The following is a 48100-nucleotide window of genomic DNA, read 5'->3' as shown; positions in this document are numbered from 1 at the left end:
GAATAAAGAACTGGTCTAGTAGAGCAGGTGTTGCACTTCAATTTTAAATCGAGGAACGAAATTAACCCCAATTTTTTCGCATTAATTTTTAGCAATCGTTTCTATCCGCTTAATCAATCACCCTATCCATAAAAAGCCCCCGCCTAACAAGCAGCACTGGCCTGTAACGTCTGGACTGGCAGGTCGGTAATCTTCGTTTCGAGCCGTTCCAGAGATTCCCGTAAGTGGTCAATTTGGTCACGTAGCTCTGCGGCCTGATCCGTTAAAATCTCGCGTTGTTCTTCGCTTGATTCGGCCGCTTGGAACTGCTTAATTTCTTCAATCGTGACACCACAGTCCCGTAGATCCAAGATTCCCTTGATTTGGGCCAGATCAGCGGCGCTATAGTCGCGCATCCCACTGATCCGGGTAATCGGCGCCATAATCCCAATCTGTTCATAATAGCGGAGTGTCCATGCACTGGTTCTTAACTGCTTAGCGGCTTCATTGATTTTCATGGGAATCCCTCTCACTTTCTAGGCTGGCAAAATTTCTACGGTAGCCGACTGCGGCCCCGCTTGTAACATCGGTTGGACGTAGGCACTGTCCTGATATTTCTGACGATAGGCGTTATCAATCCGGGTGGTCAATTCGGCCTCACTGATGACGGGACGAAACCCCACCTGAAAGGTCCGACCGGTCAAGTAGATGCGTCCCGCCCGCTGGTCAATCGCCGAGTGATACCACGACGAACGCTGACCATTCCAGGCCCGAACGTACAGGTGCTCACCCACAACCACGGACCAAATCCAAGTTGGCGTCCCATAGGTCTGGCCATCGCTATAAAATGGCGAGATCCGCAGGTCATCGGCCGTGGCGAAGGCTTGTAGCCGTTCTGTCGTCCATTTTTTCATCTACCCTCGTTCCCTTCTGTGCTTATCTTCAAGGTCTATCTTATAAGTTGACTTTTGATATGTCGAATGCTTAGATCAAATTAAGCGCTATACAAATTAGTTATAGGAGATGGTGACGATGGAATTACGCGTCTTACGTTACTTTTTGATGGTTGTTCAGGAAAAGAATATCAGTCAGGCTTCGGAACGGCTCCACGTCTCGCAACCCACCGTTTCACGGCAACTCAAAGAGTTAGAGGCCGAGCTTGGCACGGTCCTTTTCGAGCGGGGTAATCGCAGCATTCAGCTAACGGCCGATGGTGAATACTTTGCCAATCAGGCCAAGCAAATCCTGTCCTTGACCGACAAGACGCTGGCCAATATCCATCAGGAACAGGACGTTCGGGGGGCCGTCTACGTTGGCAGTGCCGAGGCGCGAAGCATGTTGACCGTGGCGCAGGCCATCGGCCACCTGAATCAGCGACATCCACACGTCCAAATTAACCTTGTCAGCACCGACGCCAGTGATATCCACCAACAACTCGGCTCCGGCGTCTTTGATTTCGGCGTCGTCATGGAACCCACGGACAAGAGCGACTATGACTTCTTGCGGTTACCTGGCGAGAGTCGCTGGGGTCTTCTGGTCCAGAATCGCTCGCCGCTGGCCCAACAAGCCACGGTAAGTCTCGACGACATCGCCCATGCCACGCTCATCTTGCCGCAACAAGGCGGTAGTCAGCGCATCCACGCTCTCTTTGGACTGGACACGGCCGACCTGCACGTCGCGGCCACCTACAACTTGCTGTACAACGCCTCTCTCCTGGTCTCGGCCGGGGTTGGGAGCGCATTAGGCCTCGACGGAATCATCAACACAAATCAATCCGACCTCACCTTTGTTCCCCTGGAACCACGGACCTCATCTGGATCTAGTCTCGTCTGGTTAAAGGGTCAGCGTCTGTCTACCGCCGCCCAGGCGTTACTGGCGCAGATTCGATCCGAGTTGACGCCCGTCGAGAATTAAGCCGAACTAGTCGGCGGTGATTCTAACGGTGAACGGTCGATGTTGCTGGCGAATCAGCTTTTCCGCTTGGCGCCGTTGGTCAAAATGACCCAACACGTGAATTCCTCGATAAGTCGCCACATCCCCCCCAGTAGAAGGCCAGTCGGGGTTGGGGGGACCAATAGGCAATATCGCCAGGATGCGGATCGGCCCCGTTTGGCGTGTGCTTCACCCGCAGTGCCTGCTTCAAGTCGCTCGTCTTTTCAGGATCGCCGGCACCCATCCCGTTAAACCGAAAGGTGGCCGGTAACTGGCGGCGCAACTGTTTCGCCGGTTGGCTCCGGTTCAGGTGCGCCTTCAACCGGTGACCGGCAATGGTGACTTGAATCGCGGTGCTTGTTGAATGCCGATGGCTCGTCTTCGTCGACGACGCCGCAGAACTGGCCCTAACCGGCCTAACTGTTGGTTGTGACGCACAGCCGGATAACCCAACTAGACTGAGACCAAGCAAGAGCCACTTAATTTCCATCTGGTGTACTTCCTTTCACGCGGCGTAAGATCTGAGCGGGCGATCCCACGACAACCATATTGGCTGGGACGTCCTTGGTCACAATGGCCCCGGCTCCGACGATGGCATTTTCACCCACCGTGACTCCAGGGAGAATCAGGGCCTTAGCACCGACCCAAGCATTCTTTTCAATGTGAATCGACTTGGCATAGACGTCACGCCGATGGGCGGGATCTTCGACATGATTGACCGTGATCAACATGGCGCCCGGACCAATCAGGGCCCCATCTGCCAAATAAATGCCGCCCAAATCCACAAACATCACGCCTTGATTGACGTAGACATTTTTACCGAAAAAGAGATGTGGGCCAAAGTCGCTGTGTACCGGGGCATTCACCTCGGTTGACTCAGGGATGCGGTACCCCACGACACGACTCAGCGTGGCGCGTCGTTCGGCATTGGTCTGATCGATATGGTTAAATTTTTTCAGCAGCTCTTGTGTCTTTTGAACGGTCTGATTGACCAGTTGAAAGTCTGCCCCGGTAAAGTCCAAGGGTTTGCCGGATAAGGCCCGTTGAAAAATTGCGGGTTCTGTCATGTTGATGACCTCCTTTGGTTATCAATGCCAGTATAGGAAGTCTGATTGAATATAGCCAATACTTAAATCAAATCATCGTGTATAACTTTTAAGCATAGTTTATTTAAAAATTAACACAAAAAAGCCAAACCGAGACGGGGGAGTGTCGGTTTGGCTTTTTCGCTGTGGTCTGTCTGATAGTTCTGGTCAGATTGACTGTTGTCTGTTTTCTTGTGATTCTTATTTCTTGAATAGTTAGACTTGTTTAATGTGTTGGAACCGGATCGGCTTCCGCCGCTTGATCCTTGGGGGGGCGGCTTCCGAAACGTGCAAAAATAGCCAGGTCCCTGCGCTTAACCCCGTATCCGTAATGACCCAAGTTCGGGGTCATCACGGATACGACGTTAATGCTCAGGACCTAAACGGCTATTTTTGCACTCTGGCCTTAATCTCCAACTGGATGCCAGCCGTTGGCATCACTTAAGCGGTTCAAGAACGCCATGTCCTTGTCGTTGATTTCGAAGTCGAGCTTGGCGTTGGCTTCGACGTGGGCCATTGCCCGGGCCTTTGGTAGTGGGGCAACGCCGTTTTGGATGACGAAACGCAAAGCTAATTGGGGAATCGACACGTTGTAGTTGCCAGCAACGCGTTCGAGTTCTGGGCTATCGACCAAACCACCGGTTGCCAGTGGAGAGTAAGCCTGAACCAGAATCTGGTTGGCCTTGGCCGTCTTTACAATTGTGTCTTGCGTGTGCCCCACGTAGTATTGAATTTGGTCAACGGCGGGCTTAACCGTCAGACCGGCCCACGTTAACAGGTTTTCAAGATCATGGGAATTGAAGTTAGATACCCCAATGGCCTTGGCACGGCCTCTCTTGTAGATATCTTGCATGGCCCGCCAAACGTCACGGTTCTCGGCGTCATGGTTACTGCCCATTTGGGCCCATGGCCATGGTGCGTGGATGATGTAAGAATCCACATAGTCCAGGTTCAAGGCAGCTAAACTGCTTTCGAAATCAGCCATTGCGGCATCGTAACTCTTCGATTCGGCAGGTAACTTCGTTTGCACGAAGATGTCCTCACGTGCCACATCACTGTCGGCGATAGCCTCGCCCACGCTCTGTTCGTTCTGGTAAGCCTTGGCGGTATCGATGAAACGGTAACCGGCCGTTAAGGCGTTGGTCACGGCATCGTAAGTCTCCTTACCGGGCCGCGTTTGCCAGGTTCCAAAGCCAACCTTGGGCATTTTTAAATCATTATTTAAGGTAAATTCATCTGTAATTGTCGGCATTGCGTCTCCTCCATTTCAGTTTATGGTCCCCATCTTAGCCCCTTAGGGCCACTCGAAGGCAAGGACTTTTTGGCTAAAATTTGACCAAATCTTGAGGACGCACTGCCCGATACAGATTGAAGGCCCCGTCTAAATTAACCACGTCAAACCCGTGTTGCCGCAAGATCCGCTCGGCCATGTAGCTTCGTTGTCCACTGAAACAACTAACCACGTAGGCCTGCTTGGGGTCCAGTTCGTCCAACCGATCCCGCAATTCATTGAGCGGAATCGTCACGGAGTTTGGAAAGACGCCCTCACTGAGCTCCGCCGTATTCCGAACATCCAGCACCCGTTTGCCGGCCTGAAGTGCCGCCGGCAGCTCGGACCACTGAATCGAGTGACTGAGGCCATCCATCACGTTTTGCGCCGCATAGCCCAGCATGTTCACGGGATCCTTGGCCGATCCAAATGGGGGCGCATACGTCAATTCCAATTCGGGAAGATCAGCCACCGTGAGGCCACCCTTGATAGCGGTCGCCAAGACGTCTAGGCGTTTATCGACCCCCGCCTTGCCAACCCCCTGAGCGCCATAGATCGCACCGGAGTCGGTATTGAAAATGAGTTTCAGGAGTAAGGGGGTGCCGCCGGGGAAATACCCGGCATGACTGGTGCCACGCACGTGAACCACGCTGACCGCCAGTCCTTTTTCTTTGGCTTGTTGCTCGCTAAATCCGGTCGCGGCCGCCGTGAGGTCAAAGGTCCGCACGATGGCGGTTCCCAGACTCCCCCGGTTCGGTCGGTCGAGGCCAGCTAAATTATCGGCCACCTGCCGCCCCTGACGATTAGCCGGCGAGGCCAACGGAATCAGCGTTGGCGTGCCATCCAGCACCTGGTTAACGACAATCGCATCCCCCACCGCATAGATGGCAGGGTCACTGGTTTGGTAGTGATGGTCAACGACGAGTCCGCCCCGCAGCCCCAGTTTCAAACCAGCTCCCTTGGCTAAGTGGGTATCCGGACGAACCCCGACAGCCAACAAGGTCAGCCCCGTGGAAATCTTCGTGCCATCAGTTAAGACTGCCGTCTGCCCCCGATCCTGAAAGGCCGCCACGGCTTGGCCAGTCACGACCCGGACGCCATGCTGACGGAGTTCATTTTCAACAAACACCGCCATCTCGGTATCCAATGCCGGAAGAACATGTTCGGCTTGTTCCACCACGGTCACGGCAACCCCACGCTTGGTCAGGGCTTCGGCCACCTCTAGGCCAATAAAGCCGCCACCAACGACTAACGCTGGTTGATCAGCCTTCAGCCCTGCCATGAGACCATCGAGATCGGGAATATTCCGTAAGACGTGGACGTTTTCGGCAATATCTAAGCCCGTAATCGGCGGCACCACAGGCGTCGCTCCCGGTGACAAGATCAGCCGGTCATAATGTTCTCGACTCTCTTGCCCGTCATGACGAACGACCACCGCGTGATCCGCCGGTAAAATCTGCGTCACTTCGTGGTTCGGCCGCACATCGAGATTGAACCGTTGCCGGAGCTTGTCCGCCGTCTGCACGATGAGATCACTGCGATCGGCAATCTCACCCGAGAGATAGTAAGGCAACCCGCAGTTCGCAAACGACACATAAGGACCCTTTTCCAAGACGACAATCTCGGCGTCTTCGTCCAACCGCCGCAACCGCGTCGCCGCGGACATCCCGCCAGCCACACCACCAACAATGACAACTTTCATTTGAACAACCTCTTTCTATTTGGAATGGCAATAACCGATTAACTTCAAAGCTTACACATTCAGGAATGCAACATCAGCATTAGGGTATACCCTAATAAAATTAAGCTTAACGCCAGCCGGAGGCAACCGGGCAGAACCCCCGTGTCGGTGGTCTTAGTCGAGGGTTTGTCTCGACTTAGAGCACGGCCAACTTTGAAACTCGTGGTTTTCGAGGTTCAAGGTTGCCCTGAAGACCGCCTTTCAGGCTTCAGGTCTGCCCCTCTGTCTGGTTGCCGCAGGCGACCTTTTTGACTCTAATCAAACACTATCTCAAGTATACCCTAATGTAACCGTTTCCCGTTGCGTAAACCGGCGTTTCCGCCTACAATTGGACTAGCGATTCAGGACCGGAAAAACCAGTCCCATCAGACCAGGAGGCACAACGCATGTCCTACATAGAAGTTAAAAATGAAACGCGTAAATTTATCCAAGGCGACCAAGAAACGATCGCCAATCATGACATCTCCTTCGCCGTCGAACAAGGCGAAATTGTCACGATTCTCGGACCCAGTGGTGCCGGCAAATCGACCCTGCTCAATATCTTAGGCGGGATGGACAGCCCCACCAGTGGTCAGGTCCTCATTGATGGCAAAGACATTGCCCAACTGAATGCCAAGCAACTCACGACCTACCGGCGCCAGGACGTCGGCTTCGTTTTTCAATTTTACAATCTGGTTCCCAATCTGACCGCCAGAGAAAACGTCGAGCTGGCTTCCCAAATCACCGCGGATGCCCACGACGTCGGGGAAACTTTGCGGCTGGTGGGTCTCGCCGACCGGGCCGGAAACTTTCCCGCCCAACTCTCCGGTGGAGAACAGCAGCGGGTCGCCATTGCTCGGGCCATCGCCAAGAATCCCAAACTTCTGTTATGTGACGAACCCACAGGGGCCTTGGATTATCAAACGGGGAAACAGGTGCTCCAAGTTATTCAGGACGGCGCTCGGCAGACCAACATGACGGTTATCATCGTCACCCACAACAGCGCCATTGCTGAGATGGGCGATCAGGTCATCCACATCAATGATGCCCGCGTTCAGTCGGTCCACCACAACGATCACCCGACCCCCGTTGCCGAGATTGAATGGTAGGTGGCAAAATGACAAAAGCTTATTTCAAAGCCATTCTTCGGGAGATCGGCCGATCCAAGGCCCGCTTTCTCTCGATCATGTTGATTATCTTTCTCGGCGTCGCCTTCTACACTGGTATCCGCGCAACTGGACCCGACATGCTCCAAGCCGCCGATGACTACTACGCGCGCCAAAAGCTCGCCACCAACAGTGTCCAATCCACGGCCGGCCTCACGAAAAATGACCTGGCCGTGTTGCATCGGCACCGCAACGCCTTAACCTATCAGGCAGTTAAATACCTAGACATTAACCAACTGAACAATAACCGCGCCGTTCGGGTCGCTGAGATCCCCGCTAAACAACGGCTTAACCGCCTCACCATGGTCAGTGGCCACCTACCGCGTAAGGCCAACGAAATTGTCTTGGACCAACAGGCGCGGGTCCTTCAACCGCGTCTCAAGCTCGGCGACACTTACCGGATCGCCACGACAACTAAGCTCAACCGGCAGTTCAAGCGGCGGACCTTTAAGATTGTGGGCTTCGTGACCTCACCTCGCTATATTGAAAAGGCCACGCGTGGCGTCACCAACGTCGGCAAAGGGACCCTGGACTATTTCGCCCTAGTGAAACCGGGGACCCTGACGCAGACCGTTGCCAGTCGCATCGACATCCAATTCAAAAATTTGGCAACCGTCACGCCATACTCGGCCACCTACAAACGTCTGGACAAGGCCAACACCGCTAAACTCAAGCGCTGGCTCAAGCCGTTGGCGGCCAAACGTCAGACGCAACTTCAACAACAGGCCCGAGCAAAGCTGGCACCGCAAGCCGCCAAGGTCGATCAGCTGGCGCAGCAATTACCAGCCAATTCTCCTATCCTGACGGCGGCTCAAGCCAAGATCACCCAAGCCAAAGCTCAAATTGCGGCCATCGACCGGCCAACCTACCTCTATAGCGGGCGCGCCGCCAATCCCGGCTACAGTGAATATCACGAAAATACGCAACGCGTCGTGGCCCTCTCTACGGTCTTTCCCCTCTTCTTTATCGCAATTGCTGCGCTGATCTGTCTGACGACGATGACGCGAATGGTCGCGGAACTTCGGGTTCAAATGGGCACACTAAAGGCGCTGGGTTACAGTAATTCCGCCATCGGGAGCGAATTTCTCCTCTACGGGGGCCTCGCGAGTCTCCTGGGAACCCTTCTAGGTGTAGGTTTTGGGGTTAATTTCTTTCCCCGCTTCATTGCCCAAGCTTACGGCAGTATGTACAATCTTCCCGCCATCAACGTGCAGTATCTCTGGGGCGACATTGGCATTGCCCTCATCATCGCGCTGGCCTGTACCATGGGGAGTGCCGCCATCGTTCTGCGCGTCGATCTCAACAGTCTCCCCGCCGTTCTGATGCAACCGAAGGCCCCCAAGGCCGGCAAGACCCTGTGGCTGGAACATTGGCACGGGTTCTGGCGTCGACTGAGTTTTAACCACAAGGTCACCCTACGAAATCTCTTCCGTTATAAACAACGCCTACTGATGACGGTTCTGGGAATTGCCGGCTGCATGGCCATGATGATCACCGGATTCGGTCTCAAGGATTCCATCGGGGACATCAGCCTCAAGCAATTCGACCAGCTCTGGCACTATGACGCGGTCGTGGTCCGCAGTGGGTCGCAGACCGCCGCGCAACGTCGCGCCCTGCATCGACAATCCCTCTACCGCCATGACCTCGTATTAAAACAGTCTCAAGTGACGGTCGAAAAGGATGGGATTGCCAACCAAACAGCCACCCTCAGCGTGCCGCAACAGCCTTCAAAGTTGAAACAATTCGTTGTCCTACGTAACCGGCAAACACATCAGGCCTACCACCTCAACAACCACGGTGCCATCATTGATGAGAAATTGGCCAAGCTCTATCACGTCAAGGTTGGCGACAATTTACCAGTCAAACTGGGCAATCGTGCCTTAAAGCAAGTTAAGGTCGCCGCCATTGCCGAAAACTACGTCAATCATTTCATCTACTTGTCACCAACCGCTTATCGCCAGGTCTTTGGCCACGCCGCCATCTACAATGGCAACCTGGTCCAATTCACCCAGCACGGGGAACGGGCCCAGAACCAATTTGCCAGCGACCTCCTAAAGACCAAGGGCATGCTCAACGTCACGCTCCTCAGCACCGAGAAGAAGACCAACTTTCAGATGCTCGACACCATGGATCTGGTCGTCATTATCTTCGTCGTGGCCGCGGGGGCTTTGGCACTGGTTGTGCTCTACAATCTCACCAATATCAACGTTTCCGAGCGTATTCGAGAGCTCTCTACAATCAAGGTGCTCGGTTTCTATGACCACGAAGTCACGATGTACATCTTCCGAGAAAACCTGATTTTAACGGTCCTCGGTATCCTGGTCGGGTGCTTCATGGGTGACTGGCTTCACAGCTATATTCTCAACACGGCCGAGACCGACAGTCTAATGTTCTCGCCGGGAATTCATCCTCTGAGTTACATTTATTCGGCGTTATTGACGCTAGCCTTTAGTCTGCTGGTGATGTGGCTTATGCACCGGAAGCTCAAACGGATTAACATGCTCGATGCTTTGCAGTCGGTGGACTAGTTGTTTAAAGTAAAGCTTAGAAGGCCGCCTGCGGCTGCCAGGGATTACGCCTGCTGTGGGGACGCTTCAGCCTGGGGACCAGGCTTCTCGCTCGATTTGAAGCCTCGCCAAAGTCGCGAGTCTTCAAAGTCGCCGCATATAATTTGTAATTAATCAATTCAATTTTGCTTTTGGGTCTGGGACAAAAGTTCCAGACTCTTTTGTGCTCTGCACATCTATAGTCGAAACATGAAACAAAAAACAGTCAACTCCGCTTAACCCCGATAGACAAATAATTTAGAATCAGGATTATTCGCCTATCGACGTTAATACTCATTAACTAACCCCCTTCTTGTAATTTGTATTCGACATGGTCGCAACTAGCCAAAAAAAGTCCCGGAGTCTTTACCCTCCGGGACTTTCGATTACACTAAATGTTGTGCACGGTTGTTATTTGGTTGTCGCACGTTGCATTGGGGTGACCAATGCTTGGATTAACTGATCCGCCTGGTGTTTGGCAGCGAAGACGGCGCGTTCTGCAAAGACTGTCGCCGCTTGCTGGGCCTTGTAGGTCACTAGCTGTTTGGCACCGGTCTGCGTGTCCGTTACTGTGGCTTGGGCCACCGGATCACCGGCTCCCACCATACCTCTACTGAGCTGGATCGGTGTGAGCTTGGTTTCGACCTTCGTCGTCAAAGCCGCGGTCTTATCTTGGTACCAGACGCCAGCTTGTGAGGCGGTTGGTTGCGCCGTCACTTTGGTGGCTAAGCCATTGGACAGGGAGATCGTTTGGTTGGACAGCGGTGTCGTCTCCAATTGATAGCTCGCCTTCAGTTGTTTAATGAGCTTGTTCATCGCGGAGAACGTGGTGTCCCCACCCAGAATTGTGGCGACCATCCGTTGGCCATCGACCGTATAGGTGGCGGTGAAACACAACTTGGCATTTTCCGTGAAACCAGTCTTCAAGCCATCGATCTGACTTTCCTTCTTATACTGGCTTTTCCCTGGCAGACAGCTGTTTTCGTTAAAGATCTTGGTGCCGTTGACACTAGCCTGGGTCTGGCTGGAAATCTCAGTGATGGCTGGATCGGCCTTCAACAGTTGCTGGGCCACGATCGAAATGGCCTTGGCTGACACCAGGTTCTCTTCCGATTTACCGGTATCTGGTAACACAAGGTTGTAGTCCTTCAAATCAGTATTGTCTAGTCCCGAGGAACTAATGAAGTGGGCCTCTAGCCCCCAATCTTCACTCTGTTGGTTCATCTGCGCGACAAACTTGGCGTTGCTCCCGGCAACGTATTCCCCCAAGGCGGTCGCTGCACTGTTTGACGAGGCAATCATCGCGGCCGCCACGAGTTGGCGCACTGTGAATTGCTCACCGTTCTTCATTCGTAATGATGAATAGGCAAAGCTGTGGCTCAACTTGATGAGGTTACTAGCCATCGGGACCTGATCGTCCCAGCCAATCTTACCGTCGTTAATGGCCTGGACGGTGAGATACACCGTTAGTAACTTTGATAGCGAAGCAATCGGGTAACGCTTATCCGCATTCTGTTGATAGAGCACTTGGCCACTCGTTGCATCCATTACGTAAGCCGCTCTGGCCGGGACTTTACTGACTTTTGTCGTCGCCGCTTTGACTGGCAGACCTGGCGCTAAGATCAGCGCAATCAGTCCGCTAATCACACCCAATCGCAACCATCGTTTCAACCCACTCACCAGCACATTCGCTCCTTTCGTAACGCAAACTTTTTATCCATTATACAAATTGTACCAAGGGATGGGGGGCTTCGTGGGAATCTTGCCCAAATTTTAAAGACTTATTATTCGATTTGTAATCTGCCCGACATCTTTTTCTTGACACCTTTCGTTTACAGTTGTAAACTCAATTTATCGATTGAGGATTACATTTGTAAACAAAGGAGAGAACGAGAATGCCAACCACTGAATTAACAGCTACCATCACCGACGCTGAATGGCGTGTGATGCGTATCGTCTGGACACTGGGTCAGGCCGACAGCCACACCATTATTGACCTATTGGTTCGCCAGCACGACTGGAAACCCGCCACGATTAAGACCCTGATTGGCCGCCTAGTCAAGAAGGGCGCGTTGGGAACGACCAAGGATGGCCGACAGTACATCTATCATCCCCTGATTGCCGAACAGGCCGCCATGGATACGGCCCTAACCACCGAGCTCAGCCAGATGTGTGCGATGTGCCGCGGCAAGGCTTTCGTCCATGCGATTGACGAGACGGAGCTTAGCCAAGAAGACATCCAAGCCTTGATTAGCCACTTACAAAAGAAGTTAACGACGGCACCTACCGCAGTCTCCTGCGATTGCTTGCCCGCCGATTACGAAGGGAGCTGTTAGTATGAACGAATCAGAACAACACTTGGGCATGGACCACATGAATATGGACCACGATATGAAAGGCATGGACCACAGCCAGATGGACCATATGGACATGAACAGCCAGGACATGGAACACCACGACATGAGTAACATGGACATGAGCCACATGGATATGGACATGGGTGACGGTCACATGATGCACATGGGAAACTTGAAACGGAAGTTCTGGGTCTCCCTTATCCTGACTATTCCGGTCATTCTGATGTCCCCAATGATGGGCGTCACGCTTCCCTTCCAACTCGTTTTCCCTGGCAGTGACTGGATCGTCGCTGTCCTCGGCACCATCCTCTTCTTCTATGGCGGGATGCCCTTCTTCAGTGGGGCTAAGGCCGAACTTCAAATGAAGCGGCCCGCCATGATGACGTTGATCGCCATGGGGATCGGGGTAGCCTACGTTTACAGTATCTACGCCGTCATCGCTAACAACCTCTTCCACGTCACCCCGATGGTTAACAATTTCTTCTGGGAACTCTCAACCTTGATTGTTATCATGCTGTTGGGGCACTGGATTGAAATGAACACGGTCATGAGTGCCGGATCGGCCGTTGAAGCACTGGGCAAACTCTTGCCACAAGAAGCCCACGTACTCGACGAAAATGGGAAGACCACTGATGTTCAACTCAGCGATCTGCAAGTTGGTCAGCTGGTCGCCGTGCGCGCTGGGGAACAAATCCCAGCCGACGCTAAGATTATTTCAGGTGAATCCGACGTCAACGAGTCCCTCGTTACTGGGGAATCTAAGGCCGTCAAGAAGGCCGTGGGCGATGCCGTTATCGGGGGGTCCGTCAACGGAACGGGAACCTTCACCGCTAAGGTCACAGGAACTGGCGAGACCGGTTACTTGGCCCAGGTCATGAAGCTCATCAGTGACGCTAAGCACTCGAAGTCCAAGTCAGAAAACCTCGCCGACAAGGTTGCCGGTTGGTTGTTCTACGCCGCCCTCTTCGTGGGAATTCTGGCCTTCATCGTCTGGGTCACCGTGGCGAACCTCGCCGTGGCCTTACCAGTAGCCGTCGCGGTCTTCGTTATCGCATGTCCTCACGCCTTAGGTTTAGCCGTTCCTCTGGTAGTTTCACGGAGTACCGCCATCGCCGCTCAAAATGGGTTGTTGATCCGGAACCGTAACGCTATGGAACAAGTTAACCAAATCAAGTACGCTTTGATGGACAAGACTGGCACGCTGACGATGGGTGAATTCAAAGTTAACCACCTGGTTAGTCTCAGTGATAACCTCAGCGACAACGACGTCTTGGCCTTAATGGCAGGACTGGAAAATGGATCAAGTCACCCCTTAGCTACCGGGATTTTAACCGCTGCTAAAACGCAGAACGTAACGTTCACTGGTGCCTCTGACACCCACCAAGAAACTGGGATGGGTCAATTTGGAACTATCGCTGGTACCACATATGGCGTCGTTGCCGTTAACTACCTGGAACAACATCAGTTAGCATACGACCACGACCAATTCACAGAATTTGCTGCGGAAGGCAACTCGATCAGTTACCTCGTTGCCGGTGAGCAAGTGCTCGGTCTCGTCGCCCAGGGTGACCAGATCAAGCCTGCCGCAAAGCAATTGATTGCCTCGCTGAAGCACCAAGGCATCACCCCAGTGATGTTGACCGGGGATAACCAAGAAACGGCCAACAAGGTCGCTTCAAACATCGGGATCGATGATGTTCAGGCCCGTCTGTTGCCCGAAGACAAGGAACGTTTGGTTAAGGAATACCAGCAAAAAGGCAAGGTCCTCTTCATTGGGGATGGCGTTAACGATGCTCCTAGCTTGACCCGTGCTGACATTGGGATTGCCATTGGCTCTGGGACCGATGTCGCCATTGAATCCGCCGACATCATCCTCGTTTCCAGCGACCCTGCCGATGTCATTCAGTTCTTAGACTTAGCTCGGGCAACGCGGCGTAAGATGACCGAAAACCTCTGGTGGGGTGCCGGTTACAACTTAATCGCCATTCCACTGGCCGCCGGGGTCTTAGCACCGGTTGGCTTCATGTTGGACCCAATGGTTGGTGCGGTTATCATGTCCTTGAGTACCATTATCGTGGCGATTAACGCCATGACACTACGGATTAAGACTGTTAAGGATGTTGCTCAGGACTAGCATTTGCTTAAAGATGTAGAAGGCCGCCTGCTGTGGGGACGTTTCAGCCTGGGGACCAGGCTTCTCGCTCGATTTGAAGCCCCGCCAAAAACGCGGGTCTTCAAAGTCGCCCGTGATGTAAGGCCGAGAAAATCACTCGGTCTAACATCACCACCACGGCCGGCTCCATCCCTGACCTCCTCCGGCTCACACTGACGGTCAATGCTAGTCAGTAGTCGTTGTGTGAACACTATCCGCAACCCAATTAAAATCAAATTCAAGAGACACAACCATCGCTGAAACTCGACATGGTTGTGTCTCTTTTTTCTTTGCTACTAGTCCTACACAGAATCAACTTGTCTACCGTCATGCAAAGGCTTACAATTTAATTAGGAGTCCACTATATTCGGGGATTAGAGGAGGCTATTTTATGTCAAAACTAGGAATCAAAGTAGTTGCCGCGCTAGCGCTATTCGTTGGTGGCGGTATGTTCACCACGACCACCGCTCAGGCATCTGCCTACAAGATCACGTCAACTGAGAATATCACACCAACACCGTACTACTTAACGAGCTATACCAAGACACGGTATGCCTGGGATAAGACCCACACAAAGAAAATGACGGTGTTGAATAACATTTTCCCAGATGTATCTGTCTATGTCATTCAAAAAGTCACGCTCAACCATAACGGCAAAGATGTCGACTACTTCCACATTAGAAGTCCATATGGCGGAGAGATCGGCTACGTCACAACACAGGGCTTCAAAAAAGGCTTCAACCCAAAGGGCGATGAGGATTTACCCTATATTGCCCCAAGTCCAGCTCGAAAGCCGTACCGTCGGATGATTAATCCAACTACCAAAAAAGAGTTTGCCAAAGCTGCTAAGCAGATCGGCGAATTTCATTTCTACAAAATCACAAAAAGAATGACCTTCAATATCCGCTTCACTGCCTACACAGGGAATGGATCCATTAAGCTTCCAATAACCATTCCTGCTGGAACCATTGTCCAAGGGGGTACCGACAGTGGCCGCTTATACCCTAATGAGAACTTGTTGAACCAGAAGATTCTCAGTTCAGGTTACCGCGAAGGCTTATGGCCAGACCTCACTGCCTACACTCCGTCAACAAAGAAGTTTAAGCGGGTTAAACGTCCAGACTACTTTCCTAAGAACAAAAGCGAAGGTGACTTCTATTCTGGTGGTATGACTGCCATGCAATACAGGGGCTCACTTCTCTCCAAGCAGTCGGTTCAAATCACCACTGATGGGTATGTTGAAGTCCGTCAAAACAATCCTAAGGACGATGCAATTGTCTACAGCTCTAAGCCAGCAACCTCCGTTAAAATCAAACGGACGCGGATTAAGGGCCACACCCGCTACCTTTACTTAGCCAAAAAACTGAAGGGCTTCAAGACCACAAAGGTCCGGTACAAGGGCAAGCATCAATATCGACTAGCATTGGTTAACCTCCAGGACACTTATGAAACCCCACCGTATGAGATGGAAGCCGATGGCGAGAGCTACATAGTACCATCAGATTATTATGGCGTCATGCATCTTGGAGGAAAGACTTTCTATACCCCTTATGGACAAGTTCCTTATGGTGATTAATTTATATTATTAAATTTCGTCAATCTTGGCACAACCGTAGCTGAAATTCAATACGGTTGTGCCTTTTGATTCACTTTTAGTAAACATCAGACTAAGCTTGTTCCCCATCATGCAAAGGCTTACAATTTAATTAGGAGTCCACTATATTCGGGGATTAGAGGAGGCTATTTTATGTTAAAACTAGGCGTCAAAGTAGTTGCCGCGCTGGCGCTATTCGTTGGTGGTGGCATGCTCACCACGACTACCGCTCAGGCATCTGCCTACAAGATCACATCAAGTGAAGATATCACACCAACACCTTATTACTTAACAAGATATACCAAGCCACGGTATGCGTGGGATAAGACCCACACAAAGAAGATGATGGTATTAAATTTTCTTTACCCATACGACGATGAATACGTCGTTCAAAAGGTAACGATGCGTCATAACGGGAAAGAAACCGCATATTTCCATCTTAAAACATACTACGGCGGTGACCTTGGCTACGTGACTACGGAAGGATTTAAACAAGGATATAACCCTCAGGGAGATGAACAAATTCCCTTCGACGATAGCCGCGCTAATCGACCAGCATCAGAACCCCATCGTCAGATGATTAATCCAACCACTAAAAAGGAATTTGCCAAAGCTGCTAAGCAGATCGGTGGCTATGATTTCTATAAAACCACAAAGAAAATGACTTTCAACGTTCCCTTCACCGCTTATACAGGGTTTGGTGATGTTAAAATTCCAATAACCATCCCTGCTGGAACCCTTATTCAAGGGGAAGCCAATGCCGGTGGTCCTGCCTTCTTCTTGAGTGCCGGACTGTTGAGTCAAAAGATTCTCAATCCAGGTTACCGCGAAGGCTTGTGGCTACCAGAAGGTGGACTCAGCATCTACAATCGCAAAAAGATGAAAAACTTTAAGCGTGTTAAACGCCCCGCTTACTTTCCTAAGAACGGGAGCACCGGCGACTTCTATTCTGGTGGCATGACTGCCATGCAATACAGGGGCTCGCTTCTCTCCAAGCAGTCGGTTCAAATTACCACTGATGGGTACGTTGAAGTCCGTCAAAACAATCCTAAGGATGACGCGATTGTCTACAGCTCTAAGCCAGCAACCTCCGTTAAAATCAAACGGACGCGGATTAAAGGCCACACCCGCTACCTTTACTTAGCCAAAAAGCTGAAGGGCTTCAAGACCACAAAAGTTCGTTACAAAGGCAAACATCAATACCGATTAGCATTGGTTAACCTTCAAGATACTTATGAGACGCCACCTTACGACTCAGAGTACGATGACATGCCTTACACGGTGCCATCAAGTTATTTCGGTATCATGCATCTTGGGGGTAAAAAGTTCTATACCCCTTATGGCTCGATTCCTTACGATCTACCATAAGTAAATTAAAGAGTCGTAGTGTCAGCTGAATTGTCAGCTAGCGCTACGACTCTTTTTAATTTAAATTTTAATCTGTCCGCCAACGACGGAAAAGATTGAGAATTTTCTGCGCGTTGATGGAAAGAATCATGACCGCAATGATAATCAAGGCTCCCCCCACCAAATCGAAACCGGTGAGTTGGACATTCAGGAAAATTACGGAGAACACTGTAGCCGACAAGGGCTCGAAGGCATCTAGCAGACTGGCCGTTGTTGGGAGAATATATCCCAGAGCGTGTGCAAACATCAAGAATGGGAAGATTGTCCCAAACAGCACGATAAAAGCAATCAGCCCCGCTTCTTGCCACGTCAGCGTCACTGGAACCAACCACAGGGGACCAAATACATTCAGGCAAATACCGGCCAAAAACAGACCCCAACCGGTCACGTTAATTGCTCCAAATTTCGGCAATAATGGCCGGGGCAATAGGGTATTTGTCGCAACCCCAACCGCTGACAACCCACCCCAGAAAAGGACGACGGGTGAGATAGCCAGGCTATTTAAGTGCCCATGGGTCACAATTAGAAACGTTCCCACAAAGGCAATCACCATGCCAACGCCCTCGGCGCGGGATGGCTTGGTGTGTTTGAATAAAAAGTAATAAATGCTAATAATAAAGGGTCCAAGGAACTGAATGATCGTGGCGATCGGCGCACTTCCGTATTTAACGGCTTCAAAGTAGCACCATTGAACCGGCACCAATCCCAGCAGACCGTAGCTGATGACGCGCAGGCTGGTCGACCGTTGTTTGAAAATCTCAAACGGGTGCGTTCCAATAATGAGGCCCATAACCAGGAGGATTAACCCGGCACTAATCATTCGAACCTGAGTCAACCACAGCGGGGTCACATGGGCATTTAAGATAAACAGGGTACTCGCGGCAACCCCGGAGACGCCCCATAACATGCAGGCCACACTAGCCAATAGAACGCCACGTAGATGATGTTGTTGAGTTACCACGTCTGCCACCGCCCAACTTCCATTCCGATCATAATCATTTTCATATTCCTCTCGTTTTCAAAGTTCACAATGCGAGATCCATTATAACAAATCTCACGGGGAAACCCACGGGCTCCCGGCAAATCTTCATGAGAATATAATTTACATGCCTACCATAACGTCGATCGCTGGTTAGCGTTATACTTAGTGTATCGGAAGCTATAGGGGGTAACCGCATTGTTTAAATTGAGCGCCAAGAGAATCAGTTTATTACTATTATTAGGAATCATCGCTGGAAGTATAACTGTTACCAACGCATCGGCCATGGATAAATACAAGCGACGAACTCTTACTCGCCTGGAAACGCGAGATAAGAAAGTCACGGCCACCAGTAAGCTGGTCGATCAGACCTTTGACAAAGTTGGTATTCAAAATCTCAATGCTCTCATTCAAAACAGTGCTAACCCCGATGACCCTGTCATTCTGCCAGTCGGAGATACCCAGGTCCACACGCTCTCCCGCGCGACAACCGTCTATGATGGAAAAAAGAAGGTGGTTCTGCCTAGGGGATCTATCGTACGCGGCAGGAAATTTCCTTCCAGAAACCAATTCAGCTTTATTGTCGAAAGCCTGACAAAGCGTAATCAAAAGAAGGTTTTCCATGCTATTGGAACAAAAACGTCCCGATTACTCTTTACCCTCGACACTAAGAATAAAACAAAAACACCTTTGTACACCAAAAACACGGCATTTGCCCATCAAGGGACAAATAATCTACCCGACTTGCACGAAAAGAACTTACAGTCTTACTTCGATGGCGATCGCCGAGGAAATCCATTTCTCACTATTACAGCTGATAATTACTTAAATTACTACACCAACTACCTCACAAATTCTAATAAGACTGACTTCAGTAAATTTTCAAAGTCAGTTAAGATTAAAAAGTTCACGCGTTCAAGAACGGTCTACACTTACTACCTGGCGAAACCTATCAAGACATTCGGAACAAAGAGGGTTCGCGTTGGTCATAAAACACTGTACCGTCTAAAAGTTTCACTGGGTCATGTCTTTAGATGTTACGACAACTATAATCTCGATCCCGGTAGCTATCGGATTACAGTTAACGTTGGTAGTAAGAAATTCTACGTTCAATTAGGTTACTTAGCAGATGTCTATGCTGAAACCCTGTCGAATAATGTTACCGACATTCCCGCTGATCCAGTTGCCGGACAAGCTTACGTACAAAGTTTACAAAAATGATCAAAAAATTTTTAAAATAAAACAAGTCAGACCCACTTTGGTCTGGCTTGTTTATTTCTTTCACTAGAATTATTTACTGGTTGTCATCAACTTAAACGAGTGTCTTGTCGAAGTGATAGAGTCGATTTTTCTCGGTCGCTGTATCCGAACCATGGTAGGCGACCCCCAGGTAAAGATCATCCCCAACAACTTGTAAACCCTCAACTTCAACGCCAATATCTGAAGCAGGCGTACCACCTTGTGCCACATAATATTTGTGCCACATGTTGTTTGTAATTGATGTTGGGTCCCCAACACCGACGGCATTAACACCAACCTTGAACCTCCAAATTCCTTTGGCTCCGCCTTTATTTGCCTGCGAGATTGGGTCCCCGATTGCCGTTTCACAGGCCACGTAGACTGAGCCCCCATTAGTCAATGCCACCCCTTGCAGAGAACATCCAGACACTGTATCGCCCTTAATATCTCGAACTTTAAATAAAGCTTTCTTCGCTGAGCTTGAGAAGTTACTGATCTCAGTTGGCGTTGCCCCAGACAGTGACATCTCCTTTGTTGCGGTCTGTGCTGCCTGATTCAACAATCCATCAATATCTGACAATCCCATCAGGCTTTCAGTGGCCTCATTGAATACCCAAATTACAATATTCTGGTCATCGGCAGAAACCGCAAATTCCAACCGATTTGGTGTTCCAATATTCTTTGATCCAATGTGGTTAACAGTCCCAAGCCGAGCTAAATCACTGTACGCAATTGTCGAATTAGTTTCCACTAACTCCGTTGGAACGCGAACTAACTGTGTCCCATAGCGGTCAACAGCATCCCCGATCTTATCCGCAATCAGTAGATAAGTTTGACCGTTCTTGTGATAAATATCTAGGGAACCAGAGTGACCTGGATCAAAAGAATTATTCTTATTATCAACACCATGGTCAATACGAAGATAAGAAAGTGGCGTGATATGGTTCTTCGTAACATCAGTGTTGCTTACATCATAAGCATACTTTGTAATAATCTGCCATTCTCCTTTACGTGGCCCGAAAGTTCCGTAACCAATCCCGGGATTTTGCTTATCGATAATAAAGTTTTGCATGGCATTATGTGGCGTCATGACAGGAATCTCAGTGGAGACCCCAAAATCAGATAATAAATGTGGTGTAATAGACATACTTATCAATTCCTCTACAGTTTATTTTTGCCATCAGCGCCGATAACAGAGATAAGTATATCTAGTTTTAAACCGTAGTGCGTGTGTCGTGCCTTTTAAATCAATTTAAATCCAAATTAAAAAGGCCTCCGATAACCCGGAAGCCCCACAAACCCAGCTACGAATACGATCACAGCAACAATTGATGGTAGTCGCCCGACATATCCGTTTAATAAACTGCTGAGTATGAGTGTCAGGAGGCCAAGCCCCCCCTAACTCTGACACCTATTTTACTCTATGACCGAATAACCGATCGTGTGCTATCACCCGGTTTGCTTGGCGAATAAATTAAAGGCCAACATAACTTCAGGGCTAATTGATCATGCATAAGCTACGGTTGACATGGCCGTAGAAACCTTGCCGGCTGCAGTAACAGTGATCGCATAGTCATCAACCTCACCATCCCTCCACACAAGTCGTCTGAAGGTTACCTTGCTTTGTGGCGTAGTAAATTCCTTGACCTGGGTCTTGGTGCCATCCCCTAGTCGATGGATCTTCTTAACCGCCAGACCATCCTTGAAATCAATCGTGGTGGTCTCACTCCCCTCATCCACGATAACCACGCGTTGGACCATACCATCCCGTTTGGCCACGCCAACTCTAAGATTGCGCTTCCGATTGACTACCTTGATCTTGGTCGTCGTGTCCGGCAAATCACGGGCTAACTCACGCTTCAGCGGGTCGGAATAAGTTCCCCGGTACACCGCATCTGCTGGCAACCAGCCGATCTCCTGTCCCTTAGCCGTCTTAAAATTCAAGTAGCGGTGATGGGTCACCGTCGTCAGTGTTTGAAATGCATAGATTGTCTGGTAGGCAAAATTTCTCGCGTATTCAACAGCGCTCGTATTCCCCACGGTTCCTGCTGGCATATCCCAAAAATCTTGATCTTGGTTTGGTAGCCAGTAAGCCGTCTTCTTCATGGTCGTATATGATTGAATTTTCTTATGCGACCGCAGCTTGCTGAGCGGAACGTAGCCACTATTCAGGTTGCTCCATACCACACCGCGAATCACCGATCCATGTTGTAGCGGTATCTGATCACTTTGTCTGATCTTACCGTAGCGCTTGCCCTTAATCCGCACTACTTTGGTTATCGTCCAAGTCCGCTTGGTACTCTTGTTTTTCCCAAGATACTTGCTATGTGGGTGACTGGCCCGAGGATAGCTGTAGACCTTGGTATTCTTGGCCTTGAAGGTCATAATCCGATCTACCGGATATGGCGCTAACTTGATGCGCTTGGCGGCCTGAGCCGTGGTCGCGCCACCCCCTCCGATAACGAATCCCATCGCCACAATCAATCCTAACTTTATTCCCCGCATCTCTGACGCGTCCTCTCCTGGATGGTCCTCGATTTAAATCTTGATGGGGACTATCGATTCATTGTATTAATTATAATTTTATTATACTACAATCCGGGTAATTGCGTTCAATCACTCGAGTCTGAGGGGTGGCGATTATGAGGTGGCAACACTCCTTTGAAAATGTGTAGATCAAAAGGGAGGCCTTGCCGATTGGCATGCCTCCCTGGGTTGCTTTGAATTTTATGTGGTCGAAACGTGTGAAAAAGGGCAGCCGGTTCCGCTTAAGACTGATAAGCAATAAATCCAAGACCCGGATTTTTTGCTTATCACCCTTAATGCTCACCGGCTAACCGCCCTTTTTCACACTCTTCTATGCCATCCACCCACCGACGTCAACGAAGCTTACCTTTCCGGCCGGCGTCACCGTAACCTGATAGACAATCCCTTGAATATCAAAGTTAGCACGGGCCTTAAAGGTCAGATTTGTATCATCAGTTGGGGTCAACGTGGCGACCTCTTTCACCGCACCAGTGGCGGTTCGGGTTGTCCGCGTCGTCACGCGACCAGCCTTGAAATCATAGATGATCGTCTGGCTGTTCTGCTTTAACAGAACGACACGTTGGACAACACCGTCCTTGACGGCAACGCCCACCTTAACGTGACCCTTCTTATCAATGGTCGTGGTGGTCGTGGTCGTTCCTGTCAGATCGCGCGTTAATTCACGGTTGATCAGGTCGGGATAAGTGCCCTTGTTGAGGGCCGTTGCTGGTAACCAGCCAGCTGTCTTACCTGCCGCCGTTTCCAGGTACAGGTACTGCTTCTTGCTGGTCGTGGTCAACGACTGAATCGCATACAACGTCTGGTAACCATAGGTGCTCCCGTAGTGCAAAGCAACCGTGGTTCCCAGCGTATTGGCTGGCATGTTCCAGAAGTCATGCGTCGCGGTTGGCGCCCAGTAGGCCGTCTTCTGAAGAGACTTGAGTTGACTGATCTTTTCGTGTGCCTTCAGCTTGTTCAGGGCGACGTAGCTCCCAACTAATTTGGTCGAGGCTGGCTTCGCGCCAATCACGATCGTCCCATGAGACAAAGGTTTGGCACTCACCAGGGCTAAACGCACGTAGCGCTTCCCCTTGACCGTCACGACCTTGGTGGCCGTCCACCGTTTCGTCGTACTCTTGGCCTTACCTAAGGCGTGTTGGCCCTGAGCCGCGGCCTTGGACGTCCGGTAAACCGGGGTGTCCTTGGTCTTAAACGTTAAGATTCGTTGCACGGGATACGCGGGTAGCTTGACCCGACTAGCGGCCTGAGCTACCGTGACACTGGTTCCCACGGTCAGCCCCAGGACAGCGGCTACCGTTAACTTTAACCATCTCTGCATAGTCTCCTCCTCCGAAACGCAAACGACTTTTTCTAATTCTGACGATAGCTTAGAGGTTCTGGCCCTTTTCCCAAGCCGTCTTCGACAAGTTCAACCCATGCTTAACCAGTTCATCAAACAACGCGTGGGTCCGCTTGGAAATTTCACCGGCGGTCTCCGCATTGCTTTGAGTCAAGAATGCTGTGACGTCACCACCAACGGCGGCATCAGTCGCTGCGACCCGTGAACGGGCGTATGACTGACAGCCTTCGCGGAAGGCGTTGACACTCTCTACGTATTCATGGAAGTGTGGTTCGATGATGACGGATAAGGTCTTATTCAACCAGTAAACGTTGTTGACGTCGACCGAAGTCGTTGTGTTCTGGTAATCCACTGGGGTGTCATTGATGTTGGTAAAGAATGGCACGTAAGGCGCATAGGCAAAGAAGCCCATGGCAATCCATTGAATTGCCGCGTGATCGGCATCGACGTCATTTCTAATCTGTAAAATTGAGGAACATTGATTCCGGTCCATGGCAATTGGCCGGTACTTCCGTTGATCGTTGGCGGAACCAGAGGCGTAGGTGCCAAATGGATCGTATGGCGTGCCGTTATAGTGAGAAGACAGGAAGAACTGCACGTCTTCAATGGCAATCTTCTTCGCTGGCTTCCGCGTAAATGGCATGTCTTGATCGGTGGGTTCTTGGTCGGTAATTTCTGGATTAAAGAGCGTTTGCCCATACCAAGTCCGTGGCGTATTGTAGTACGCGTCATCCTCACCGTGAGTCCCAAAGATTTCGCGGAAGTTGAAGCTTCCTGGCGTTGGGTTCAGGTGGTTCTTTTCGACAAAATCAACCAAGTCAGTTGCGACCAGGAAGTTGTCATTATCGGTCAGATCGACCTCTTGCATCAACGTCTGGTTAGGCGCGATGGCATAGGTATCTTCGGGAAGTCGCATGGCTGCCCAGTGATGGCCACCAGCCGTTTCCAAATACCAAATTTCGTTGTGGTCGTTGAAGGCGATACTGTTACTTTCACCGGTCCCATACTTTTCCAGTAGGGCCCCCAAACGTTGGGCCCCTTCCTTGGCCGTCTTGATGTACGGCAGAACCAGGGTAACCATTGCTTCTTCATTGATCCCATCATTTACTAGGGGATCGTAGCCCAAGACCCGGGCATTCGTCGCCGTCGTTTCGGTCGCACTCATCCCGACATTTAATTCGTTAATGCCGGCTTCTTCGTACTGGCCATCGCTTTGATCAGCTTGCGGAGTTCCCGTATACCGATAGGCATGGTCGGGTAAGGGTACCGTCACGCCGGTTACAGCCGACGTAAACGTTGCCTGCGTCTGATCCGTGGCTGGATGCACCACAAATTTGATTGGGTTGACTGGCCCATACCCATCCTCATTACGCGCAACAATCGTGGAGCCATCCATACTGGCGGCTTTCCCCACTAAAATCTCGGTACAATCGGAACTCTTTTTCTTCACAGTGCTCCGCCTCCTTTGTGTTAAGTATAGGATTATCGGGTGCTAAGAGCCAGCGTAATTTGTAAAATAGTCACAAATATTGCAGGGGCCGATCGTGGTAGCCCTGAACCCTTAGCGGCTACGTTTAGAATGATCGGTGACCTAACAGGGATTGCGCCAAGTTCCCAATGTGCCTATACTGAATCTAATTCTAAAATTAACCCCAATTCAAGGAGGCAAAACTGCATGACCACGACCCAAATGAAACTCGCCGCCGACCAATTCGACCTCATGGCAGCTGGCACCAAAACCATTGAAATCCGCCTCCACGATCCCAAACGCCAGGCCATTCAGGTTGGCGATACGATTCGCTTCGTTAATCTGGCCAATGCTAGCCAGGTTCTGGATAAACCAGTCCGTGGCTATCGGTTATTTCCAACCTTTGCGGCCCTCTATCAAGCCTATTCACCGGTTAGCGTGGGAAGTCAGCCGACGGACAGTGTGGCACAAATGGTACAGGCGACCTATACGATTTACACGCCTGAACAGGAACGACGGTGGGGAGTCATGGCGATTGAAGTTTAAGTGGACGCAAAGAAGAGAGGGACTGTGGTGATTGCCACGGTCCCTCTCTTTTTTGAATTTATATGGTCGAAACGTGCGCCAGCGGGCAGCCGGCTGTCACACTCTATATATTTCTCTGTTCCCTCTGAACAATACTATTATCCAGCCGATGGCGAATTGCCTTGGCGATTTCTGTTACGATCAGGACGACTGCCCCCGCCATGATTGGGATTCCCCAACCATAATGGAAGTTAACCGACGTCGTGTGGAAGACGCTCTGCATGGCTGGCCAGTAAATAATGCCGGCCTGTAGAACCAAGAGAATTGCCACGATCACGAAGCTCATCTTGTTGCGGAAGAAGTACTTCGACAGAACTGGGTGATCGTTTTGCAAGTTGAAGAGGTAGAAGACCTTCCCGAAGATGATGACGTTTAACGTCATGGTACTGCCGATGACGGCCGACAGCCCTTGAGCTGTCAGGAGGTCGTAGGCGAACATCCCCAGCCCAGAAATCAGGAGAGAGACGTAGGCCACCTCAAACATATCAAGCTTCGAGAGAATCCCCCGGGTGACGTCTCGGGGCCCCCGCTTCATGATTCCACTCTCGGCAGGCTCAAAGATGAAGGCAAACTGAATCGTCAAGGCGGACACCATGTTAATCCACAACAATTGTGTTGGGAATAAGGGTAGCTCTTGATCCATCAGGATACTGAGGACCACGATTAGTCCTTCGGCAAAACTGGTTGGTAAGAGGAATCGAATCGTTTTACGAATGTTATCGAAGACGTGGCGACCCTCACGGACAGCCCCCAGGATCGAGGTGAAGTCATCATCGGCCAGCACCATATCGGCGGAGTCCTTGGCGACGTCGGTTCCCCGAATCCCCATGGCAACTCCAATATCAGCCTGCTTCAAAGCGGGCGCATCGTTGACGCCGTCACCCGTCATGGAAACCACGTGGCCACGCTGTTGCTGGGCCTTCACGATCCGCAATTTATCAGCGGGCGTGGTCCGGGCAAACACCGTGTATTGGTCAATCTTAGCGGCCAATTCGTCGTCACTCAACTGGGCTAACTCGGGTCCGGTGATGGCCTTCGCCTTCTCGGACAAGTTCAACTGCTGGGCAATGGCGGCCGCGGTCTCGGGGTCATCCCCCGTGATCATCTTGACCTTGATGCCGGCATAACGCAGTTGCTTAACGGCATCGGCGACCCCAGGACGTGGGGGATCAATGATCCCAGCCATCCCGGCCAGGTGGAAGTTCTGCCCGATTGGCAGGTCATCCACCTCATCGGCGTCGGTGGCTACGGGTTGATACCCTAAGGCCACAACCCGTTTGCCTTGTTGCGTCAACTGAGAAATCCGCGCTTGCCAGGCGTCTTGGTCAACCGTTTGGCCCTGTTCAGTCATCAGGCGCATCAAGGTTTGTGGTGCCCCCTTAACCAACAAGTACCGTTGGTCACGGTGATCGACCAGTCGGGCGGAATAACGAATGGCCGAGTCGAATGGCAACGAGTCAATCTCTTGGGGTGCGGGATCGGTGCCGACTAGCTTGTGGTATAGCGCGGTCAAGGCCCCATCGGTTGGCTCCCCGGTCAGAACCCACTGCCCATCTTCCTCATGGAACTGGGCGTCGGAGGTCTGTCCGGCAATCTGAACCAACCACTCGAGGTCGGTATCATCACGCCAGGCCACCGTCTGGCCCTTGTCATTTTCAACCTGGCCGGTCGCGTCGTACCCGACACCGGAAACCGTGTAGGTGTCGGCGGCGGTCAGCACATCGGTCACGGTCATTTCATTTTTCGTCAACGTCCCGGTCTTATCGGTGTTAACGATGTCGACGGCCCCCAGGGTTTCCACAGCGGGTAACGTCTTCACAATCACATTCTGCTTGGTCATCGCCTGCGTTCCCATGGCAAGGACCACCGACGTACTAGCCGGTAGGCCTTCGGGCATCGAGCCCACCACCATCGTAATCACGGCAATCAGCAGCGTTGGTAAGCTGTAAACATGGGTAATCATCCCCAGGATAAAGAGCAGGACTGCCGCTACCAAGATGGCAATCGACAAGCCGAGCCCCAAGCCATTGAGGTTCTTCATTAAAGGCGTTTGCTGTTGCTTAACTTCAGCCACGTTCTGTTGGATGTGACCAATCTCGGTGTTGGCACCGGTCACCGTCACAATGCCTCGGCCGGACCCACTGGTCACGGCCGTCGAGGCGAAGGCCTGGTTCGACCGTTCGGCCAGCGCTAAATTAGCGTCGGGTAAGGGATCCTCACCTTTGTTGACCGAATCAGTTTCCCCGGTCAATGCCGACTCCTGAATCTTCAGATTATCCGCATCGATCAGTCGCAGGTCGGCAGGCACAGTATCCCCCGCCTCCAACTGGACAATATCCCCCTTCACCAATTCACGGGAAGGCAGCGTGATCTTCTGGCCATCACGGAAGACGACGGCCTCGGAGACCAGCAGGGCCTTAATTTTATCGAGGGCGTTATCCGCCGACTTTTCTTGGAAGTAACCGATAAAAGCGTTCGCGATAATCACCAGTCCGATAACGATTGAATCGGAGTAGTGGTGCATGAAGAAGGTGAGTAAGGCGGCACCCGCCAGGATATAGATAATACTGTTATTGAACTGCTTCAAGAAACGTAAGAGATTCGATTGTTTCTTAGCGGTCAACTCGTTAGGCCCGTCCGCACGCAGTCTTTGCTGCGCCTCATCGGTCGTAAGCCCGGCATCTCTATCGGTAGCGAATTCGGTTAATAGTTCTGACGTTGTCTTTTGCCAAAGCGACTCCTGACTGGGTCCAGGGTCGGTCGTTTCAGTTTCGGTGGTCGTAGTGACAGTTGCTTCTGTTTCTTGTGCCATGTAATGGGGTCATCCTTTCTGAGATGAAATAAATTTAGCGGTCAGGAATTGGGAGTGCAATCAAACGGTCGTGCAAGACGTCCACCTCCAGTTTTTAATGTTAAGTTAATTAATTCTACCAAGGTTTTTAAACAATTGCACCCAATTAGCGGGTAATGCAATCTAAATTTAACATATAGACGTAACCAATGGGGGTGCTAACCAAATGAATGGCTTTCCCTTTCGCCGTGCTTCCCCTAAGATAGACCTAACTCTAAAGAATAGGACTGATTGCGATGCAAGCATGGACGATTATGGGACACGGTCCGCACGACCTTGACGATGTCCGGCAATTAGAAATTGCCACCCCAACGCCAGGACCCGGTGAATTACTCATCCAGGTGGGCGCGGTAGGGCTGAACCCAGCTGACTACAAGGTCATTGAAAACGGCACCTGGAATGACCCGCACGTCATCGGTATGGATGCCGCGGGTATTGTGGCGGGACTGGGTCGCGGCGTCACCGACTTTACCGTGGGGGACCGGGTCTTCTATCACGGCGATCTGCGCCGAGCCGGCAGCCTCGCTACCTACACGGTTACCACCAGTCAGAGTGTGGCCCACCTACCAGCCAACGTCAGTCTGGATGCGGCTGCCGCCAGTCTATGTGGCACCCTGACAGCCTACCAGGCGCTACACCGCAAGGCGAACTTGACCACTGCCCAAAGTGTGCTGATTCACGCTGGGGGTGGTGCTGTCGGACTGGCCGCTTTACAATTTGCCCACCAACTTGGCCTACAAACCATCACGACAACCTCTGCTCGTAAAAGGGCCTTGGTCGAACGCGTTGGCGCAGATGTCATCATTGACTATCACCAAACCGATGTCACGCAGGCCGTGCTCGACGCCACCAATAGCCGTGGTGTCGACGTCAGCCTCAATACCCTCGGCGGTGAGGCCTTGGCGGCAGACACCGCTAGAATGGCCTACAACGGCCAAATTATCGCCATTGGCGACGGCATGCCTGCCCACTTTGACTTCGATACTCGGGCCCTGAGTCTGAATCGCGCCGGGCTGGGCGGCGTCTACCGTTCCGCCGATCCTGTAGGCATCCACGATCTGGCTGTCATGGCGACTACGGTTGGCGAACAGCTAGCCAGTGGCACGTTAGATCCGGTGATTGGCGCCACACTATCCTTTAACCAGGCCGTCATTGGGTTAAAGCACCTGAAACATGACGAAAATCTGGGGAAACTGGTGGTTCATGTGGATAGTTCGCTTAAGTAACTAGAAACGCTAAAAAAGCCGCCTGCGGCTATGATTGTTTTTACCATTCAATAACGATCATTGGTCACTTCTGATCAAATGCCTCGATCACTTGCCAAACTCATGCTACTTCCAAAAGCTTTGATCTTCATCGAAGTATACTGATCTTAATGATTAAACACTTCTTCAAAATGGAGGACTAGCATGACTCAGCTGATTGCACACCTCATGGTTCCGACCGAACAAGGTATTTTACTACTACGACGAACAGCCTTTGAACGCGGCAAGTCCAATGTTTTCCCGCACTACTGGGATTTTCCAGGTGGCTTAGTTCAGCCACACGAATTTCCCCGGGACGCCGCAATTCGCGAATGTTACGAAGAAACTGGTCTGACCGTGATAATTCGGCGGATCGTGGCGGAAGATTCCCATCTTGATTTACACCAAGGAACCGTCTTTACCCGGCTAGTCTACTTGGCCGAAGTGGTCAATCTTAGTCATGATCAACGATTTCATTTGAACTTAGCGGAACACGATCGCGTGCGTTTTGTCACTACCTGGTCCGACCTTGGGAACCCCTCATCACTGGTGCCCTACGTCGTCGCCGCGCTTAATGAAATTTGGCGCAACTAAAAACCGCACCAGCTAAATGGACCTTAAGTCCACCTAGCTGGTGCTGTTTTCTTCCGGTGCGGGTCTCATGCCCGAACCTGGAAGTTGGTTTGCGGTTTGCCCGTGACCACGGGATGGTGCTCAAAATAATCTAAGATGAGGGCCACCATGTCCACGTTAATTTCACGAACAATCTTGCTGGCGGCAAACATCGGGTAGTCACCGCCTCCGTTGCCGCGGTACTGGTTCACCGCGATCAGGAGTTCCTGATCGGGCTGAATTGGTTGACCATGATAACTCAGGTCTACCACTCGTTGTCCGATCGGCTGGTGAAGATCGAAGGTGTAGTCAATCCCGCTGTACACATCGTAATTATAGAGTTGCAACTTCGGATAAATGAAAGCTGGATTGACCTTGACCGTTGACCCCTCGCAGGTAAAGAAGCTGGCGCTCCGTTCCAACGCCGCCTTGAGCGCTGATCCCGTCAGACGCTCGACAACCAAGGTGTTGGGATACCCATAGCTATTTAACAGTTGGCGCATGGTGACGTGGGTCCCTAAACCCCGCACGTCATCGTTAAATAAGCTGGTCAAGGCGATATCCGTTTGCCCTGCATCCATGGCGACCTCGTTGACAAATTGGAGATACGGATGTCCATGGAGGCGTGCATCAAACGAATCGGTCACGACCAGACTAGCACCAGTCACTTGCCCGATCGGCTGGTCCAACCAGGCCTGTACGGCGGCTTCGGTAGCCGTCGTTAAGGCTTGGAGGGCGCGCTTAGGAGTTGCTTGGGCCGTCGATAACAACTCCGCGCGGTGGGTAACCACCTGATGGTGCGCGTCAAGTTCCAAGTCGATTAGACCCACGGCAACGCCCTTTTCACCGGGTTGGGTGACCGGCACGCCTTGGTACACGCCGGCAATTTCGCGATGCTGATGTCCGGTAATCAGAGCATCGATCCCGGGGACTGCCGTCATGAGCTGGTACCCTTCATTTTCTCCAGTCAATCGTTCTGTTGGGTCCCCCGTCAGTGGATCGGCCTCAAGGCCACCGTGATAGGCCACGATGACCACATCGGCCAACTCCCGCAAGCGTGGTACCCAGTGTTGGGCCGTCGTAAACGCCGACACAAATGTCAGGCCCTCGATGTGACCCGCTGCCTCCCACATGGGAATATAGGCGGTAGTCAGTCCCAGGATGGCAATCTTCACGCCACCCCGTTCTAGAATGGTGTACGGCGCATCGACAATCCCTGCCCGTTGACCACCCTGGATATTCGCGCCAAGCAACGGATACTGGCGCGCGGCCTCACAGGACCGTAAGTAGGACAACCCATAGTTGAACTCATGATTGCCTAGCACGCCAGCATCGTACGCCATGGCCGAACTTAATTGCGTAAAGAGATCGCGGGGGGCATCGTCGTGTTTGGCAATGTACGCCGCAAACGGCGACCCCTGAATCCAGTCTCCATTTTCAATCGTGAGAACAATATCATCGGGATCGGCTTCCTGACGCACCGTGTCAATGACCGTGGCGGCCTTCAAGAATCCGAAGTCACGCTTATCGTTAGGCGTGCTGTACCCCGTGGGATACACGTAACCGTGAACATCACTGGTCGATAGAATCTTAAGGTGCGTCATTAGATCAGCCTCTTTCTCAGCTGCTCTGATAGGGTATCAATCAGAAGCACCATGACCACGATCCCTAACAGAATAATCCCCACTCGCGACCAAGCCCGTGTCTGAATAGCAAAGATCATGGGTGTACCGATACCACCGGCACCCACCATCCCCAAGATGGAGGCAGACCGCACGGCGATTTCAAACCGATAGAGCGTGTAGGAAATGAATTCGGGCATGATTGTGGGAATCGTTGCCAGCATGAAGACTTGGGGACTATTTCCACCGGCACTCACGATGGCTTCCTCGGCTCCCCGATCCATATTTTCGATGGCTTCACTGAACAATTTACCCAGCATCCCAATGGAGTGAATGCTGACGGCCAGAACCCCGGCGTAGGAGCCCGGGCCCACAGCCTTAATGAACATGATAGCCAAGACGATTTCTGGGAAAGTCCGAATCAACGTCAGAACAATCTTGCCACTGCCAGAACGTAGGTGGCCCCACTCGTGTTCACCCCGAGCGGCCCAGAAGGCAAAGGGCACACTGATCAGGGCCGACACGAAGGTTCCCAATAGCGCGATAGCCAGTGTCTGGATAATCAGTGAAACCAAGTCTTCGCCGCTACCGTTGTAGACGTAGGCCCAGTCCGGATTGACCAACCCGTGGACGATGGACTTCGAGACGGACCCAGCGGATTCCTGCAACCCGGTAAAATGGAGCCCGGTAATAGCCCAGGTATAAACACCGGCGACCAGAACCAGCCAAATGAGCCAACTCCAACGCCGCCAAGGGTTCAAGTGGACGGGCTTCTCTGGTTTATTTGTCATTGTCGTTTGCATATTCATCTTAGAGTAAGACCCTCCTTAAATGATTGCTGACACCATCAATCACCATGACCACAACTAGCGTAGCCAGAATGATCACGGCCGTCTTGTTATAGTCGAATTCACTCAGTGACCGTTGTAAGAAGACCCCAATCCCCCCGGCACCCAAGTACCCCAGGACGGTCGATGCCCGCACGTTGATTTCCAACGTGTAGAGAAAGTAGCTCACAAATTGATTCATGATTTGGGGGAGCACGGCATACCAAATGATGGTAACCTTGCTAGCACCAACGGATTCCATGGCTTCCAGTGGCCCCATGTCGATGGTTTCGATAACCTCATAGAAGAGCTTGGAGATCATCCCAAAGGAGAAGATGGCCAAGGTGATGACCCCGGCGGTCGACCCAATTCCAAAGATGGCAACGAAGATCGCCGCTAACAAGAGGTCAGGTAACGTTCGCACCAGGTCTAAAATCAAACGAATGATGCCGCGTAACCACTGATTGTGGACCAAGTTGCTGGCCGCCAGAACCGCGAATGGCACGGCGAAGACGGTCCCAATAGTTGTCCCCAGGATTGCCATTTGAATGGTTTCATAGAGGGGTTGGATGATGATTGGCACGTAGGACCAGGCTGGCTGAGACATCCGAACCAAGAGATTGGTGAATTGGTCGAAGTTGCTGAAAAACATCCCCACGTCGACCCCTGTCATCTTAGAGGACCCCACGAGCAAGGCCACCAAGAGGGCCGTCCAGCCCACGCCCTTCACGTGCCAGCGCTGGCTCCATGAACGTTGCGGAATTTCCGGTGTTGTCATTTTGCCCCCTCCTAGGCTGTCTGGTAAATCTTCGTCAGGTCAGCCTCGGTCACGTCGGCGATCTCTTTGTCATAGACCACGGCACCAGCGCGCAGGCCCACGATACGGTCTGCGTATTGCCGAGCCAAGGCCACCGAGTGCAAGTTCACAATAACGGTGATGCCATCTTCTTGGTTCAAACGTTTCAAGATATCCATCACGGTCTGGGTCGTTAGTGGATCCAGTGACGCCACCGGTTCATCGGCCAGGATAACCTTAGGATCTTGCATCAACGTTCGGGCAATGGCCACCCGTTGTTGCTGACCACCGGACAATTCGTCGGCCCGTGTGTAGAGCTTTTCGGTCAAATTGACCCGTTCCAAAGCGCGGATGGCCCGGTCCTTATCGGCGGCACTGAAGAGGTTCAAGACACTCTTCCAAGTCGGGTAGTAACTCACCCGCCCCGACAATACATTCCGTTGAACCGTTGAACGTTTGATCAGATTGAAATCCTGAAAAATCATGCCAATCTTTCGACGCAACAACCGCAACGATTGCCCCTTGTAGTCACTGATCGGTTCATTCTCAATCGTAATCTCACCGGAAGAGATCTCATGCATCCGGTTAATCGTCCGGAGTAAGGTACTCTTCCCGGCCCCTGACAACCCGACGACCACCAAGAATTCTCCACGGGGAATATCAAAGTTAATGTCTTTCAAACCCACGGTCCCGTTGTTATAAATTTTATTCACGTTCTTGAAAGAAATGATTGGTTGTTGATCCATTATTCTGATCCCCCTATAAAAAAGTAGCAGAGGCGCTTGCTATGTGCCGCCCCCCGCTACTTTCTGTCGTTATTGCCTAATTGTCGACGTGCTTACTTGTCGAGCTTTTCTGCTTGCTTGTCGTATTTCCGAATGATATCGAAGTTGCTGTCCTTGGAATCTGCGTAACCTTCGTGAGAGTAGACACTTGAAATGATGTCATGTCCCTTCTTGGTCTTGGCAATTTCCTTAAAGGCTGCCGCAATCTTCTTCTGCCACTTGTCTGTCATGTCCCCACGAACCGTAATCGTATCGTTAGGAATCTTGCCCGTCGTGTAGATTGGGACAACGTCCTTCATGATATTCTTTTGGTCCTTCATGACTAACTTACGTGCCCCTTGGAAGACGAAGGCAGCGTCCGTGTTCTTGTTGTAAACGGATAAGACCCCTTGGTCATGACCCTTCACTTGAACCGTCTTGATGCCATCCTTGTTGACGTTAACGCCGTGTTCCAGCATTTCAACGGCTGGGTAAATCCATCCGGCAGTTGAGGTCGTGTCTTGCACGGCAATCTTCTTGCCCTTCAGATCCTTGATAGACTTAATCCCGCTATCCTTGCGAACCAAGATTTGTGACCGGTAGTAACTCACGAGTTGCTTCGTGGCTTGGTCGTTAGGTTCCTTAATCCCGTAACGTTGGGCCTGTAAGATGACCTTGTCACCGTACTGTTTGTGCGCCAACACGTATGCATCAGGCGGTAAGAAACCGACATCCACCTTCTTGGACCCCATGGCCTCAACGATGGTGTTGTAGTCGGTCGAAACACTAACCGTCACTGGAATCCCTAATTGCTTCTTCAGCAAGCCTTCCAGTGGCTTGGCTTTAGCCTCGATCGTTCCCGCATTAGATGATGGCACGAATTCTACCGTCAACTTCTTAGGGGTAAATCCCTTGGAACTAGAAGAACTGGTCGAGCTGGTCGACTTGCCACACCCTACCAAAGTAACTGGTAAGGCCAGTAATGCCGTCATGACTAAGAGCCATTTAACCTTGTTTCTCAGATGCATCAAGCTCACTCCTCAGATATGTAGTTGGTGTTCAATAACCACTCCCAATGATAGCAAGTATCCGAACTTTCGCAACCATTTTTTGGAAAATGCTTCGTCATCAAAATAATTATTAGAAGTGAAACCGTTAATTCACGGCAAGTAAACCGTAAAACCTGAACGATATATAAAATTATTAATAAAAGCATCCTGGCGACCAACCGATTAGCCCCCACCCTTAAATGGCCGAATTCCCTTGATAAGCCACTGGTTACCGGCATCTTCCGCACTTTCAACGCCATAGGAAACTTAGAAGACTATGGAGACGCCGACCAGGCCAACCAGCTCAATTGGCGTTTCCAAATTTTCGTTGGTATCAGGAACCTGAAAACACGGTATCATTCTCTTAGCCGCTAGGCCGTCTGGGAACCATTAACCGGCTAAATTATCCCCTTTTCACTGGCCGATCACCCCGGAAGGAGAGCCGCTCTTAATTTCTCAGAATTCCCGAATTTCTTCTCATTTAGTTTGACCGGTGACCCGTCAAACCGATCGGACTGACCACCAACTTTGGTTAAGATCCTGTAAAAAGGCGATGAGGTAAATTTCCTCATCGCCTAAACCATATTCATTTTTCAGAATACTTATTCAGAAAATGTTCTCTGTGGCCCTGACTCATGAACCCCCTGAGTGGGGACGATTACCGACCGGTTGTTCCCCGAAATGAGTATGGCATGAATTTGTAATATTACAAATCGCGAGAATCACCCAAAACCCTTGATTTCTTTGTTATTATGAAGTTGTCGTAAACAATTGCTTAACAAACAGACGACAAACTAAAGCTTTTTTGGTAGCAGTGATTAGGGTACCCGGAAAATGCCCCAATCGTAGCTGTCCCAAAATAATCGTTAACCGGCTTGAATCAGACTAAATCCCAGTCTAATTCAAGGTGGTTAATTTTTTTGCGCTTATAAAAGACCGACAGCCGATGACAATTTCATCGACGATCGGTCTCTTTTTCTGAATCTCAATTTAGACGACCCACCACTGTTCTTCGGTAGGATAGTAGATCAAACCGAGATGATGGACATCCACACTTAGCTTCGGGTCCGATTGCGTGGGAATCAGGCTCACTTCGGTCACGTTGTAATTATAGGTGGTCACCTGGCCCTCCCTGTCGGAAGATGAGTTGGCGGTGAATGCCTGAACCGGCGAGGCATATCCTGCCACGAACAGCCGGGCAGCGGTGACCGGTGTCAATAGGCAAAGCCCGGTGGCCACGATACTCACGCCCGTCACCCACCAGGTCGTGGACCGTGGCATTGGTTGAACAAATAAGCCGGCCACTTGCCACCCTGTCAGAATCGTTAACAAGGGAATGACCGGCGCAACCTTCGCACTAAACGCTTCTGAAGAAACTACCGTCAACACCGCTAGCCAACCGGCAGTCAAGCCGGGCGCCCACTGCTGGTGATGAATACCGCGGCCAACCAAGTAAACAATCACAGGCCAGGGCAATAACACCACACCAAAAACAACGAAACTCAACACCGTGGCCCCAAGAGCGTCACTGTCATTGCCAGATAACCAGGCCCAGCCCACTGTTCGCAATACCCAGCAGGCGTAAAATCCACTTAAGATTAACCCACGCTTGATTCCTTGACGCATCGACCCATCCCCTTTAATTCCCCAAACAATTTATACCCTATTATACGCGTTTGCCAAACTAAACGGGGACGAAAAAAGCCAGGACAGTTGTCCCGGCCTCCCTCTGAATTTCTTAACTTACTTCAAGTCATCGTCTTCATCATACTCGTCAGCTGTCTCACCAGTCATCGTTCCCGCCAGCTGTTGCAGGACCCGGACCAGTTCGGCCCGATCGGTATTGGAGTAGCTCGCTAACCGTTCTCTTAACGCTGCCTCCCGTGCGAGCTTAATTTGCATGAGTCCCCGTTGTCCTTGCTGGGTGAGAGCCACCAACCGGACCCGCTGATCGCGGCGATCGACCTCACGGAGCCAGCCGGCTGCGACGAGTTTGTCCACCTGGCGGCTTATTGAGGAGTGATTGCGGCCGATCTGATCAGCCAGCTCGCCAATGCTAATGTCGGCTTGACGCCCGGCCCGCACCACGATTGGGAGGGCGGCCGGTTCCAACGGCACGTTGGCCTGCTGTAGCAGGTGACGGTCCTGTTGGGGCTGGTTGAAGAAGGTCACGATTTCAAATAGTGCTTCAAAAATTTCATTATCCATACTTGTGATTATACCAGATAAATGCTAAGATGTGTGCACAACGCACCTATTAATTGGAAATTTAAAGGAGAGATCAGCATGCCTAAAAAAATCGGTCTCATCATCGGATCCACCCGTCCCACCCGAATTAGCCCCAGCATCGCCACCTGGCTACAGACAGCCGTGGCTCAGCCCGGACTAGACGTCGACCTCATTGATCTGGCAAAAATCAATTTGCCGTTACTAGACGAAGTTGAACAACCTTCCACTGGCATTTATCACGAGGAACACACGCAGCGTTGGAGCCAACTTATTCAGGGTTACGACGGCTTCATTCTCCTTTTTCCACAGTACAACTGGGGCTATCCGGCACCCTTGAAGAATGCCTTAGACTACTTATACAAAGAATGGCGTGGCAAACCTGTCAGCATGGTTTCCTACGGCGGTCATGGTGGTTTCCAAGCGGCCCTGGGCATGAACCTGGTCCTCCGCGGGCTCAAGTTCCAGCTTATGGCGACCAACCTCCAGTTGACCTTAAAGAAAGACGAGATTGACGAAAATGGCCAATTTAAAGACCCGGCAACGGCCCTGGCACCTTACGCCTTTAACGCCCAGCAGATGGGCGCAGAATTCTTACACCGGCTCACACAGGATTAACGACTAGTGGTAAAAAAGAGAGTCAAGGATTTTGTCCTTGGCTCTCTTTAATCTCCAAATTTATATTGTCGCACTCTTTTCAATTTAATTAGCCACCTGTTGCTTCACCTGCATCATCATTTCAAAATCATCGGTGAAGATCCCGGCAACGTGCTTCGCCATCAGATCAGCGGCTACCGTAGGATTGTCCACGGTCCAGATCCGCTCAGTCACGGGGATTCCTGCCTGATAATGACTCAAATGGAGGCCATTCAGGTGTTCACGGGTGACCAGCGCCACTGGATCGGCTACCCGCCGGTCGGTCAACCAACAATAAATCTCATTGGGCGCCAACTTTTGGCAAGTATTCAGCGTGGGTAGATGGAATGACGAGAAGATCACTGGCTTCTTGAGCGCAGTCGCGTGGACCATCCCCATCACAATCCGTTCAATGTTAGGATACTGAATCTTATCGGTCTTCAACTCCAAATTGAGTTGGACATCACGATTCGTAACCAGCGTCAGAAATTCCGCCAGTGATGGGATCGGTTCCTGATTCGCCAGCCGAAACTGACGGAGTTGGGCAAACGTGTAACTCTCGATCAACCCGCTCCCATCCGTGGTCCGGTCGATCTGCTCATCATGCATGATGACCGGCACCTGATCCTTCGTCAAATGAACATCAAACTCAATGCCTTCGATACCGTGTTCAACCGCGTAACGAAAGCCTGCTAAAGAATTTTCTGGAAAACGCGCCGGGTAGCCCCGGTGACCGAATACCGTTGTCATGTTCGAGTCGCTCCTATCTCAGTCTAGCTATCTTGTTTAGGATACCACCTCATGACGCTGGCAAATGTAAAGATTGCTTATGCTTTGTGTAAAATTTATGACTCGGGCCAGACGTTATCGGCGATCCGCTTAACTAATTTGAGCTTGGCCCATTGCTGGTCCTCCGTCAGCTGATTGCCTTCCTCGGTCGAGGCAAAGCCACACTGGGTCGACAAGGCCAGGTTGGCCAGGGGCACCTGTTCGGCCGCTTCGTGAATCCGCGCCGTGATGGTCGCTGGATCTTCCAATTCTGGAAATTTCGACGTGATCAGTCCCAATACCAGGCGTTTATCAGGATCGTTATGCCAAATCTTCTTGAGCGGTGCAAAACTCCCGGCCCGGGCGTTATCGTATTCCAGAAATAACCCATCATAGTGCAAGCGCCCCAGATAATCTGCCACGTCATCGTAGCCTCCGGAGAACAGGTAGGTCGACTTGAAGTTCCCCCGACAAATGTGGGTGGTTACCGTCAAGTCTTCTGGTAAACCCGTCAACAAGCGGTTGATGACATAAACGGCATTCTCGGCCAGATCAACGACTTCCTGATGGGCCACGGCGTCGTCTTGCGTCGCGTTCAACCGGCTAATCAGATAGGCCCACGTGGTGTCGTCCAGCTGAAGGTAGCGACAGCCCAATTCATAGAACCGCAAGATCGTGTCATGGTAAGCCTGAGCTAGATCATCCAGGTAGGCGTCCCAGGTCGGATAGAATTGATGCCAGTTGTCGCTCCGATTGTCCCGGAACAACATGGTTGGGGACGGGATGGTCTGCTTAACTACGACTCCTGCTGGCACCAGGCTCTGGAGGTAACGAAAGCTCTCAAAGAAGGGATGATCCGGATTGAAGGCAATGCGTCCGATCAGATCAGCATTGTCGGTTCGGGTCTGACTGCCGTGGAACTTATAACTCTGCTGATAGTCATAGTGCCCCACCCCCGTAAGGCCCCAGAGAAAGTCGAGATGCCACCAACTCCGATTGAATTCACCATCGGTCACGGCCTTGAGTCCCAGTTCAACCTGGCGTTGGACGACGCGTTTGGTTTCCGCCCGCTGAATCCGAGTTAAATCTTCAGCACTCAAGGTTCCCGCTGCCAACTGGGCCCGAGCCGTCTTGAGCATTGCCGGTCGTAGGAGACTCCCCACGACGTCGTAGCGATAAGGAAATTGCGTTTTAATTTGGTTAAGTGTCATCTGAATGTCCTCCTTAAGATTAAGTGACTTCCTAATCATTTTGATGGGAATAAAAAAGCGTTCATCCCCGAACTAAATCCTTAGTTCAAGGGACGAACGCGTCGTTTTACCACCCTAGTTTACGTCATCCTCACAGATCACGCCTCAACGGTACCAGTTGATACCCGGAAAGTTAACGGTTCCTACCGACCCGGCGGGGTGAACCACCGGATAGCACTTGGGAGCTCATCTTCATGACTAGGTGTCGACCCGTTTTCACTGACCGGGCTCACTGTACAACACCGCCGCCACTACTCTTCTCCTGGCTGTTTATGATAAATTGATTAGAAATTAACTGTTATTTTAATCTTTCAGTCAGGCACTGTCAACCTAAATCCTAGGAGACCACAACAACCTTACCGAAGCTATGCTGACTCCCCAGATACTCATGAGCTGCCCGCATCTCCTGTAACGAAAAGACCTTGGCCGGACGCACATCGAGATGGTGGCTGTCGATCAGTTCAAACAGGGTGCGCAACCGTTGTTCATCAATATCACCGGAATAGAAAGCCGTCAAATAGGTATTGCTAGGAATCTTGGATACTGGTTCGAAGTCATTTAATCCCCATTGGCCGCCTAATTCTCCCGTTGCACTCACAATTCCTCCTGGATTCAAATGCTGGAGGGATTCCGGAACGGTGAGGGCCCCAATTAGTTCTAAGATCTTGTCATACCGGGTTCCCTGTGGGAGATGCTCATCGCGATCCAAGACCACGTCGTCAAAGCCCGCCGCCAATAGCTGATCACGCTTGGCCAGATTACGGGTACTGGCCGTGACCGTCACGTCAGCCATGGCATGGGCCAATTTAGCTGCTGCGACGCCAACGCCACTAGTACCGCCGCGAACCATCAAGGTCTCGCCATCATGCAGGCGTAACCCTTCCAGCGCACCGTAGGCTGTATAGTAGGTCTCCGGTACCGCTGCCAAGTCCGCCCAAGATAACGCCGTCGTTATCGGAAAGAGTTGTTCATTGGGAATTAAAGCAAATTCTGCATAACTGCCATCATAAGCGCGACCCATTTCACCCATGAAGGTGACCACGGTCTGGCCAACCGGCAGCCGCTTCGTATCGGTGGTAGTCACGACTTCACCGACGGCCTCGATCCCCAAGATCCGGGGAAATTTAACCGATGGTGACTCGCCATCTCGCGTAAAGACCTCGGAATGATTAACGCCCCGAGCCTTCACAGCCATCAGCGTCCAGCCGGGCTTCACACTGGGTTTGGGCACATCGGTATAGGTTAGCACTTCCGGTCCTCCCGGATGACTCACAACGATTGCTTTCATGCACACTGTTCCTCCCTAATTTAGGTACCCATGACTCTTCAAATACTGACGGGCCACAGTTGCGGCCTTCTCATGCTTCACAGTGACGAGATAATTCATTTTCTGCATATCCGTCGTGGTAACCTTCCCGGCTAACTTATTCAAGGTCGCCTTCAATTCGGGGTGCTCGGTGACCAATTTCTCAGTCATCAGCGGGGCTCCTTGATAAGGTGGGAAGAAGTTCCGGTCATCCTTCAGGACCACCAGATGGTATTCTTGAATTTCGGGATCGGTGGTATAGCCATCGACCAGGTTGACCTTGCCGTTCGCAATCGCCTTGTAGCGAATCGACGGTTCCATCGTCTTAGCACTGGCAAATTTCAAACCGTATGTCTTGCTTAATCCTGGATAACCGTCCTTCAATTGATAGAAGTCGGGATCAAAACCGGCGTGAATCTTACCCTCTACCGCAACCAGATCTGAGATTGTTTTTAAATGATTAGCCTTCGCAAACTGCTTGGTGACGGCCAGATCATAGCCGTTCTGATACTTCATTGGCTTCAAATAAGCCATCCGGTATTGCGACTTCAGGGCCGTTTGCGCCACCTGATAGGTCTTGGCAGGATCATGACTCGCCGCCTTTTCTCCCTTAACCAGAGACTCCAAGACGGTTCCCGTAAATTCAGGATAAATGTCGATGGACCCCGACTTGAGGGCCTTAAACAGGAAGGATGTCCCCCCGAAGTTGGCCTTGGTCGTCACCTTCATTCGGGGATGGTCGTGCTCAATCAGATCCTTATACATGTTAATCAGGATCTCAGGTTCACTCCCCATCTTCCCGGCAATGGTGATCCCCGTTTCTGGATTGGCAATCTTACGGTAACCGGCAAACCCACCGATCAGGACAACAACTGTGGCCAGGACAATCCCAGCCTTCTTAAAGGACAGTCGACCCAACCAGTCGATCGCCGCGCCGAAGACCAGGGCCAAGATCGCTGACAACACGGCCCCGATAATCAGGAGGGGATTGTTGTTGGTTTCAATTCCCAATAGAATGTAGGTCCCCAAACCACCGGCACCAATCAAGGCAGCCAGCGTGGCGGTCCCAATGATCAAGACCGTCGCGATTCGAATACCGGAGATAATCATTGGCATGGCTAATGGCAATTCAATCCGGAAGAGTTTCATGCGCCGCGACAATCCAAACGCCGTGGCGGCCTCCTCGTAATTGGGATCGATCGTGGTCAATCCGGAATACGTATTTTGAAAGATGGGCATCACCGCGTAAATCACCAGGGCGATGACTGACGGCACCGTCCCAATCCCCACGATAGGAATCAGAATCCCTAGCAAGGCCAGACTCGGAATCGTCTGGAGAATACTGGTAATCTGGAGCATGACCCCCGCCGCCCGCTTGTGATTCATCAAAAGAATTGCTAGCGGGATCGCAATCACCGCGGCAATCAATAGCGAGATCAGGGACAGCCCAATGTGTTGCCCGATCGCATGGACGATATCTCCGCCCTGCGTCTTGAGAATATGCAAAATGGCTGACACCTAATCCGCCTCCTTTGTAGCTAAGAAATCCAAGAGATCTTTGATCTGTAGCTGGCGATTGCCATCGGGCGTCGCCACGACCACTGGTCCTTGACGCAAGGCCGCCGCAAGTTCATTCACAGTTGCCGCAGCATCAATGCTCGTCGTAGCGGTCGTCGCCGTGCCATAACCAGCTAGCACGAGATCAGAAATTGCATCCGGCCGGGCCGCATTTTCCACTTGGAAAAAGCCGCGGACGAAATCATTGGCTGGGTGCCGAATAATGTCTTCACCCGTCCCCACTTGTTGAATGTGACCGAGCCGCATCACCGCAATGTGTTGGCCTAAGCGCAAGGCTTCATGCATGTCATGCGTCACAAAGACAAAGGTCATCTTCAGTTCTTGATGCAACCGCAAAACCAGATCTTGGAGTTGTTTACGTGAAATGGGATCCAAGGCACTGAAGGGTTCATCCATCAGAACCACCTTAGGCTTAATCGCCAGGGCCCGAATAATTCCGACCCGTTGTTGCTCCCCACCGGAGAGCTCACTGGGCATCCGTGTGGCGTACTGATCCGGATCCAAGTCGACCTGAGCCAACAGCTCACGCGCCCGTTCGATCCGCCGCTTACGGGGCCAGCCTAGCGACTCGGCTTGAATGGCAATGTTATCCTGAATGTTTAAGTTCGGAAAAAGGGCAATGTTCTGTAAAACGTACCCCATTTGGAGTCGTAATTGTTTCAAATCATAATCAATCAAGCGGCGATCGTCGAAGTAAATATCGCCATCGGTGGGTTCAATCAACCGATTTAACATCTTCAACGTCGTGGTCTTCCCACTCCCACTAGGACCGACCAACACAAAAAAGTCCCGGCTGGGAATTGTGAGGTTTAACCGATCCAGGGCTTGGTTGTGTGCGTATTGCTTGGTAACATTTCTAAATTCTATCATGTCAACCTCCATACCCTACTCGTGTGCGGCCCAATTCGACGGGCCACACCACTTGCCGATACGAACGCGATAGGCTTCCGCTAATCCGCAACGACGTGTCTGTAACTCCTCATTATACTAACCTTTGGCCAAATACCTAAGAATGTGGCTTACAAATTAGGCAAGCAGTAGTCTCCACTTTACAGGCTTTGAAGTCGACTGTTAAGATGAAAAGTAAAGTCTTTTGCCCCAAAATACTTACAAAGTAAGGTATTTCAGTTGCTCGATCAAACCGACCTAAATATTCTAAAAGAACTCACTAAAAATTGTCGGATCAAGGCCAACCATCTTGCGGAACGGGTTCATCTCACCGCTCCCGCTGTGGCCGCACGCATCACCCGCCTCGAAGATGCTGGCATCATTAAACGCTACACGATTGAGGTCGATACCGAAAAATTAGGTTTTGATCGTCAGGTCTTCATTCAGGCGGCAGTTAAGAACGCCACCCAGCGTGCGGGTTACGACGCCCTCATTCACCAGTACCGTAATGCCATTCGCCATCATTATCGGGTCACGGGAGAAAGGCCCTACCTCATTGAGGGGGCCTTCCACACGCGAGCAGAGCTCAACGATTTTCTTTTGGCGTTGGGACAGGTTGCCACCTATACCGTCACCGATGTCATTGACGAATTAATCTAATCGTTATCAATAATGACTTGGCCTAGTGCACGACTGGCCATCACATAGTCGTGGGCTTCACGAATATCCGCGAGCTTGAAAACCTTGGCAATCGGGATCTCCAGGTGATTTTCGTTAATGAGATCAAACATCTCGTCCACCAGATCCTGGTGAACCACCGTGGAATCAAAGAACGTTAAGTACTTATCGCCCAGGACAAATGGTGAAAATTCCTTAGCGACCCATTCACCAGCTAGCAGGCCAATCACACAGACCGTCCCACCTTGATTCAAGTGGGCAATCGAATCATCCATCGTGACCGATCCCACCAGATCAATGATCCCATCGTATTTTTCTTCGGTGACAAGCTGGTTATCCGTGTCTAGAATTGCGGCATCTGCGCCACTTTGAACCACGGCATCCAGCATCTGGGGCCGCCGGGTCGTGGCCGTCACCGTTAGACCCATGGCCTTGGCTAACTGCGTTGCGGCCAAGCCAACCGCCGTGGTCCCCCCACGAACGAGCAGGGACTGGCCAGCCTGTAGCCGCAGAGACTTCAGCGCCCCGATCGCCGTATAGAAGTTTTCAGGATATTGGGCCAGCTTGACCCAATCCGTTCCCGGATGGTTGACCGTAAATAGGTTAGAATCGTCGACTAAGGCGTATTCCTGGTAACTGCCGTCCACTTCACGGCCAAAGCCGCCCATCATCGTCATGACCTTCTGACCGGCCTTAAATGGTCCCTCAGCTGAAGCCTCGTGGATTTCTCCCACCGCTTCGACGCCGATGACCCGGGGAAACTTAACGGATGGTGACCCACCCGCACGCGTCAACACTTCGTAACGGTGCACGCCAAAGGCATGGATCCGCATCACCGATTGGTGCGCCGTGGTCTTCTGAGTTGGCCGTTCCACTAGATTCATGACACTGGCATCTCCTGGATGATCGATAACAACTGCTCGCATAATCTAAGTCCCCATTTCTATCGTTTTAGTTGCTCATTTACTGACCCTAGTGTAAGGTGTACCGTAACGTTACAGTCAAGTCCGATTTAGGAGATGCTTCATGTTAACCATTCAGAAATTCGCCACCTTAGCCGGAACAACCCGTCGCACCCTGATCTTCTATGACGAGAAGGCGCTCTTCAAACCCAAGCGCGTCGCCGCCAATGGCTACCGATACTACGACTACGATCAGCTCTACGACCTCACCTTCATCCTTGAGTTACGACATCTCGGCCTGTCGATCACCGAAATCAAGGCCCTCACCCAAAACGCCGATCCAGAATCCTTAAACCACAACTTGCAACAGGTGCTTGCTAAAATCAACGGCCAATTGGACAATCTCTCCGTGCTTAAAAGTACCTTGAACACGCGGTTTAACCAGCCTACCGCGACTGTGGCTCCCGTCAAGAATCAGCCGACAATCACCACAATCACCGCTCCCGTGACGTTCTGTCGGTCGCGCCAGTCGGTGGCCTGTACCGAAGAAGAAATCGCGGAGATCTACGCCGAGTTCTATGCTAATTTAGGTAAACTCGAACTGGTTAACAAGCGCGACTCCGGCTTTTTGACGCATCTACCCGGCAGTGACGCCAACCTGTATCCCACAGCTTCGTTCTGTATTCTCAAGAAGGTCGCAGACGGCACCGACACAGGTGTACTTCCACAGCTCACCAAGCCCACTGGTGACTACGTGACCGTCACCACTACGAATGACGTGAAAAACATCTGCATCGGTCTGCGCCAACTGGCTGACTATATCGCCCAGAACCAACTCCAGATCGGCGATCAACTCTGGCAGATGAATCTCGACGAAACCTTTACCAGTAAGGGAGCATCCCAACTGGTCAGCCTGCAGTATCAGCTGCAGTAAGTGAAAGTTTTCGGGTAACGACTCTGGCAATCGCCAATGAGTCGTTTTTTCTTACCCAGATTGCCCACTAACACCCTGGATTCTTGATTCCGTTTGCAAAAAGTGCTGTAATCAAGTTAGTGAACACCCGTCACTTCGAAGACGCGGGTGGCTAGACTTAATAATGAGGTGGAAGAACATGGATGAAGTTGTTCAAGCACTGAGCGATATTGTCAAAATGAATACCGTTAACGGTGATGAAAAAAAGGTTGCGGACTATATCGCAGCCCTGTTAGCCAAACATGGTATCGACAGTAAATTAATCGAATATGCCCCCGGCCGGGTTAGCCTGGTCGCTGAAATCGGGGACGGCCACGGTCCCGTTGTCGGGTTCGATGGGCATGCCGACGTCGTTGCCTTAGGTGACGCAGCCAAATGGAAGGTTGACGCCCTCTCCGCCACGATTCAGAATAATCTGATGCTTGGTCGGGGAACCTCTGACATGAAGTCCGGCTTAATCGCTGGTGTCTGGGCTATGATCCATTTACACGATCAACATGTGCCCCTTCATGGAACCTTGCGTTTCATGGCCACGGTCGGCGAAGAATACGGCCAATACGGCGCCAAGCAACTTGGCGAAGCAGGTTACGCTAAAGACCTCGACACCTTAATCGTGGGCGAACCTAGCGGGGCGGCCAAGCAACTCTTGATGCAAAAGCAGATCCAATACATGCTGCAGATCGACCAAGCCAGTGCGCAACAGTTATCCGACGCCAACCAGACCAATGAACAACACTTTATCGAATTGGCCCACAAGGGATCTCTGACCTACACCGTCCATTCCAAAGGGGTGGCCGCTCACAGTTCCATGCCAGAAATCGGGAAGAACGCGATTACGCCGCTGATGGCCTTCTATCAGAAGGAAGAAGCCTACTTTGCCTCTATCAAGGATTACCGTAACCCGGTTCTCGGACCCGTGACGCCCGTGGTCACGATGGTCAAAGGTGGAGAACAAATCAACACCGTTCCCGCTAGTGCTGACCTCTCTGTTAAGATCCGGACAATCCCCGAACTACCAAATGCCGACATCACGGTTGCCATCAAGCAAATCATTGCGGACCTTAACGAGCAAGGGGCCAATCTATCTCTCGACATTTTGAGTGATTTACGGCCAATGCACACCATGGCAGACACCGAGCTGGTTCAAGCAGCCAAAGAAATTGGGGAAGACGCCCTCGAACAGAAGCTACCATTGATTGGGGTTCCCGGTGGCACCGATGCCTCATCCTTCCTGGCCTTCAATCCAGACATTGACGTCATCGTCTTTGGCCCCGGGAACATCACGGCCCACCAAGTGAACGAATACGTCGATCTCGACATGTATCACCGTTTTATCACTATCTATGAGAAACTGATTACCCGGTTATTGAAATAGCAATTGTTTTTGAAACCGGAAGATCTAGAAGGCCGCCTGCGGCTGCCAGGGATTACGCCTGCTGTGGGGACGCTTCAGCCCCTTGGGCTTCTCGCTCGATTTGAAGCCTCGCCAAGAACGCGAGTCTTCAAAGTCGCCCGTGCTGTAAACTGGAAAATCACCAGTTAACAGCACCACCACGGCCGGCTCCATCCCTGGCCTCCTCCGGCTACGATCGGTCCTTCAAATTAACCGTAGTTGGCGGTTATTCTCAATTGATCCATTTCAATGACTTCAGATTGACAGTTAATTCTAAAAAAACTCAAATTTTCTAATAGGGCTCCACTCGAATTGAGGGCTCTTTGTCAAATGGTGTTGAAGGATAGTTTCTATCCTTTGGAGATCTCCTCG

At 51.3% G+C, this 48100-nt stretch carries 41 protein-coding genes; 15 read left to right on the top strand and 26 right to left on the bottom strand.

The features are described from left to right. Positions 1-143: 143 nt before the first annotated feature. On the bottom strand, positions 144-497 hold the full coding sequence (locus tag IV54_RS06275) for a MerR family transcriptional regulator (protein WP_057878540.1): 354 nt from the start codon (positions 495-497) through the stop codon (positions 144-146). An 18-nt stretch (positions 498-515) separates the two neighbouring features. Beyond that, a complete protein-coding gene (locus IV54_RS06270) occupies positions 516-893 on the bottom strand; it encodes a DUF2255 family protein (RefSeq protein ID WP_057878539.1) in 378 nt (125 codons plus the stop codon). A 118-nt stretch (positions 894-1011) separates the two neighbouring features. Here IV54_RS06270 and IV54_RS06265 point away from each other — a divergent pair, with 118 nt between their 5' ends. Then, positions 1012-1893, top strand: coding sequence for a LysR family transcriptional regulator (locus tag IV54_RS06265; protein WP_057878538.1), 882 nt, complete (start codon positions 1012-1014; stop codon positions 1891-1893). Positions 1894-1972: 79 nt separating this feature from the next. On the opposite strand, the gene IV54_RS06260 is transcribed toward IV54_RS06265, so the two are convergent. The 4 genes from IV54_RS06260 to IV54_RS06245 all read right to left on the bottom strand — a co-directional run bounded on the left by IV54_RS06260 (position 1973) and on the right by IV54_RS06245 (position 5968). Next, positions 1973-2401, bottom strand: coding sequence for a cyclophilin-like fold protein (locus tag IV54_RS06260; protein ID WP_057878537.1), 429 nt, complete (start codon positions 2399-2401; stop codon positions 1973-1975). Then, a complete protein-coding gene (locus tag IV54_RS06255) occupies positions 2391-2978 on the bottom strand; it encodes a DapH/DapD/GlmU-related protein (protein ID WP_057878536.1) in 588 nt (195 codons plus the stop codon). The genes IV54_RS06260 and IV54_RS06255 overlap by 11 nt, the downstream gene beginning before the upstream one ends. Before the next feature lie 424 nt (positions 2979-3402). After that, the gene (locus tag IV54_RS06250) at positions 3403-4248 is read right to left on the bottom strand and encodes an aldo/keto reductase family protein (protein ID WP_057878535.1); all 846 of its coding nucleotides are present in this window, start codon (positions 4246-4248) and stop codon (positions 3403-3405) included. A gap of 73 nt (positions 4249-4321) precedes the next feature. Continuing rightward, positions 4322-5968: an FAD-dependent oxidoreductase gene (locus IV54_RS06245; RefSeq protein WP_057878534.1), complete on the bottom strand. Its 1647-nt coding sequence runs from the start codon at positions 5966-5968 to the stop codon at positions 4322-4324. 425 nt (positions 5969-6393) lie between these two features. Here IV54_RS06245 and IV54_RS06240 point away from each other — a divergent pair, with 425 nt between their 5' ends. Both IV54_RS06240 and IV54_RS06235 read left to right on the top strand, forming a co-directional pair. Next, entirely contained in the window at positions 6394-7095 is a 702-nt protein-coding gene (locus tag IV54_RS06240) for an ABC transporter ATP-binding protein (protein ID WP_057878533.1), read from the top strand. Positions 7096-7103: 8 nt separating this feature from the next. Continuing rightward, complete coding sequence (locus IV54_RS06235) at positions 7104-9680, top strand: ABC transporter permease (protein WP_157054370.1); 2577 nt, start codon at positions 7104-7106, stop codon at positions 9678-9680. A gap of 429 nt (positions 9681-10109) precedes the next feature. Here IV54_RS06235 and IV54_RS06230 read toward each other — a convergent pair whose 3' ends face one another. Continuing rightward, positions 10110-11378 carry a D-alanyl-D-alanine carboxypeptidase family protein gene (locus IV54_RS06230; RefSeq protein ID WP_057878531.1) on the bottom strand — a complete coding sequence of 423 codons (1269 nt, stop codon included), beginning with the start codon at positions 11376-11378 and terminating at the stop codon, positions 10110-10112. Between the two features lie 215 nt (positions 11379-11593). Here IV54_RS06230 and IV54_RS06225 point away from each other — a divergent pair, with 215 nt between their 5' ends. From IV54_RS06225 to IV54_RS06210, 4 genes are all read left to right on the top strand, one after another. Beyond that, positions 11594-12034 (top strand): CopY/TcrY family copper transport repressor, encoded by a 441-nt coding sequence (locus IV54_RS06225; protein WP_057878530.1) that lies wholly within the window; start codon positions 11594-11596, stop codon positions 12032-12034. Positions 12035-12077: 43 nt separating this feature from the next. Further along, positions 12078-14189 carry a heavy metal translocating P-type ATPase gene (locus IV54_RS06220; RefSeq protein ID WP_420806174.1) on the top strand — a complete coding sequence of 704 codons (2112 nt, stop codon included), beginning with the start codon at positions 12078-12080 and terminating at the stop codon, positions 14187-14189. A 409-nt stretch (positions 14190-14598) separates the two neighbouring features. After that, positions 14599-15783: a hypothetical protein gene (locus IV54_RS06215; RefSeq protein ID WP_057878529.1), complete on the top strand. Its 1185-nt coding sequence runs from the start codon at positions 14599-14601 to the stop codon at positions 15781-15783. 171 nt (positions 15784-15954) lie between these two features. Further along, on the top strand, positions 15955-17169 hold the full coding sequence (locus IV54_RS06210; protein WP_057878528.1) for a hypothetical protein: 1215 nt from the start codon (positions 15955-15957) through the stop codon (positions 17167-17169). Between the two features lie 67 nt (positions 17170-17236). Here IV54_RS06210 and IV54_RS06205 read toward each other — a convergent pair whose 3' ends face one another. Next, positions 17237-18178 carry a DMT family transporter gene (locus IV54_RS06205; RefSeq protein ID WP_420806173.1) on the bottom strand — a complete coding sequence of 314 codons (942 nt, stop codon included), beginning with the start codon at positions 18176-18178 and terminating at the stop codon, positions 17237-17239. 207 nt (positions 18179-18385) lie between these two features. On the opposite strand from IV54_RS06205, the gene IV54_RS06200 reads away from it, so the two are divergent. Beyond that, a complete protein-coding gene (locus IV54_RS06200) occupies positions 18386-19408 on the top strand; it encodes a hypothetical protein (RefSeq protein ID WP_057878527.1) in 1023 nt (340 codons plus the stop codon). Between the two features lie 91 nt (positions 19409-19499). Here the strand turns inward: IV54_RS06200 and IV54_RS06195 are convergent, their stop codons facing one another. The 4 genes from IV54_RS06195 to IV54_RS06175 form a co-directional block, all read right to left on the bottom strand. After that, positions 19500-20573, bottom strand: coding sequence for a helveticin J family class III bacteriocin (locus tag IV54_RS06195; RefSeq protein WP_057878526.1), 1074 nt, complete (start codon positions 20571-20573; stop codon positions 19500-19502). A gap of 359 nt (positions 20574-20932) precedes the next feature. Beyond that, positions 20933-21931, bottom strand: coding sequence for a GW dipeptide domain-containing protein (locus IV54_RS06190; RefSeq protein WP_057878525.1), 999 nt, complete (start codon positions 21929-21931; stop codon positions 20933-20935). 352 nt (positions 21932-22283) lie between these two features. Further along, entirely contained in the window at positions 22284-23291 is a 1008-nt protein-coding gene (locus IV54_RS06180; protein WP_057878523.1) for a GW dipeptide domain-containing protein, read from the bottom strand. Positions 23292-23340: 49 nt separating this feature from the next. After that, positions 23341-24762 (bottom strand): C69 family dipeptidase, encoded by a 1422-nt coding sequence (locus tag IV54_RS06175; protein ID WP_057878522.1) that lies wholly within the window; start codon positions 24760-24762, stop codon positions 23341-23343. Positions 24763-24987: 225 nt separating this feature from the next. Between IV54_RS06175 and IV54_RS06170 the strand changes: the two genes are divergently transcribed. Continuing rightward, a complete protein-coding gene (locus IV54_RS06170; RefSeq protein WP_057878521.1) occupies positions 24988-25326 on the top strand; it encodes an ASCH domain-containing protein in 339 nt (112 codons plus the stop codon). A 103-nt stretch (positions 25327-25429) separates the two neighbouring features. Here the strand turns inward: IV54_RS06170 and IV54_RS06165 are convergent, their stop codons facing one another. Further along, a complete protein-coding gene (locus IV54_RS06165) occupies positions 25430-28177 on the bottom strand; it encodes an HAD-IC family P-type ATPase (RefSeq protein WP_057878520.1) in 2748 nt (915 codons plus the stop codon). A 275-nt stretch (positions 28178-28452) separates the two neighbouring features. Here IV54_RS06165 and IV54_RS06160 point away from each other — a divergent pair, with 275 nt between their 5' ends. Continuing rightward, positions 28453-29442, top strand: a complete 990-nt coding sequence (locus IV54_RS06160; protein WP_057878519.1) for a zinc-binding dehydrogenase — start codon at positions 28453-28455, stop codon at positions 29440-29442. A gap of 183 nt (positions 29443-29625) precedes the next feature. Next, positions 29626-30054: an NUDIX hydrolase gene (locus IV54_RS06155; protein ID WP_057878518.1), complete on the top strand. Its 429-nt coding sequence runs from the start codon at positions 29626-29628 to the stop codon at positions 30052-30054. Positions 30055-30119: 65 nt separating this feature from the next. Here IV54_RS06155 and IV54_RS06150 read toward each other — a convergent pair whose 3' ends face one another. The 7 genes from IV54_RS06150 to IV54_RS06120 form a co-directional block, all read right to left on the bottom strand. Beyond that, positions 30120-31676, bottom strand: coding sequence for a bifunctional metallophosphatase/5'-nucleotidase (locus IV54_RS06150; protein WP_057878517.1), 1557 nt, complete (start codon positions 31674-31676; stop codon positions 30120-30122). Then, complete coding sequence (gene phnE, locus IV54_RS06145) at positions 31676-32497, bottom strand: phosphonate ABC transporter, permease protein PhnE (RefSeq protein ID WP_202813413.1); 822 nt, start codon at positions 32495-32497, stop codon at positions 31676-31678. The genes IV54_RS06150 and phnE (IV54_RS06145) overlap by 1 nt, the downstream gene beginning before the upstream one ends. Before the next feature lie 7 nt (positions 32498-32504). Then, positions 32505-33299, bottom strand: a complete 795-nt coding sequence (gene phnE / locus IV54_RS06140) for a phosphonate ABC transporter, permease protein PhnE (protein ID WP_057878516.1) — start codon at positions 33297-33299, stop codon at positions 32505-32507. Between the two features lie 11 nt (positions 33300-33310). Then, positions 33311-34063: a phosphonate ABC transporter ATP-binding protein gene (phnC, locus tag IV54_RS06135; protein ID WP_057878515.1), complete on the bottom strand. Its 753-nt coding sequence runs from the start codon at positions 34061-34063 to the stop codon at positions 33311-33313. Positions 34064-34155: 92 nt separating this feature from the next. Beyond that, positions 34156-35109: a phosphate/phosphite/phosphonate ABC transporter substrate-binding protein gene (locus IV54_RS06130; protein ID WP_057878514.1), complete on the bottom strand. Its 954-nt coding sequence runs from the start codon at positions 35107-35109 to the stop codon at positions 34156-34158. Between the two features lie 1011 nt (positions 35110-36120). Next, the gene (locus tag IV54_RS06125; protein ID WP_057878513.1) at positions 36121-36756 is read right to left on the bottom strand and encodes a hypothetical protein; all 636 of its coding nucleotides are present in this window, start codon (positions 36754-36756) and stop codon (positions 36121-36123) included. A gap of 117 nt (positions 36757-36873) precedes the next feature. Then, positions 36874-37338 (bottom strand): MarR family winged helix-turn-helix transcriptional regulator, encoded by a 465-nt coding sequence (locus IV54_RS06120; protein WP_057878512.1) that lies wholly within the window; start codon positions 37336-37338, stop codon positions 36874-36876. A gap of 78 nt (positions 37339-37416) precedes the next feature. Here IV54_RS06120 and IV54_RS06115 point away from each other — a divergent pair, with 78 nt between their 5' ends. Then, on the top strand, positions 37417-37974 hold the full coding sequence (locus IV54_RS06115; RefSeq protein ID WP_057878511.1) for an NADPH-dependent FMN reductase: 558 nt from the start codon (positions 37417-37419) through the stop codon (positions 37972-37974). 84 nt (positions 37975-38058) lie between these two features. Here IV54_RS06115 and IV54_RS06110 read toward each other — a convergent pair whose 3' ends face one another. The 5 genes from IV54_RS06110 to IV54_RS06090 all read right to left on the bottom strand — a co-directional run bounded on the left by IV54_RS06110 (position 38059) and on the right by IV54_RS06090 (position 43764). After that, positions 38059-38742: a glycerophosphodiester phosphodiesterase family protein gene (locus tag IV54_RS06110; protein ID WP_057878510.1), complete on the bottom strand. Its 684-nt coding sequence runs from the start codon at positions 38740-38742 to the stop codon at positions 38059-38061. Between the two features lie 95 nt (positions 38743-38837). Further along, complete coding sequence (locus IV54_RS06105) at positions 38838-39971, bottom strand: vitamin B12 independent methionine synthase (RefSeq protein ID WP_057878509.1); 1134 nt, start codon at positions 39969-39971, stop codon at positions 38838-38840. A 376-nt stretch (positions 39972-40347) separates the two neighbouring features. Further along, on the bottom strand, positions 40348-41298 hold the full coding sequence (locus IV54_RS06100) for a zinc-binding dehydrogenase (protein ID WP_057878508.1): 951 nt from the start codon (positions 41296-41298) through the stop codon (positions 40348-40350). Positions 41299-41313: 15 nt separating this feature from the next. Next, positions 41314-42834, bottom strand: a complete 1521-nt coding sequence (locus tag IV54_RS06095; protein WP_057878507.1) for an ABC transporter permease/substrate-binding protein — start codon at positions 42832-42834, stop codon at positions 41314-41316. Then, complete coding sequence (locus tag IV54_RS06090) at positions 42835-43764, bottom strand: ABC transporter ATP-binding protein (protein WP_057878506.1); 930 nt, start codon at positions 43762-43764, stop codon at positions 42835-42837. Positions 43765-44022: 258 nt separating this feature from the next. Between IV54_RS06090 and IV54_RS06085 the strand changes: the two genes are divergently transcribed. Further along, positions 44023-44442 (top strand): Lrp/AsnC family transcriptional regulator, encoded by a 420-nt coding sequence (locus IV54_RS06085; RefSeq protein WP_057878505.1) that lies wholly within the window; start codon positions 44023-44025, stop codon positions 44440-44442. Here IV54_RS06085 and IV54_RS06080 read toward each other — a convergent pair. Beyond that, positions 44439-45386, bottom strand: coding sequence for a zinc-binding dehydrogenase (locus IV54_RS06080; protein WP_057878504.1), 948 nt, complete (start codon positions 45384-45386; stop codon positions 44439-44441). The two genes, IV54_RS06085 and IV54_RS06080, sit on opposite strands and share 4 nt — an antisense overlap. Before the next feature lie 100 nt (positions 45387-45486). Between IV54_RS06080 and IV54_RS06075 the strand changes: the two genes are divergently transcribed. Next, positions 45487-46296 (top strand): MerR family transcriptional regulator, encoded by an 810-nt coding sequence (locus tag IV54_RS06075; protein ID WP_057878503.1) that lies wholly within the window; start codon positions 45487-45489, stop codon positions 46294-46296. 178 nt (positions 46297-46474) lie between these two features. Beyond that, positions 46475-47710, top strand: a complete 1236-nt coding sequence (locus IV54_RS06070; protein WP_057878502.1) for an ArgE/DapE family deacylase — start codon at positions 46475-46477, stop codon at positions 47708-47710. The last annotated feature ends 390 nt before the right edge of the window (positions 47711-48100 follow it).

Source organism: Levilactobacillus paucivorans, from assembly GCF_001437125.1.
Classification (GTDB): domain Bacteria; phylum Bacillota; class Bacilli; order Lactobacillales; family Lactobacillaceae; genus Levilactobacillus; species Levilactobacillus paucivorans.
This window is presented reverse-complemented; position numbering and strand designations above follow the sequence as displayed.

Excerpts from the sequence above, each read along its gene's own strand:
- IV54_RS06275 (WP_057878540.1), bottom strand. The coding sequence starts at position 497 with ATGAAAATCAATGAAGCCGCTAAGCAGTTAAGAACCAGTGCATGGACA.
- IV54_RS06270 (WP_057878539.1), bottom strand. The coding sequence starts at position 893 with ATGAAAAAATGGACGACAGAACGGCTACAAGCCTTCGCCACGGCCGAT.
- IV54_RS06265 (WP_057878538.1), top strand. The coding sequence starts at position 1,012 with ATGGAATTACGCGTCTTACGTTACTTTTTGATGGTTGTTCAGGAAAAG.
- IV54_RS06260 (WP_057878537.1), bottom strand. The coding sequence starts at position 2,401 with ATGGAAATTAAGTGGCTCTTGCTTGGTCTCAGTCTAGTTGGGTTATCC.
- IV54_RS06255 (WP_057878536.1), bottom strand. The coding sequence starts at position 2,978 with ATGACAGAACCCGCAATTTTTCAACGGGCCTTATCCGGCAAACCCTTG.
- IV54_RS06250 (WP_057878535.1), bottom strand. The coding sequence starts at position 4,248 with ATGCCGACAATTACAGATGAATTTACCTTAAATAATGATTTAAAAATG.
- IV54_RS06245 (WP_057878534.1), bottom strand. The coding sequence starts at position 5,968 with ATGAAAGTTGTCATTGTTGGTGGTGTGGCTGGCGGGATGTCCGCGGCG.
- IV54_RS06240 (WP_057878533.1), top strand. The coding sequence starts at position 6,394 with ATGTCCTACATAGAAGTTAAAAATGAAACGCGTAAATTTATCCAAGGC.
- IV54_RS06235 (WP_157054370.1), top strand. The coding sequence starts at position 7,104 with ATGACAAAAGCTTATTTCAAAGCCATTCTTCGGGAGATCGGCCGATCC.
- IV54_RS06225 (WP_057878530.1), top strand. The coding sequence starts at position 11,594 with ATGCCAACCACTGAATTAACAGCTACCATCACCGACGCTGAATGGCGT.
- IV54_RS06220 (WP_420806174.1), top strand. The coding sequence starts at position 12,078 with ATGGACCACGATATGAAAGGCATGGACCACAGCCAGATGGACCATATG.
- IV54_RS06215 (WP_057878529.1), top strand. The coding sequence starts at position 14,599 with ATGTCAAAACTAGGAATCAAAGTAGTTGCCGCGCTAGCGCTATTCGTT.
- IV54_RS06210 (WP_057878528.1), top strand. The coding sequence starts at position 15,955 with ATGTTAAAACTAGGCGTCAAAGTAGTTGCCGCGCTGGCGCTATTCGTT.
- IV54_RS06195 (WP_057878526.1), bottom strand. The coding sequence starts at position 20,573 with ATGTCTATTACACCACATTTATTATCTGATTTTGGGGTCTCCACTGAG.
- IV54_RS06190 (WP_057878525.1), bottom strand. The coding sequence starts at position 21,931 with ATGCGGGGAATAAAGTTAGGATTGATTGTGGCGATGGGATTCGTTATC.
- IV54_RS06180 (WP_057878523.1), bottom strand. The coding sequence starts at position 23,291 with ATGCAGAGATGGTTAAAGTTAACGGTAGCCGCTGTCCTGGGGCTGACC.
- IV54_RS06170 (WP_057878521.1), top strand. The coding sequence starts at position 24,988 with ATGACCACGACCCAAATGAAACTCGCCGCCGACCAATTCGACCTCATG.
- IV54_RS06165 (WP_057878520.1), bottom strand. The coding sequence starts at position 28,177 with ATGGCACAAGAAACAGAAGCAACTGTCACTACGACCACCGAAACTGAA.
- IV54_RS06160 (WP_057878519.1), top strand. The coding sequence starts at position 28,453 with ATGCAAGCATGGACGATTATGGGACACGGTCCGCACGACCTTGACGAT.
- IV54_RS06155 (WP_057878518.1), top strand. The coding sequence starts at position 29,626 with ATGACTCAGCTGATTGCACACCTCATGGTTCCGACCGAACAAGGTATT.
- IV54_RS06150 (WP_057878517.1), bottom strand. The coding sequence starts at position 31,676 with ATGACGCACCTTAAGATTCTATCGACCAGTGATGTTCACGGTTACGTG.
- phnE (WP_202813413.1), bottom strand. The coding sequence starts at position 32,497 with ATGCAAACGACAATGACAAATAAACCAGAGAAGCCCGTCCACTTGAAC.
- phnE (WP_057878516.1), bottom strand. The coding sequence starts at position 33,299 with ATGACAACACCGGAAATTCCGCAACGTTCATGGAGCCAGCGCTGGCAC.
- phnC (WP_057878515.1), bottom strand. The coding sequence starts at position 34,063 with ATGGATCAACAACCAATCATTTCTTTCAAGAACGTGAATAAAATTTAT.
- IV54_RS06130 (WP_057878514.1), bottom strand. The coding sequence starts at position 35,109 with ATGCATCTGAGAAACAAGGTTAAATGGCTCTTAGTCATGACGGCATTA.
- IV54_RS06125 (WP_057878513.1), bottom strand. The coding sequence starts at position 36,756 with ATGCGTCAAGGAATCAAGCGTGGGTTAATCTTAAGTGGATTTTACGCC.
- IV54_RS06120 (WP_057878512.1), bottom strand. The coding sequence starts at position 37,338 with ATGGATAATGAAATTTTTGAAGCACTATTTGAAATCGTGACCTTCTTC.
- IV54_RS06115 (WP_057878511.1), top strand. The coding sequence starts at position 37,417 with ATGCCTAAAAAAATCGGTCTCATCATCGGATCCACCCGTCCCACCCGA.
- IV54_RS06110 (WP_057878510.1), bottom strand. The coding sequence starts at position 38,742 with ATGACAACGGTATTCGGTCACCGGGGCTACCCGGCGCGTTTTCCAGAA.
- IV54_RS06105 (WP_057878509.1), bottom strand. The coding sequence starts at position 39,971 with ATGACACTTAACCAAATTAAAACGCAATTTCCTTATCGCTACGACGTC.
- IV54_RS06100 (WP_057878508.1), bottom strand. The coding sequence starts at position 41,298 with ATGAAAGCAATCGTTGTGAGTCATCCGGGAGGACCGGAAGTGCTAACC.
- IV54_RS06090 (WP_057878506.1), bottom strand. The coding sequence starts at position 43,764 with ATGATAGAATTTAGAAATGTTACCAAGCAATACGCACACAACCAAGCC.
- IV54_RS06080 (WP_057878504.1), bottom strand. The coding sequence starts at position 45,386 with ATGCGAGCAGTTGTTATCGATCATCCAGGAGATGCCAGTGTCATGAAT.
- IV54_RS06075 (WP_057878503.1), top strand. The coding sequence starts at position 45,487 with ATGTTAACCATTCAGAAATTCGCCACCTTAGCCGGAACAACCCGTCGC.
- IV54_RS06070 (WP_057878502.1), top strand. The coding sequence starts at position 46,475 with ATGGATGAAGTTGTTCAAGCACTGAGCGATATTGTCAAAATGAATACC.